44 protein-coding genes, 1 tRNA gene and 1 riboswitch (2 of these 46 running past the window's edge) are annotated in these 57,671 nt (G+C 71.9%); of the genes, 18 read left to right on the top strand and 27 right to left on the bottom strand.

Going from position 1 to position 57,671, the window contains the following annotated elements; all coding sequences use genetic code 11:
• From ACZ4SF_RS19940 to ACZ4SF_RS19880, 13 genes are all read right to left on the bottom strand, one after another.
• Window positions 1-598, bottom strand: partial view of a Ppx/GppA phosphatase family protein gene (locus ACZ4SF_RS19940; RefSeq protein WP_468385923.1) — the 5' portion only. Its footprint begins 344 nt before the window's first position; only the first 598 of its 942 coding nucleotides appear in the window; it begins with the start codon at window positions 596-598; its stop codon lies off the left edge, out of view.
• Window positions 595-1,131: a DUF501 domain-containing protein gene (locus tag ACZ4SF_RS19935; RefSeq protein WP_468385920.1), complete on the bottom strand. Its 537-nt coding sequence runs from the start codon at window positions 1,129-1,131 to the stop codon at window positions 595-597. Before ACZ4SF_RS19935 ends, ACZ4SF_RS19940 begins: the two co-directional genes overlap by 4 nt.
• Before the next feature lie 29 nt (window positions 1,132-1,160).
• Window positions 1,161-1,631, bottom strand: coding sequence for an FtsB family cell division protein (locus ACZ4SF_RS19930; RefSeq protein WP_468385917.1), 471 nt, complete (start codon window positions 1,629-1,631; stop codon window positions 1,161-1,163).
• A gap of 194 nt (window positions 1,632-1,825) precedes the next feature.
• On the bottom strand, window positions 1,826-3,112 hold the full coding sequence (gene eno / locus ACZ4SF_RS19925) for a phosphopyruvate hydratase (RefSeq protein ID WP_468385915.1): 1,287 nt from the start codon (window positions 3,110-3,112) through the stop codon (window positions 1,826-1,828).
• Between the two features lie 306 nt (window positions 3,113-3,418).
• Entirely contained in the window at window positions 3,419-4,108 is a 690-nt protein-coding gene (locus ACZ4SF_RS19920) for a transglycosylase family protein (protein ID WP_468385913.1), read from the bottom strand.
• 4 nt (window positions 4,109-4,112) lie between these two features.
• Window positions 4,113-4,287, bottom strand: a riboswitch (cyclic di-AMP (ydaO/yuaA leader).
• Between the two features lie 183 nt (window positions 4,288-4,470).
• Entirely contained in the window at window positions 4,471-5,541 is a 1,071-nt protein-coding gene (locus ACZ4SF_RS19915) for a transglycosylase family protein (RefSeq protein ID WP_468385910.1), read from the bottom strand.
• 167 nt (window positions 5,542-5,708) lie between these two features.
• Complete coding sequence (locus ACZ4SF_RS19910; RefSeq protein WP_468385907.1) at window positions 5,709-6,989, bottom strand: cytochrome P450 family protein; 1,281 nt, start codon at window positions 6,987-6,989, stop codon at window positions 5,709-5,711.
• Window positions 6,986-9,694, bottom strand: a complete 2,709-nt coding sequence (locus tag ACZ4SF_RS19905; protein WP_468385904.1) for a hypothetical protein — start codon at window positions 9,692-9,694, stop codon at window positions 6,986-6,988. Before ACZ4SF_RS19905 ends, ACZ4SF_RS19910 begins: the two co-directional genes overlap by 4 nt.
• A gap of 42 nt (window positions 9,695-9,736) precedes the next feature.
• Window positions 9,737-10,744 (bottom strand): nucleoside triphosphate pyrophosphohydrolase, encoded by a 1,008-nt coding sequence (locus tag ACZ4SF_RS19900; RefSeq protein ID WP_468385901.1) that lies wholly within the window; start codon window positions 10,742-10,744, stop codon window positions 9,737-9,739.
• Window positions 10,745-10,884: 140 nt separating this feature from the next.
• Window positions 10,885-11,535, bottom strand: a complete 651-nt coding sequence (locus ACZ4SF_RS19895; protein ID WP_468385898.1) for a SurA N-terminal domain-containing protein — start codon at window positions 11,533-11,535, stop codon at window positions 10,885-10,887.
• Between the two features lie 260 nt (window positions 11,536-11,795).
• Entirely contained in the window at window positions 11,796-13,289 is a 1,494-nt protein-coding gene (locus tag ACZ4SF_RS19890) for a protein kinase domain-containing protein (RefSeq protein WP_468386008.1), read from the bottom strand.
• A 38-nt stretch (window positions 13,290-13,327) separates the two neighbouring features.
• Window positions 13,328-13,918 (bottom strand): hypothetical protein, encoded by a 591-nt coding sequence (locus tag ACZ4SF_RS19885; RefSeq protein WP_468385895.1) that lies wholly within the window; start codon window positions 13,916-13,918, stop codon window positions 13,328-13,330.
• 370 nt (window positions 13,919-14,288) lie between these two features.
• Window positions 14,289-16,661 (bottom strand): N-6 DNA methylase, encoded by a 2,373-nt coding sequence (locus ACZ4SF_RS19880; RefSeq protein ID WP_468385892.1) that lies wholly within the window; start codon window positions 16,659-16,661, stop codon window positions 14,289-14,291.
• Window positions 16,662-16,851: 190 nt separating this feature from the next.
• On the opposite strand from ACZ4SF_RS19880, the gene ACZ4SF_RS19875 reads away from it, so the two are divergent.
• Both ACZ4SF_RS19875 and ACZ4SF_RS19870 read left to right on the top strand, forming a co-directional pair.
• The gene (locus ACZ4SF_RS19875) at window positions 16,852-17,541 is read left to right on the top strand and encodes a hypothetical protein (protein ID WP_468385889.1); all 690 of its coding nucleotides are present in this window, start codon (window positions 16,852-16,854) and stop codon (window positions 17,539-17,541) included.
• A gap of 217 nt (window positions 17,542-17,758) precedes the next feature.
• Window positions 17,759-18,517, top strand: coding sequence for a hypothetical protein (locus ACZ4SF_RS19870; RefSeq protein ID WP_468385886.1), 759 nt, complete (start codon window positions 17,759-17,761; stop codon window positions 18,515-18,517).
• Between the two features lie 25 nt (window positions 18,518-18,542).
• Here ACZ4SF_RS19870 and ACZ4SF_RS19865 read toward each other — a convergent pair whose 3' ends face one another.
• From ACZ4SF_RS19865 to ACZ4SF_RS19840, 6 genes are all read right to left on the bottom strand, one after another.
• Window positions 18,543-19,286, bottom strand: coding sequence for a GNAT family N-acetyltransferase (locus tag ACZ4SF_RS19865; RefSeq protein WP_468385883.1), 744 nt, complete (start codon window positions 19,284-19,286; stop codon window positions 18,543-18,545).
• Window positions 19,287-19,375: 89 nt separating this feature from the next.
• Window positions 19,376-20,503 carry a DUF6183 family protein gene (locus tag ACZ4SF_RS19860; protein ID WP_468385880.1) on the bottom strand — a complete coding sequence of 376 codons (1,128 nt, stop codon included), beginning with the start codon at window positions 20,501-20,503 and terminating at the stop codon, window positions 19,376-19,378.
• Window positions 20,504-20,568: 65 nt separating this feature from the next.
• Window positions 20,569-21,300 (bottom strand): HNH endonuclease family protein, encoded by a 732-nt coding sequence (locus ACZ4SF_RS19855; protein ID WP_468386005.1) that lies wholly within the window; start codon window positions 21,298-21,300, stop codon window positions 20,569-20,571.
• Window positions 21,301-21,662: 362 nt separating this feature from the next.
• On the bottom strand, window positions 21,663-25,217 hold the full coding sequence (gene mfd / locus ACZ4SF_RS19850) for a transcription-repair coupling factor (RefSeq protein ID WP_468385877.1): 3,555 nt from the start codon (window positions 25,215-25,217) through the stop codon (window positions 21,663-21,665).
• A 420-nt stretch (window positions 25,218-25,637) separates the two neighbouring features.
• Window positions 25,638-28,217: an ABC transporter permease gene (locus ACZ4SF_RS19845; RefSeq protein ID WP_468385873.1), complete on the bottom strand. Its 2,580-nt coding sequence runs from the start codon at window positions 28,215-28,217 to the stop codon at window positions 25,638-25,640.
• Complete coding sequence (locus ACZ4SF_RS19840) at window positions 28,214-29,053, bottom strand: ABC transporter ATP-binding protein (RefSeq protein ID WP_468385870.1); 840 nt, start codon at window positions 29,051-29,053, stop codon at window positions 28,214-28,216. Before ACZ4SF_RS19840 ends, ACZ4SF_RS19845 begins: the two co-directional genes overlap by 4 nt.
• A 445-nt stretch (window positions 29,054-29,498) precedes the next feature.
• On the opposite strand from ACZ4SF_RS19840, the gene ACZ4SF_RS19835 reads away from it, so the two are divergent.
• On the top strand, window positions 29,499-30,995 hold the full coding sequence (locus ACZ4SF_RS19835) for an MFS transporter (protein ID WP_468385867.1): 1,497 nt from the start codon (window positions 29,499-29,501) through the stop codon (window positions 30,993-30,995).
• Window positions 30,996-31,203: 208 nt separating this feature from the next.
• On the opposite strand, the gene ACZ4SF_RS19830 is transcribed toward ACZ4SF_RS19835, so the two are convergent.
• Complete coding sequence (locus ACZ4SF_RS19830; RefSeq protein WP_468385864.1) at window positions 31,204-32,604, bottom strand: alpha/beta hydrolase family protein; 1,401 nt, start codon at window positions 32,602-32,604, stop codon at window positions 31,204-31,206.
• Window positions 32,605-32,919: 315 nt separating this feature from the next.
• On the opposite strand from ACZ4SF_RS19830, the gene ACZ4SF_RS19825 reads away from it, so the two are divergent.
• Window positions 32,920-33,432 (top strand): DUF485 domain-containing protein, encoded by a 513-nt coding sequence (locus tag ACZ4SF_RS19825; RefSeq protein ID WP_468385861.1) that lies wholly within the window; start codon window positions 32,920-32,922, stop codon window positions 33,430-33,432.
• Window positions 33,429-35,075, top strand: a complete 1,647-nt coding sequence (locus ACZ4SF_RS19820) for a sodium/solute symporter (RefSeq protein WP_468385858.1) — start codon at window positions 33,429-33,431, stop codon at window positions 35,073-35,075. Before ACZ4SF_RS19825 ends, ACZ4SF_RS19820 begins: the two co-directional genes overlap by 4 nt.
• Before the next feature lie 60 nt (window positions 35,076-35,135).
• Here ACZ4SF_RS19820 and ACZ4SF_RS19815 read toward each other — a convergent pair whose 3' ends face one another.
• From ACZ4SF_RS19815 to ACZ4SF_RS19805, 3 genes are all read right to left on the bottom strand, one after another.
• On the bottom strand, window positions 35,136-36,023 hold the full coding sequence (locus ACZ4SF_RS19815) for a DivIVA domain-containing protein (protein ID WP_468385855.1): 888 nt from the start codon (window positions 36,021-36,023) through the stop codon (window positions 35,136-35,138).
• Between the two features lie 278 nt (window positions 36,024-36,301).
• Window positions 36,302-39,904, bottom strand: a complete 3,603-nt coding sequence (locus ACZ4SF_RS19810; RefSeq protein WP_468385852.1) for an SUKH-4 family immunity protein — start codon at window positions 39,902-39,904, stop codon at window positions 36,302-36,304.
• A gap of 10 nt (window positions 39,905-39,914) precedes the next feature.
• Window positions 39,915-40,955 carry an SMI1/KNR4 family protein gene (locus ACZ4SF_RS19805; RefSeq protein WP_468385848.1) on the bottom strand — a complete coding sequence of 347 codons (1,041 nt, stop codon included), beginning with the start codon at window positions 40,953-40,955 and terminating at the stop codon, window positions 39,915-39,917.
• A gap of 261 nt (window positions 40,956-41,216) precedes the next feature.
• Here ACZ4SF_RS19805 and ACZ4SF_RS19800 point away from each other — a divergent pair, with 261 nt between their 5' ends.
• Both ACZ4SF_RS19800 and ACZ4SF_RS19795 read left to right on the top strand, forming a co-directional pair.
• The gene (locus ACZ4SF_RS19800; protein WP_468385844.1) at window positions 41,217-41,732 is read left to right on the top strand and encodes a YwqJ-related putative deaminase; all 516 of its coding nucleotides are present in this window, start codon (window positions 41,217-41,219) and stop codon (window positions 41,730-41,732) included.
• 73 nt (window positions 41,733-41,805) lie between these two features.
• Window positions 41,806-42,300: an SUKH-3 domain-containing protein gene (locus ACZ4SF_RS19795; RefSeq protein ID WP_468385841.1), complete on the top strand. Its 495-nt coding sequence runs from the start codon at window positions 41,806-41,808 to the stop codon at window positions 42,298-42,300.
• A gap of 268 nt (window positions 42,301-42,568) precedes the next feature.
• Here the strand turns inward: ACZ4SF_RS19795 and ACZ4SF_RS19790 are convergent, their stop codons facing one another.
• Window positions 42,569-43,885, bottom strand: a complete 1,317-nt coding sequence (locus ACZ4SF_RS19790) for a sensor histidine kinase (RefSeq protein ID WP_468385838.1) — start codon at window positions 43,883-43,885, stop codon at window positions 42,569-42,571.
• Between the two features lie 166 nt (window positions 43,886-44,051).
• Between ACZ4SF_RS19790 and ACZ4SF_RS19785 the strand changes: the two genes are divergently transcribed.
• The 7 genes from ACZ4SF_RS19785 (at window position 44,052) to ACZ4SF_RS19755 (ending at window position 49,925) form a co-directional block, all read left to right on the top strand.
• The gene (locus tag ACZ4SF_RS19785) at window positions 44,052-44,924 is read left to right on the top strand and encodes a helix-turn-helix domain-containing protein (RefSeq protein WP_468385835.1); all 873 of its coding nucleotides are present in this window, start codon (window positions 44,052-44,054) and stop codon (window positions 44,922-44,924) included.
• Between the two features lie 11 nt (window positions 44,925-44,935).
• Window positions 44,936-45,006 (top strand) — tRNA-Gln (locus ACZ4SF_RS19780).
• Window positions 45,007-45,141: 135 nt separating this feature from the next.
• Window positions 45,142-46,590, top strand: coding sequence for a bifunctional UDP-N-acetylglucosamine diphosphorylase/glucosamine-1-phosphate N-acetyltransferase GlmU (gene glmU / locus ACZ4SF_RS19775; protein ID WP_468385832.1), 1,449 nt, complete (start codon window positions 45,142-45,144; stop codon window positions 46,588-46,590).
• A 155-nt stretch (window positions 46,591-46,745) separates the two neighbouring features.
• Window positions 46,746-47,726 (top strand): ribose-phosphate diphosphokinase, encoded by a 981-nt coding sequence (locus ACZ4SF_RS19770; protein WP_468385830.1) that lies wholly within the window; start codon window positions 46,746-46,748, stop codon window positions 47,724-47,726.
• Window positions 47,727-47,935: 209 nt separating this feature from the next.
• Window positions 47,936-48,529 (top strand): 50S ribosomal protein L25/general stress protein Ctc, encoded by a 594-nt coding sequence (locus ACZ4SF_RS19765; RefSeq protein ID WP_468385827.1) that lies wholly within the window; start codon window positions 47,936-47,938, stop codon window positions 48,527-48,529.
• 75 nt (window positions 48,530-48,604) lie between these two features.
• Window positions 48,605-49,207 carry an aminoacyl-tRNA hydrolase gene (gene pth / locus ACZ4SF_RS19760; protein WP_468385824.1) on the top strand — a complete coding sequence of 201 codons (603 nt, stop codon included), beginning with the start codon at window positions 48,605-48,607 and terminating at the stop codon, window positions 49,205-49,207.
• Window positions 49,208-49,418: 211 nt separating this feature from the next.
• Window positions 49,419-49,925 (top strand): hypothetical protein, encoded by a 507-nt coding sequence (locus tag ACZ4SF_RS19755; RefSeq protein WP_468385822.1) that lies wholly within the window; start codon window positions 49,419-49,421, stop codon window positions 49,923-49,925.
• 87 nt (window positions 49,926-50,012) lie between these two features.
• Here ACZ4SF_RS19755 and ppc read toward each other — a convergent pair whose 3' ends face one another.
• Window positions 50,013-52,757 carry a phosphoenolpyruvate carboxylase gene (gene ppc / locus ACZ4SF_RS19750; protein WP_468385820.1) on the bottom strand — a complete coding sequence of 915 codons (2,745 nt, stop codon included), beginning with the start codon at window positions 52,755-52,757 and terminating at the stop codon, window positions 50,013-50,015.
• 301 nt (window positions 52,758-53,058) lie between these two features.
• Here ppc and ACZ4SF_RS19745 point away from each other — a divergent pair, with 301 nt between their 5' ends.
• Together ACZ4SF_RS19745 and ACZ4SF_RS19740 are read left to right on the top strand one after the other, a co-directional pair.
• A complete protein-coding gene (locus ACZ4SF_RS19745) occupies window positions 53,059-54,066 on the top strand; it encodes an acyl-CoA desaturase (protein ID WP_468385817.1) in 1,008 nt (335 codons plus the stop codon).
• Window positions 54,063-54,737, top strand: coding sequence for a TetR/AcrR family transcriptional regulator (locus ACZ4SF_RS19740; protein ID WP_468385814.1), 675 nt, complete (start codon window positions 54,063-54,065; stop codon window positions 54,735-54,737). Before ACZ4SF_RS19745 ends, ACZ4SF_RS19740 begins: the two co-directional genes overlap by 4 nt.
• 109 nt (window positions 54,738-54,846) lie before the next feature.
• Here the strand turns inward: ACZ4SF_RS19740 and ACZ4SF_RS19735 are convergent, their stop codons facing one another.
• Window positions 54,847-55,659, bottom strand: a complete 813-nt coding sequence (locus ACZ4SF_RS19735) for a trans-aconitate 2-methyltransferase (RefSeq protein ID WP_468385811.1) — start codon at window positions 55,657-55,659, stop codon at window positions 54,847-54,849.
• Window positions 55,660-55,748: 89 nt separating this feature from the next.
• Between ACZ4SF_RS19735 and tamR the strand changes: the two genes are divergently transcribed.
• Window positions 55,749-56,246: a MarR family transcriptional regulator TamR gene (tamR, locus tag ACZ4SF_RS19730; protein ID WP_468385809.1), complete on the top strand. Its 498-nt coding sequence runs from the start codon at window positions 55,749-55,751 to the stop codon at window positions 56,244-56,246.
• Here the strand turns inward: tamR and ACZ4SF_RS19725 are convergent.
• Window positions 56,205-56,972: a LuxR C-terminal-related transcriptional regulator gene (locus ACZ4SF_RS19725; protein WP_468385807.1), complete on the bottom strand. Its 768-nt coding sequence runs from the start codon at window positions 56,970-56,972 to the stop codon at window positions 56,205-56,207. The two genes, tamR and ACZ4SF_RS19725, sit on opposite strands and share 42 nt — an antisense overlap.
• A 321-nt stretch (window positions 56,973-57,293) precedes the next feature.
• On the opposite strand from ACZ4SF_RS19725, the gene ACZ4SF_RS19720 reads away from it, so the two are divergent.
• On the top strand, window positions 57,294-57,671 hold the 5' portion of the coding sequence (locus ACZ4SF_RS19720) for a GNAT family N-acetyltransferase (protein WP_468385804.1). It continues 63 nt past the right edge of the window; 378 of the gene's 441 nt are visible here — the first part of the coding sequence; its start codon is at window positions 57,294-57,296; the stop codon falls past the right edge of the window.

Genomic DNA, 57,671 nt, shown 5'->3' with positions numbered 1-57,671 from the left:
CCAGGGCGGCCTCGATGTCGGCCCTTATGGCGGTGATCTGCTCCTCGGTGGGCGGGTCGCTCACCTTGCCCTCGTGCACCAGGTGCCGCTCGGTCATCCGCACGCAGCCGACGTCCACGGACCGCGCCGCGCGTACGTGGTCGTCGCCGACGACGAACTCGGTGGAGCCGCCGCCGATGTCCACCACCAGGTAGGGCCTGGTGAGGTCGTCCCGGCCGGTCAGCTCCTTGGTGGCGCCGGTGAAGGAGAACTCGGCCTCCTGGTCGCCGCTGATGACCTCCGGCTCGACGCCGAGGATGTCCAGGACGCCCCGGACGAAGTCGTCCCGGTTCTCCGCGTCGCGGGAGGCGGAGGTGGCCACGAAGCGGAGCCGCTCGGCGCCGTACCTCTTGATGATCTCCGCGTACTCACGGCAGGCGGCGAAGGTGCGCTCCAGCGCCTCGGGGGCGAGCCGGCCGGTCCGGTCGACGCCCTGGCCGAGCCGCACGATCGTCATCCGGCGGTCCAGGTCGGTCAGTTCGCCGGTGTCCGGGTCGGCGTCGGCGACCAGCAGACGGATGGAGTTGGTACCGCAGTCGATGGCGGCGACACGGGTCACTGCGCGTCCCCCTCGCTGTCGTCGAGCGTCACGCAGGCGCCCTTGCTCCACCACTCCGGCAGCATCGCCAGGGCCTCGTCGCCGAGCGGGTTCACGCCCGGTCCGGCGGCCAGGGAGTGGGCGACCAGGACGTGCAGGCACTTCACCCGGTCCGGCATGCCGCCCGCGCTCGGGAAGCCCTGCAGGATCTCGATCTCGTCCCGGCGCCGGATGTAGTCCTCGTGCGCGGCCCGGTAGGCGGCGGCCAGTTCGGGGTCGCTCTGCAGGCGTTCGGACATCTCCTTCATCACGCCGTTCGCCTCCAGCGTGCCGATGGCCGAGGACGCCTTCGGGCACGTCAGGTAGTACAGCGTCGGGAAGGGGGTGCCGTCGGGCAGGCGCGGTGCCGTCTCCACGACGTCCGGCTGACCGCACGGGCAGCGGTGTGCGATGGCCCTCAGGCCCCGCGGCGGGCGGCCCAGCTGCTGCTTGAAGGCCTCGACGTCCGCGTCGGTGGGCTCGGTGCGCGGAGTGGGCGGCGGAGGCGTTTCCATGACTGCTTTCAGGGTGGCTTTCTCTGGGGTCACTGGTCGGAGGCGTCGGACTTGTCGACGCCGTCCCAGACGTTCGCGTACCAGGGCCGGTGGGCGGCCCCGACGTCGGTACGGGACTGCTTGGCGGCGCCCGGGTCGACGACGACGTACCCGGTCTCGCCGGGCTTCACGTAGTGCAGCCGGCGGCGGATCTGCTGCTCGGCGTAGGCGTCGTCCTGCCAGCGCGCCTTGAGGTCACGCAGCTGTTCGACGCGCTCGCGGGCCTGCCGCTGCTGTCGCTGGAGGTCGGCGATCTCCGCGCGCTGGGAGACGTACTGGCGCATGGGATAGGCGAGGGCGACCACGAGCGAGCACAGCACCAGCGCGAGCAGGGCCGCCCGGCCGGTGAGCCGGGAGCGGCGGGCCTGCCGTCTGGTCTGGGAGCGGTAGACCCGGGCCGCCGTCTGCTCGCCGAGCAGCCGCAGCCTGGTCGCGGTGGAGAAACGGTCCCGGCCGCTCACGGCAGCTCACCCCGCCTCACCACGCCGCTCGGCCCGGTCCTCGGCCGGGGGTCCGGGGGGTGCGCCCCGGGGCAGCACAGCACGGCCATCTGGCTCTCCGCCTCCCCTTTCACACGCGCGTACGTCCCCGGACACGGTACGGGACCGAGTACGGGGACGTACGTACGACTGGCTGAGCCTTACGCCGGGTTGGTTCAGCCCTTGAAGCGCGGGAACGCGCTGCGGCCGGCGTACACCGCCGCGTCGTCGAGGATCTCCTCGATGCGCAGCAGCTGGTTGTACTTGGCGACGCGCTCGGAGCGGGCCGGGGCGCCGGTCTTGATCTGGCCGCAGTTGGTGGCGACGGCCAGGTCGGCGATGGTGACGTCCTCGGTCTCGCCGGAGCGGTGGGACATCATGCACTTGAAGCCGTTGCGCTGGGCCAGCTCGACGGCGTCCAGGGTCTCGGTCAGCGAGCCGATCTGGTTGACCTTGACCAGCAGGGCGTTGGCGGCGCCGTCCTCGATGCCGCGGGCCAGGCGCTCGGGGTTGGTGACGAACAGGTCGTCGCCGACCAGCTGGACCTTGTCGCCGAGCTTGTCGGTGATGACCTTCCAGCCGGCCCAGTCGTCCTCGAACAGCGGGTCCTCGATGGAGACGAGCGGGTAGGCCGCGACCAGCTCCTCGTAGTACTCCGTCATCTCGGCGGCGGAGCGCTCCTTGCCCTCGAAGAGGTACTTGCCGTCCTTGTAGAACTCGGAGGCGGCGACGTCGAGCGCGAGGGCGATCTGCTCGCCGGGGGCGTAGCCGGCTTCCTTGATCGCTTCGAGGATGAGGTCGAGGGCCTCACGGTTGGAGCCCAGGTTCGGGGCGAAGCCGCCCTCGTCGCCGAGGCCGGTGGACAGGCCCTTGCTCTTCAGGACCTTCTTCAGGGTGTGGTAGACCTCGGTGCCCCAGCGCAGGGCCTCGGAGAAGGACTCCGCGCCGATCGGAGCGATCATGAACTCCTGGATGTCCACGTTGGAGTCGGCGTGCGAGCCGCCGTTCAGGATGTTCATCATCGGCACCGGCAGCAGGTGCGCGTTCGGGCCGCCCAGGTAGCGGAAGAGGGGCAGGTCGCTGGCCTCGGAGGCGGCGTGGGCGACGGCGAGCGAGACGCCGAGGATGGCGTTGGCGCCGAGGGAGCCCTTGTTGTCGGTGGCGTCCAGGTCGAACATGGCCTGGTCGATCAGGCGCTGCTCGGTGGCGTCGTAACCGACCAGCTCCGGGCCGATCTGCTCGATGACGGCGAGGACGGCCTTCTCGACGCCCTTGCCCTGGTAGCGGTTCGGGTCGCCGTCGCGGAGCTCGATGGCCTCGAAGGCGCCGGTCGAGGCGCCGGACGGAACGGCGGCACGACCCGTGCTGCCGTCGTCGAGGCCGACCTCGACCTCGACCGTGGGGTTGCCTCGGGAGTCCAGGATTTCCCGGGCTACGACGACGTCGATGGACGGCACGAGCATCTCCTTCTTGGATGTGACGCTGGAAGTGCGGGGCGGTGTGCCTTACGGCTGCGCCTTGCGACTAGAGCCTAACCGTCCCGGGGGCGTCGGCCACCGACCGACCGTCCCGTGGACATGCCGACGGTACCTTTTGTTTTCGGCCGAAACAAAGACCTGTGGCGACGGCACAGAAAAACCCCGCCCCGGTGCGTACGGGGGAACACGCACCGGGGCGGGGAGCCCGTGGGGACGGGGGTGGCCCTCACGAGGCCTGCGATGAGACCCCTGGGGATGTGAGGGCGCTGTGGATCCGCTCGGAACCGGGGGTCACTTCAGGTGGAGCTGCTGACCCGGGTAGATGAGGTTCGCGTCCTCGACGATGTCCTTGTTCAGCTCGAACAGCTTCTGCCAGCCACCCTCGACCTTGTGCTTCGCGGCGATGGTGCTGAGGGTGTCGCCCGCGACGACCTTGTACTCGCCGTCGCCCTTCTTGACCTTCTTGCCGGTCGGGGTGGTGACGGTCTTGCTCTTGCTCGTGGACGCGGCCGGACGCTCGGCGGAGCGGGAGGCGGCCTGCTGGTCGGTGGAGCGGGTGGTGGTGCTGCCCGAGTCCGAGGGGGTGCTCGGGGCGGCACCGCCGTAGGGGGTGCCGGACAGGCCCGTGCCGCAGACCGGCCAGGCGCCCTTGCCCTGGGCCGCGAGGACCTTCTCGGCGATCTCGATCTGCTGCGCCTTGGTGGCCTTGTCGGCGGTGGCGGCGTACTGCGAGCCGCCGTACGCGGCCCAGGTGGAGGCGGAGAACTGCAGACCGCCGTAGTAGCCGTTGCCGGTGTTGATGGACCAGTTGCCGCCGGACTCGCACTGGGCGACCGTGTCCCACTCCGAGGCGGTGGCGGCGGAGGCGTTGCCGGCCGCCATCAGCGGGGCGGCGACGGCGGCGCCGGTGACACCGGCGAGCGTGATGGCGCGGACGGCCTTGGACGGACGACGGTGCTTGCCCTTGCCGGAAAACAGCATGGAACGATCCCCTCACCGACGCCTGCGAGGTGAGCTGTCGGGTTCGGGCCGGTTGAGTTGCCCGGCCGCATCTCCCGCTGTGCGCGAGATGCGGCTTCACCCCGAGCCGGTCCGGCATCAACTGCCGGGCCCGGCACTTACCTTGGGTCCCCCGCTCCTGCCTACGGCGCTTGACGCGACGACTGTTCCCGGGCAACCGCTGGCAGGATTCGGCGTTGCGACTGCCGGGGCTCGTGGTGACGAGCGGCCTTGACCGTAGGCACGCGGTCCGCGGAATTTCAAAGACGATCAGGGCTTCTGAGACTCATCCCACACTTTCGCCAAACCGGACAATAGGGCGTTAAGTGGGGCGTCAACTCCCGCTAATCGCCGTCCGTTTCGTCCCCGACTTCCAGGGTCTGACCGGCGGTGATGTGATTCGGGTCGGCCCCGATGGCCTTCTTGTTGCCGGCGTAGAGCGCGCGCCATCCGCCGTCGACCTCAAGGGAGTCGGCGATGGAGGCGAGGGAGTCGCCGTCGCGGACGGTGTAGGTGTCCGGTTCGCGAGAGGCGTGGCGGCCCGAGGAGGCGGCATTCTGACCGTTTGTCGCGCTTTCGTCCGCACTCGCCCCCCGATGACGTCCGCCACCGCCGAGGGAGCCGGTGTCGACCAGGCTCCAAGAACCGGCGGCCTGCTGGGGGTTGTCCTCGCGGCCGGGTTCCGGAGTGGCCGTGGCGGAGCCGTCGGCCCCCTGCGGGCTTCCCGCGTCCGGCGACGCGGATTTGTCGGACTTGGGCGTGTCGGTCCCGTCGGAGCCGTTCACCTTGCCGTCACCCTCGCCCGGCTTCCCGGCCGGCCGGCCGTCCTTGCCGGACGAAGAGCCGTTGCCGGAGCCGGAGTCGGCATCGGAACCGGCGTCCCCCGAAGGCGACGAACCCGGCAGACCGGACGAGTCGGAGTTGTCAGGGCTGTCGGGGTTTTCGGAACCATCCGAACTGTCAGTCGATCCGGACGGGTCACCCGAACCGTCGGTGTCACCGGACCGGCCGACGCCCGTGTCGACGTCCGCCGAGTCCGAATCCTCGGTCAGGCCCGACAGCAGGGCGCAGGTGGCCCAGGGGGTGGTGCCCTTGTCCGCGAGGATGTTCTCGGCGACGGCGATCTGCTGGGAACGGCTGGCCTGGTCGGCGCTGGCCGCGTACTGGGTCCCGCCGTACGCGGCCCAGTCCGCCTGCGAGATCTGCAGCCCGCCGTAGTACCCGTTGCCGGAGTCCGCGCTCCAGGAGCCGCCGCTCTCGCACTCGGCCACCTTGTCCCACGTGGTGCCGTCGGCCGCGCTGGCGCTGGCGGCGCCGAGGAGCGGGATGGCGATGGCTGAGCCGGTCACCCCGGCCGCGACGAGGAGAGCCGGAGCCTGACGGGGGCGACGGTGTCGACCGTTCCCGGAGAGCATGCAGAGGCCTTTCGAGCGACAGCAGTACCGGCGCGGCGGATGAAGCCCTTCGCCACGCTGATGGGTGAACGTATAGGCAGACGATCACTTGTCACAAGTTCATGCCGCGCAGATCACGTGAAGATCACAGAGTGAATGTCCGTCAGGTTTCCCTGGACGGGCTGTGTTCAGGCGGTGGGCGTGAACTCCACGGGCAGGGTGCGCAGGCCGCGCATGATGAGTCCGCCGCGCCAGCGCAGCTCGTCCGGGTCCACGGCGAGCCGCAGGTCGGGCAGGCGGGTGAGCAGCGTGGCGAGCGCGGTCTGGCCCTCCAGCCGGGCGAGCGGCGCGCCGAGGCAGTAGTGGATGCCGTGGCCGTAGCCGAGGTGCTGGTTGTCGCGGCGGGTGAGGTCGAGCACGTCCGGGCCGGCGAACCGCTCCGGGTCCCGGTCGGCCGCGGCGAGCACGACGAGCACCGGGTCGCCCGGCGCGATGTCCTGCCCGCCGATGGTGAGGGGCTCGGTGGCGAACCGCCAGGTGGCCAGCTCCACCGGGCCGTCGTAGCGCAGCAGTTCCTCCACGCCGGTCTCCAGGAGGTCCCGCTCCCCGCTCGTCACGGACTGCTGCAGGAGCCGGCGCTGCCCGGGATGGGTCAGCAGGGCGTACGTGCCGTTGCCGATGAGGTTGACCGTCGTCTCGAAGCCGGCGAAGAGGAGGATGAAGGCCATCGCGGCGGCCTCGTTCTCGGTGAGGTGCTCGCCGTGGTCGGAGGCCCGGATGAGGCCGGAGATCAGGTCCTCGCCGGGCGCCGGCTCGGCGGGCAGCGCCTCGCGCTTCCTGTGGATCAGCTCGGCGAGATAACCGCGCATCTTCTTCACCGACCGGGCGACCCCGCCGCGGGGGCCTCCGCCGTGCCGGATCATCATGCCCGCCCAGTCCCGGAAGTCGTCCTGGTCCTCGCGGGGGACGCCGAGCAGGTCGCAGATGGCGTAGATGGGCAGCGGGAACGCGAACTCGTGGATGAGGTCGGCGGAGCCGCGCTCGGCGAACCGGTCGATGAGCCCATCCGTCAGCTCCTGCACCCGGGGCGCGAACTCGGCGACCCGGCGCGGCGTGAACGCCTTGCTGACCAGGCGGCGCAGCCGGGTGTGGTCCGGCGGGTCGATGTTCAGCAGATGCGTCATCAGCTCGGCCTTGCGCTCGCCCGGGATGCCGGTCTTGCCCTTGGCGTGCGCGGGCTCGTCGTGATGCGCCGGGTTCTTGCTCAGCCGCTGGTCGGCCAAGGCCTGCCGGGCATCGGCGTACCGGGTGACCAGCCAGGCCTCGACCCCGCTCGGCAACCGCGTCCAGTGCACGGGCGCGTGCTCGCGCAGCCACGCGTAGGCCGGGTAGGGGTCGGCAGCGAACTCCCAGGTGAACAGCGCGGGAGCGGGGGTGGGGGCCGTCGGGGGATGAGGCTGGTCGGTCACTCCTTGACGGTATCCGGAGCGGTGGCGGGCGTGGGGGCCGGAGGGGGCGTCCCCGGGACGGGACGGGCCGGCGCGGCCGCAGGAGACGGCGTCCCCGGGACAGGACGGACCGGCGCGGCCGCAGAGGGCGGCGTCCCCGGGGCGGAACGGGCCGGCGCGGCCGCAGGAGATCCCGTCCCCGGGACGGGGCGGACCGGCGCGGCCGCAGGGGGCGGCGGGAGGGCTTCGGGGAGGCCGTCCGGGTCCGCGGCGGCTGCCTTGCGCTCCCACTCCTCGGCTTCCGCTTCCTTGCCCTGCTTGCGTAACAGCCTGGCCAGGTACCGCTCCGCGTACGGGGCCGAGCACGCATGCCCCGCCAGGTACCACGCACATGCCTCCTCCTCCCGGCCGAGGTGCTCCAGCGTCATGCCGAGGTTGATCATCGCCGAGGTGTCGCCGCCCTCCGCCGCCCGCCGGAACAGGGGCTCCGTCTCGGCCTCGGTGGCATTCCTCGTGTTCTCCAGGCAGATGCCGAGTTCGTTCGTGGCGCGCGCGTCACCCCACGCGGCCGCGTAACGCAGCCACTCCTCCGCCCCCGCCTCGTTCCAGTTGGCCAGGAGGGTGCCGAGGCTGCCAGCGACCTCGCGGTGGCCCGCAGCCGCGGCCTTGCGGTACCACCGCAAGGCCTCCCCGTCCCGTCCGGGCCCCACCATCATGTCGCCCAGCTCGTGCGCCGCCGCACCGTCCCCCGCCTCCGCGGCCTGCCGCAGCCAGCGTTCGGCGTGGGCGCGGTGCATCCGCCCGAGGTGCCGGGCCGCCCAGGCGTATCCCTCCTTCGCCGCCGTCTCCAGATACGGCAGCGCCTGCTCCTCGTCCCCCTTCTCCAGCAGCATCAGCGCCATCACGGATGTCGCCTCCGCGTGCCCCGCGCCGGCCGCGCGCCGCAGCAGGGCCTCGCTCTCCTCGCCCTCCGTACGGAGCGCGAGGTCGAACACCAGCTCGGTGTCACCCGCCTCGATGCGTGCGCTCAGCGCCGCGCGGGCCGCACCGAGGATCGCACCGTGGTCCAGCCCTGCCCCGGTCCCGGACTCCGCCGTGTCCAGCAGCGTCCACCACACCCCGTCCGGCACCGGCTCCAGGTCGCCCGATGCCAGCGCCTCGGCGACCAGCGCGCCGTACGCCCGCCAGGTGCCGTCCTCGTCGCCCGCCACGAGGAGCCCCGAGACGCCGAACATGGGCGCCGTCGCCCAGGCGAGCGCGTCCTCGTACGACTCTGTGCGCAGCGCCCGCTCGTGCTGCGGACCGTACTGCTCCACCACCTTCACCAGCAGTTCGGCCGGCACCGCCGCCGTGACCCCGCACCGGGCCACGTCGACCGCCGCCCGCACGAGCAGCCCCCCGAGCGGATGGTCCTGCTGCGTCCCCGGTCGGCGCCACTCGTCGAACAGCAGGTGCCCGACCGCGAAGTACGGGGCCACTCCCTCCTGGCCGCTCCACATGTATGCCGGGTACGCCCGCGGGTCGTCGTGCGCCGAGAGCCGCTGCAGTTCCGGCTCGCTCCACTCGCGCGGCAGCGCCACCGTACGGGCGGCGGCGACGACCCGGTCGCCGGGAGCGGTCCCGGTGCGCCGCCGGTAGTACTCGGCGGGGCTCATCGTGGCGAGCACGACGGCACCGAGGTCGTTGAGCCGTCCGAGCAGCGGCAGGTCGAGCCCGCCCGGACCGAGGTGGCCGGTCAGGTCGTCCAGCCATACGACGTACCTGCCGGGGCTGCCCCGCAGCGCGGCGACCAGGGGCCGCAGGTCCTCGCCCGGCACCGGCGTGTACACCCGGTGGTCCTGCAGGGAGTGCACGGCATGCCACGCGGTGTACGACGTCCCCGCGAGCCGTTCGGCCAGGATCAGGACCAGGCTGGTGCGGGCCAGCTTGGTCCGCAGGTCGGCGTCGCAGTCGCGCGGAGCATACGGCGGCACGTCCGGCATCCCCGGCACGGGCCGGGTCGGCTGCACGCCGAACTCCAGCGGCCGCACGGACCCGGCCGGCCGCCACTCCGCCGGCACCGGGACGTTGCCGTAGTGATGGTGCTGCACCGCCACCACCTGGTCGAGAAAGGTGCCGTCCCGCAGATCCACGTGGTCACCGGCGACACGGGGTCCGGCGGCAGGTGGATCGGCGGCACCGAGTTCGACGGCAGGCGGATCGGCGGGGCGCCGAACGGCGGCAGGAGGATCGGCAGCAGGGCGATCGGCAGCAGGCGGATCGGCGGCAGGGCGATCGGCAGCAGGCGGATCAGGGTGGCGGGGCTCGGTGCCGCCGGGTTCGGCGGTACGGGGCCCGGCGGCGCGTGGACCGGCGGCCGCGCCGGCGGCCCCGGCGCCGGCAGGGGCGGTGTCGCCGTGGGCCGTGCCGGCAGGGGCCATGCCGGCAGGGGCGGTGTCGCCGGGGCTGGCGGCCACGGGTCCCGGGCCGGTGGGCCGGGGTGTCCACGTGGTCGCGGCGACCCGCTCGAGGTCGGCGAACTCTGCGGGGTGTTCGACCCGTAACAGCACCAGTGAGGCCAGCTGGTGATGGCTCCTGAACCGGTCGCCGTCCGGCTGGGTCCAGGCCCCCGCCGCATACGGCTTGCCCGCCCGCGCCAGCACCTCCGCGACCCGCTGTGCCGCGGTCGGCGAACTGTGGATCGCCCGCAGCAGCGCTTCCCGCAGCTCCTCCAACTCCCTTGCCACGTCGGCCCCCACGCCTCGCACCCGCCCGTTGAGGCAACGGTACTAAGCGGACCGGCCCTCAGCAGCCCGTATCGCGTCCCGGTACGCCCGGGCCGCCGCCCGCAGCGCCGCCTCCGGGTCGACGCCGTCCGCCTCGGCGCGGACCGCCAGCGCCAGCAGTTCGTACCCGATGCCCTCGCCCTGCGGCAGGGGCACGTCCAGGCCTGCCGTGCGGGTGCGGGAGGCGAGCTTGGCGGCAAGGGCCAGGCCGGGCTGGCCGAGCGGGACCCCCTCCGTGACCGACGTGCGCCGCTTCTCCTCGGCCTTGGTGCGCAGCCAGTGCTCCTTGACGTCCTCCGGGGTCTCGGCCTGCTCGTCGCCGAAGACATGCGGGTGCCGGTGGACGAGCTTGGCGACGATGCCGCCGGCCACGTCGTCGACGGAGAACGGCTCGTCCGGGTCCTCCTCGGCGATCCGGGAGTGGAAGACGACCTGGAGAAGGACGTCGCCCAGCTCCTCGCGCAGTTCCGTACGGTCGCCGGCCTCGATCGCCTCGACCAGCTCGTAGGCCTCCTCGATGCCGTACTTCGCGAGGCCCTCGTGGGTCTGCCGGGAGGACCACGGGCACTCGGCGCGGATGCGGTCCATGACCTGCACGACGTCCAGGAGCCGGGCGCCCGGCAGGTCGTAGGAGGCGGGCAGCAGTTCCAGCTCGGGCATGGCCGTCCGGCCGGAGCCGGCCAGCCGGGCCAGGCCGTCGGTGAGGGCGGGCTCGCCCTCCCCCGTGGCGACGACCACCGCCGTCCGCCCGCCGGCGCAGGTGTCGACCAGCTCCTGCGCGGTGGGCGACGCCTGCGTCACCGCTATCCCGGCCTCGCGCAGATATGGCAGTTGCGGATGCGCGCCGTCCGCGCACAGCACGGCGTCGGCGGAGCGCAGGGCCTGCCAGGCGGGCCAGGACAGCAGGCCGGGGGCGACGCGATGGCTGGTGGTGAGCAGGACGATGCGGCCGGAGGCGGCACCGGCTTCGCGGCCGGTTCCGGGACGGGACTCGGGGCTGGTTTCGTTCACGATCCGAACGTAACCCACGGCGCGAGCGAGCGGATTCCGTTGTCCACAGGCCCGAGGTGGTCTTGTGATCGTATGACCGGCAGGCCGCTGCCGTACCGTTCCGCCACCGGCGCGCAGCCCGGCCCGCGCCCTCGGCCGTCCTACGCCGTCACCGGCTGTCCGCCCGCCGCCGTGACCTCCCGCACCCACGGTGTGCCGGCGTCCACCCGGCTGCTCTTCTGCACGTCCCAGGCGCCGTAGCGCGGGTTGAGGTCGACGTGAAGTTCCTCCGACGCCTTGGACAGGGCCTTCCAGAAGGCGGGCTGGCTGGTGTCGGTGCCCAGCTTCTCGGCGAGCTTCTGCGCCTCCAGCTGCAGGCGCAGGTTGTCGTCGAGGCGCGCCGGGGCGATGCCGTACTTCTGCAGCCAGGCCGTCTCCAGGCCCTCGCTGCCGCCGGCCTGCTGCTCCAGGCCCCCGCGCATCTGCTGGATCTCCTTGCGGGTGACCGTGATGCCCTGGTCCCGGGCGGCGCGGTGCAGCACCCGGTCGAGGACCATGTTGTGCAAGGTGTCGCGGGTGAGACTGCTGGTGGAGGAGACGACCTGCTGGTACTGGGTCTCGTCCGGCACCGCGGCGCGCTGCGCCCGGCGGACCTCGTCGACCCTGCTCTCCAGCTGGGAGACGGTGATCCGCTGCCCGCCGACGACGGCCGCGGCGCCGGGATGCGCATCGTTTCCGCAGGCGGTCAACAGGGGTGCCGCGGCGGCGATCGCGGCGGTGAGGACGAGCGCGGTGCGACGGCGGCGGTGCAAGGAAACCTCCCGAGGAGTTTGTGCGACGGTGCACAAAGTCTTGCGGTGATCGATGGTAGGCAGTGAGCAGGCTGTGGCCAACCCATTCGACCAACGATTCGCGCGCCCTTCGGGCACCGCCGCTCCTCCGGGCAGGACCCCGGCTCAGCTGCCGGTGGCCACCGCGGCGCCCCGGGCGGCCCCAGGAGTCCAGGAGTGCCGGCCGGCGTGACGCCGATGTGTGACTGCGACTCCTTCCTGCACCCCCGGAACAGCGGGGCCTAGCCGCGCACCTGTCCCAGCCACTGCAGGGTCCGCCGGACCTCCACGGCCAGCGGATGGCCCGGGCCGTGCAGCCGCTCCACGTCCACGACCAGCCGCACGAGCATGTCGTGGGCGGCCGGCCGGTCCCCGAGCGCGAGCAGCAGGTGGCCGATGCGCCGGCGCACCTCGTGGGCCAGCTGCGGGTCCCCGGAGACGTACTGGTTCTCGTAGTACGGCAGCAGCGTGCGGTACTCGGTGAGCGCCGCCGCCGGTTCGCCCAGCTGCTCCAGGCACTGCGCGGCCTCGTAGCGGTAGCGCAGGGACTGCGGGTCGGCCTGGCCGGCCTCGGTGGCGCGTTCGTCGGCGAGCCGGCGCAGTTCGGGCAGGGCACGCCGGTACTGGCCGTCGTCCATGAGCGTGGCCGCGTACTGCTTGCGCAGGGTGCGTACGACCGGGGAGTGCTCGCCGTGCTGTTCGGCGGCGGCCGGCAGGATCGCGCCCAGGATGTCGACGGCCTGCGTGATCCGGCCCTCGCCCAGCAGCCTCTTGACCTCGTCCACGGCGGCGGCCACGTCCGGTTTCTCGGTCACCGGCGGTGCCGGCGCGACGGGGGCGGGCTGGGGCGCGGGGGTCCGCGCACGGTCCGGCCAGGGAGCGTGCGGGCGCAGGAAGGGGCGAGTGGGATCCAGTGGCGCCCCGGTGGGCGTCCCGCGCGCGGGGAGCAGCAGCGCCAGGTCCTCGTACACCTCCTGCGCGGACGCCGGCCGGTGCTGCGGGTCCTTGGCGAGCAGCCGCAGCACCAGGGTTTCCAGCGCCTCCGGGACCTCGGGGCGGATCCGGCGCACCGGCAGCGGAGGCTCGTACAGGTGCCGGTGCAGCACGCCGAGCGCCGTGGAGCCGGCGAACGGCACCTCCCCGCTGAGCAGTTCGTGCATCAGCACGCCCAGCGCGTACAGGTCCGTGTACGGGCCGACCGCGCCGCCCATCGCCTGCTCGGGCGCCATGTAGGCGGGCGAGCCGATCGGGGATCCGGTGTGGGTGAGGCGGGTGGTGTCGGTGTCCATGACCGAGGCCACGCCCAGGTCCAGGACGGTGACCGTACCGTCCTGCTTCACCATCACGTTGCGCGGCTTGAGGTCGCGATGCACGATCGGCACGGCGTGCACGGCGCTCAGCACGGCGCACAGTTGCGCGGCCACCGCGACCGTCCACTGCCACGGGTACGGGTCGTGCTCGGCGAGGTGGTCGGAGAGGTCGGCGCCGTCGACGTACTGCATGACGAGGAACAGCTCCTCGCCCTCGCTGCCCGCGTCGTGCACCGTGACCAGGCCCGGGTGGTCCACCTGAGCGGTCACCCGGCACTCGCGCACGAACCGGCGGCGCAGCTCGTCGGCTTCCTGGCCCGCCACCTTGTCCGGGCGCAGCAGCTTCACCGCCACGCGCCGGTCGAGTCGCTGGTCGTACGCCGTCCAGACCTGGCCCATGCCGCCCTGCCCGATGAGCGTGGCCAGTTCGTAACGGCCGGCGACGACGCGTCCTGCCGCCACGGTCACCGTCCGCCCTCATGGCCGTCCTGCTTGCGCAGGTAGTCGCTCAGCTCGTCCAGCTCGGCCCGCACCTGGTCGATCCGGGCGGGCGCGGGCCGCTGGGGCGGCGTGGCCGGCGGGGGCTGGGGCGCGGGTATGTGCGGCATCGGCGGCGGGGTGTGCGGGCCGACCGGGCCCGTCGCCGTCGGCAGGGTCGGTACGGTCGTCGCCGCGTACGGGGTCGCGTACGCCGGGTAGCCGTACGCCGGGGCGTGCCGCTGCGCCTCGTACGCCTGCTGGCGCAGCAGGAAGTGGCGGATGTCCGCCGTGAGGTAGTACGCGATCGTGGCCACGAGCGTGACGAGCAGGAGCACCATGCCCACATAGCCGCCGGGGGTGTGTACCTCGTCGCCACCCTCCGTCGCCAGCAGTGTGATGCTGAGGATGTCGGCGGCCAGCACCGCCACGAACAGCCCCCAGTCCAGCGAGCGGCGCGTGACGGCCGCCAGCCGCAGCATCATCGCCGAGGTCAGGAGGCCGATGGTGAAGAGCGCGAGCACCACGAACAGCACACGCAGGAAAACCAGCCACGCGGTGTGCGGCGGCTGCTTCACCGGCTGACCGTAGCCGTGGCCTTGCATGGCTGCTCCTGTTTCCTGAAGTGGGCGTGCCTGCGCGACCGGCGTCCTCCGCGGGGGGCGGACAACGCCGGTCGTGCGATTGTCGCTTCGAGCATATGGCCCGGCAGGGACAACCGGTCCGGGTTGTACCGAACCGTTGTCCGGCGACCGGCACGGATCAGGGCACGGATCAGCGGCTCCGTTGGGCGGCGGCTCCGCGGGCCGGCGGATCAGCGGATCGGCTGGACCCCGGGGCTGCGGACCGGCCGGGATCGCGGGGCTCGGGCCGGCCGCGATCGCGGGGCTGCGGGCCGACTGGACCTCGGGGCTGCGGGCCGGCCGGACAGCGGGGCCGGGCGCGGGATCAGCCGGGGGACACCGTGCCGTCGGTGAGCCCGTCGTACATCCCGCGCACGAGCTGCTCCCCGAGCCGGCTCGCGTGGCGCAGCGCCCGCTCGAACTCGTCGAGGGCGCGAAAGCGTGCGCCGTAGCGCCGTTGGTCGTCCAGCGGGAGCCGGGGCAGCTGCAGCCGGCGCACGTCCAGCCGGGTCGCGGTGGAGGCGTAGCTGCTGGCCTGCCGGTTGTTGGCGGTACCGCGCAGGAAGCCGGCGAGGAACCAGGGGTCGAGCGCCGCACGGTCGGGGCGCAGCAGGACGAGGTTGCGGCCCAGGGCGGCACCCCCGGTCGCTTCGTCGATCACCCGCGCCACCGAGCCCCCGCCGAGCACCGGTACGACGACATCGCCCGGCTCGGTCAGCACGGCTTCCTCGTCGCTCTCCGGGAGCGTGCCCGAGGGTGCCGTTCCGGCCAGGACGTCGTGGTCGGTGAGCACGGGCACGCGCACGTGACCGCCGTTCCCGCCGGTACGCAGCACCAGCGCGCCCCCGCGCGCGAGTTCACCGACGGTGGTGAGCGGCCAGCGCGCGGGCGGTGCCGGGTCGGCTGGCGGCGGAGCCAGGTCGGCGGTCAGACGCAGAGTCGCACCGAGGTGCTCACGCACCGCCGTCAGCTGCTCCGCGCCGTCGGCCGCCGCCGGCGGCGGCAGATGGCGCGCGGGAGCGAGGTCCACGTCGTCGTCGAGGAGTTCGATGACCGGCACGGAACGGGCGAGCCCGGGCCGCTCGTCCAGCCGCCCGGCCCGCCCGAAGGCGCGCCAGGCGTCAAGGACGGCCTCCCGCACGGCCGCCCAGTCCGGCCCGCCGCGCCCCTCACCGGCGAACCTCCCCGTGTCCACGAGCAGCACCTCCGGCGCCGCCGGCGTACGGTCCGGCCGGCGCAGCACCCACAGGTGCAGCGGGATGTTGTACGGCGGTGCGGCACCGACCGGCAGCGCGATCACCGCCCTGAGCGCACCCCGGCGCAACAGGTCGGCGCGGATCCGGCGCCCGGAACGGCGGGAGGCGGTGGCCGGCGGCATGAGCAGGACGGCGGTGCCGCCGTCGGTCAGCCGGGCCAGCGCGTGCTGCACCCAGGCCAGCTCCGACTCGGTGCGCGCCGGGAAGCCGTACTCCCAGCGGGCGTCGTAGGCGAGTTCGTCATGGCCCCAGTTGCGCTCGTTGAACGGCGGATGGCACAGGACCGTGTCCGCGCGCAGTTCCGGGTGGGCGTCGGCGCGCAGGGTGTCGCCCGCGGCGCCCCGCACGGTGGCCCGGCTGTGCAGCGCGAGCCGCAGCGCGCTGAGCGCGGCCAGGTCGGGGGCGCTGTCCTGGGCGTACAGCTCCTGGTCGGGGCGGGTGTCGACGGCGCGCAGCAGGGCGCCGGTGCCACAGGCGGGGTCCAGGACGGTGCGGGCGGGGCCGGCGAGGTCGGCCATGAGGACGGCGAGTTCGGCCGGGGTGAGCGTGTACTGGCGCGGGTTGGCGTCCAGGTGCCGGCCGAGCAGGAACTCGAAGGTCTGCCGCGCCCCTGCCTCGGCGGCCAGCTCGGCGGCACCGCGCAGGAGGGGGGCGGAGAGGAGGAGTTGGGGGCCGGTGGGGGTGGGGACGGCCGGGGCGCGAACGGCGGGGGTGCGGGGGGTGGCCGGCGCGGTGGGTGTGCCGGGCGTGAGCCCCGGACTCGGTGTGAGCTGGGGGCTCGGTGTGAGCTGGGGGCTCGGTGTGAGCTGGGGGCTCGGTGTGTGCGCCGGGCTGGGCGTGGGCTGCGGGCTGTGGACAACAGGAGTGCCGGGCATGGACGGCGTCCTGTTGACAGCGGGTGCGCCGGACGCGGGCGGCGCCGCGTGAACAGCAGGCGCACCGTGAACGTCCGGCGAGGTGTTCACAGCAGCCGACGTCTGTGAGGCGTTCACAGCAGAGTGCGCCGAAGCGGCGCTCACCCCCTCCGCGCCGGGCGCGCTGCTCGCCGCGCCGAAGCGCGGCGCAAGCACCTGCTCCAGCGCCCCCGGCAGCATCGCGGCCAGCCGCGCGTCGGAGCCGGCGCTCGCGTCGAGCCAGACGGTGGGGCGTTCGTGGATCAGCAGCAGCACGCAGCCGGTGTGCACCAGGGCGGTCAGAGGGCCCTCGGGGTGACCGGCGAGCTGTTGCCAGACACGCTCCCGCAGCGGTACTTCGGCAAGCTTGCCCTGCTTGCGCAGCCAGGCCTCGACCTCGGCCAGCGCGAAGGACGGGCTGGTCTCGGTGCCGCCGACCGGCTTGGGGAAGTCGGCGTGCCGCCGGCGCCAGTTGCTGACGGCGGCGCGGCCCACTCCGGCGAGCCGCGCGATACCGGCCGCGGTCACCTCTGTTGCGTTGTCCTGCACCGGCCCCGCTCCCCTCGTCCCATGTGTGCACCGAGCATACCGGCGTACACAAGATCTGGGCCTTCACGGACGTGTACACAGAAGAATCTGTGAACCGTGTTGACTCGGTTCACAGCCTCTGGTCTTATTGACCCAGCGAACGAGCGGCCACCGGAGGGGGAGGCCGCCACTTTCGGGGAGGGGTTCTGTCATGGGCATGAAGACCAAGGTCGCGCTCGGTGCCGTCGTGGGGATCGCCGTCATCGGTGCCGTGTCCGCCAACGCCGGCAACGACGGCAAGGGCAGCGGCTCCGCGGGCTCCGGCAAAGGTTCCTCGGCGTCGGCCGAGCGCAAGTCCGGCGGCAAGAAGGACTCGTCGAACGGGCAGGCGGCCACGGAGAAGAAGGCCGCCATCGCGGGCGACGGCGAGTACCAGGTCGGCTCCGACGTGAAGCCGGGGACGTACCGCACGACCGGGAACACCGACGACATGTGCTACTGGGAGCGCGCCAAGGACGCCTCGGGCGAGATGGACTCCCTGCTGGCCAACGACAACGTCAGCGGCACGAGTTACGTGACCGTCAAGCCCACCGACAAGGTGTTCAAGTCCAGCGGCTGCAAGGACTGGGAGGCCGTGGACGCGAAGGCGAAGGGCACGCCCGCCTCCTCGATGGCCGGCGACGGCGGCATGTTCAAGGTGGGCGCGGACATCGCGCCGGGCACCTACAAGTCGGCCGGCAACGCCGACGACAACTGCTACTGGGAGCGGACGAAGGACGCCGAGCACGGGCTGAACTCGATCATCGCGAACAACAACGTGAGCGGTACCGCCGTCGTGACCATCAGCTCATCGGACGCATACTTCAAGACGACCGGCTGCGGTGACTGGAAAAAGGCCTGACCTGTCCGGTCGTCCCCGGCGCGAGGCCCCGCCCCGCGCCGGCCGCGCGCCGGCGCACCCCGCACCACCCGCATAACCCCGCAGTACCCGTTCCATCCGCTCCACGTTCCATCCGCTCCAGCTCCACCCCCCACTCCCGGTGCACTCCCGTGCACCACATCCCCCGTGGAGCCTCCCGGCTCCCCGCTCACCACACCTCTCTCAGCAAGGAACTGTCATGCGACGCACCTCACTTGTCGCCCTCTGCCTCGCCGCCGCGGCCACCGCGGGACTCACCACTGGCTGCCTGCCGGGGGACGACAAGGCGGACAGCAAGCCCAAGGGCCCGTTCGCCGGGCTGAGCGGCGGCGAGATCGCCGAGCGGGCGATGAAGGCCACCACGGGTGCCTCGTCCGTGCGTATGAAGGGCCGGATCTCCGACGAGGAGAGCAAGGGCATCATCGAGCTGGACATGGCGCTGAACAGCAAGGGCGAGTGCGCCGGCACGATGAGCATGGAGGGCCAGGGCAAGGCCGACCTGATCAAGACCGGCGACATCGTCTACATGAAGTACGACGAGAAGTTCCTGCGCGCCCAGAGCAAGGGTGAGTCCAAGGCCGACGCCGACGCGGTCGTGGCGATGCTGGCCGGCAAGTGGACCAAGATGTCCGCCAAGGGCCAGGACGCCAAGGACCTCGCGAACTTCTGCGACCTGGACTCGCTGCTCGGCGACATGGGCGGCGGCGGCACGGCGGGCACCACCCGTGGGAAGACCACCCAGGTCGACGGCGCGCCCGCGATCACGCTGAACGAGAAGGACGGCAAGGAGCGGTACACGGCGTACGTGGCCACCGAGGGCAAGCCGTACCTGCTGCGCATCGACAAGCCGTCCACCGGCAAGGACCCGGAGAACCTGACGTTCAGCGAGTACGGCAAGCCGGTCCCCGCGAAGAAGCCCGCGGGGCAGATCATCGACCTGGACTCGCTCGGCGGCTGATGCCGGGCCGGGGCCCGGCGCGGGGTCACAGCGGGTGCCGCATCCATACGTTGGGTTCGACGTAGACGGCGTATCCGCGTTCCGGTTCGCAGTGGACCGGGACCAGCGCGCCGGGCACCTCGACATCGCCCGCGGTGTCGAAGGGGAGTCCGGTCCAGTGGCGCCAGTCCTCCAGCGAGGCGCCGACGGTCATGGAGGCCGGGGCGATGGAGTCGATGGTGGCGCCGGCCCGGGCGTGGACGCGCAGCCACGGGTCCTCCGGCAGCCCGTCGGGCCGGACCCGGTGGGCGTACTCGGTGATCGGGGTGCGCGGTTCGCGGTGCTTGGCGTTCGGGCGGACGGGGGCGACGACCTCGCGGAAGCCGCGGGCACGGGCGTTGTCCCGCATCGCCGAGAGCAGGACGGCGGACAGGCCGTGGCCCTGGGCGTGCGGGGCGATGGTGACCGAGACGGCGCTCACGGTGTCCGGGCGGGTGCCGCGGCGCAGGTCGGCGAAGGCCCAGAGCAGGATCTGGTCCCAGCCCCGTGCGGGCAGGGTGCGCCGGCCGTCGACGTGCAAGGCGAACGGCACGCTGTAGGCGTGGGCGACGACCTGGCCGCGCTCGTCCTCGGCGAACAGCGCGTACTCGGGCAGTTCGGTGGGGACACGGCCGTAATGGGCGGCGCCCACGGGATCGTGTGTGACGAACTCGGGCCATGTGTCGGCCATCTCCTGCACCGCGGGAAGCCGGTCGGGCCGTTCCGCGATGCTGCTCACCTTGACGTCCATGGCGTTCACGGTAGGCGGCGGGCGTCCGGGGGTGCAGCCGATTAACGGCCCCGGCGTTCAACAGCCCCGGCGTCGACAGCCCCCGGCGTTCAGTCGGTGTCCGTCGCGGCCAGCACCGCCAGCCGCCGGCGCTCCGGACAGACCGCGGCCAGGCCGATGTCCCAGGCCACACGCTCGAACCACTTCGTCCCGGCACTGAACTCGTACCAGGTGCACTCCCGTACACGTGCCTCGACCGCCTCCGCGGTGTCGCCCTCGGAAGCCCCGCTGAGGCCGGCCAGGGACTGCCACGCGGCAAGGCGGCCGTAGGCGCCGCGGACGCCGGAGTTGTAGGCCCCTCCCGTGGACGCGGCGGCGAAGAGCACCTGCCATGCCCGCTCCGGCGGACAGGCCGCGACCGAGAACGCGTCCTTCTTCCCGGCACCCTTCAGGCACTCCAGTCCCAGCGCCAGAAACACGCTCGGTACCGACTCGTCCTCCAGAGGACCCGCCAGTTCGAAGACTCGTGCCTCGATCCGGCCGTTCGACTCCTCGGCCCAGTTCGCCACAGCGGTGCCGATGCCCTTGGCCGCGGTTTCGGTCGTCGTCTCGTCGGCCGACGGAACGTGTGCCCCGGCGACAACCGCCGAGCCGCGGTTCTCCGACGGGCCGTACGGCAACGAGTGGCTGCCGCCACGGGCGCTGTAGCCGGGCAGATCCGGCCGCCCCTCCGTGTCGGACAGCGCCGGCGGCAGCCATCCCAGGGGATGGTGCCTCCAGTGCGGCGATGTCGCCCACTGCGCGATGTCCGGCGTCCTTGTGACGTCGACGCCCCTGAGCACCAGCTCATGGATCAGGCAGGCGCGCAACTCCTCCGAGGTGTTTTCGCCGAACGCCACGGCCAGTTCCTCTGCCGGGTGACTGGAGGCCAGCAAGGAAGCCGCGTAACGGTCCAGCTTCCTGTCAGCGGCCTGCTCGGAGGAGACCAGCCGCAGTGCCTGGACGACGTTCACGGAACCGGGGGTGGTGGCCAGCAGCCGGAGCAGGTGGTCGAAGACACTCCGGTACTGCCAGATCCGCGTGGCGTCGGAGCCGTGCGCTCCGGCGAGCGCGATGCCGAGGTCCGCGAGGAAGGCGGCGTCGCCCCGCGCGAGACGGCGGTCGGCCTCCTTCCACACGCCGGTGACGCTCTTCAGACCCGGCAGCGTCGTCACGATCTTCTGTATGCGGTCAGCCACGGCATGGAGCGTACGCGCCCGAGAACGCAAAATCGAACGTGTTTTCCCAGGTCATCAGGGTGCTGTCAGTCTGCGCACTGCTCGAGCATCGTCGCCTCGTCCGCCTTCGTCACCGGAAGCTCGTACTTGAGGGCGACCTGTGCGAAGCGGACCGCGTAGGCGCACCGGATCCGCTTGTTCGGGGGCAGCCAGGACGCGGGGCCGGAATCGCCCTTGGCCGAGTTGGCTCGCCCCTCGACCGGGATCAGGTTCAGCGCGTCGTTGGCGAGCTGCCTGCGCTTGCTCTCCGGCCAGCGCGAGGAGCCCATCTGCCAGCTGTAGGACAACGGCACCACGTGATCTATCTGCACCTTGGCGGCCTGCTGCTTGCGCCATTCGATGGTCGTCCCGGTGTACGGGTCGTCCAGCGTCATGGCGATGACCACGCAGTCGGAGCCGGCCCGGAAACGGAGGTTCCGGGCATCGCGACGAATGAGGTCATTTCGGGTGTCACACCCGTTCCTCGCGAGCGGCACCCCGTCGGCCGTATCCATCCAGGCGTAGCCGAACTTCTCACGGTCGTAGCCCGTCTTCGGCCCCCGTCCCTTGGTGGACAGTTCCTCGATGAGCTTGCGGGCCTCGGCCCTGTCCGCGTCCGTGGTCAGGGGCGCGAGCCCTGGCTTCGTACCGTCGGGATTCCTGAGCGGACTGGCCGCCCGCCCGTTCGGCGCAGCAGGCCCGGATCCCGCGGAGGAGTCGTCTTCGCCGAGCCCCTCGCATCCCGTGACGAGGAGCGCGGCAGCCGCCAGCGCGGTCACCGCACGGAAGAAGCGCGCGTTCCCTGCTGCGCCCCCGCCCGCGGTGTTCCCGGGACCGAAGGTCTCTTCGGTCTGCTCGGTCGTACGGCCGGCCTCGGCGGCCAGCACGGTCACGGCGGTGACCGCCCCACCCCTCAGACGCGTCACGGTACGCCCCCTCGCTCGCCCTGATCCGCCCCTCAGCCGCGGGCGGAACGTTCCGCTCCCCACCGTAACTTCCCCCGGCCGCCCAGCAGACAGGGCATGAAGGAATGATTACGGGACAAGCAGGGCTCGGCTTGAGGCATGTGGCGGCGCAACGGGACACCGATCGCCGGGCCCCGCTGGACCCACCGCCGAGCGGCGCGCCGGCCTGCGCCCCCCTAGCTCAGGATCGAGGTGAGGAACTCACCGACCCAGGCCAGCAGTTCGCGGCCGACCAGCGGCTTGCCGCCCACCTTCGCGGTCTTCGGGCGTGGGACCAGCACCTGGTGCACGGCGGGCTTGATGACCGTGCCCGGGTACAGCCGCTTGACGCGCAGCTCCTGCGACTCGCGCAACTCCACCGGCGCGAAGCGGATGTTGGTGCCCTGCAGGACGATCTCGCCGACACCGCACGCCCGCGCGAGCATCCTGAGGCCGGCCACCAGCAGCAGGTTCTCCACCGGTTCGGGCAGCTTGCCGTAGCGGTCGGTGAGTTCCTCGCGGACGGCCTTGATGTCCTCTTCCGAGTTGGCGGAGGCGATGGCCCGGTACGCCTGGAGGCGCAGCCGCTCGCCGGGCGCGTAGTCGTGCGGGACGTGCGCGTCGACCGGCAGCTCGATCTTGACCTCGAGCGGCGGCTCCTCCTCCGCTTCGCCGGTCTCCAGCTGGCGCCGGTAGTCCGCGACGGCCTCGCCGACCATGCGGACGTACAGGTCGAAGCCGACACCCGCGATGTGCCCGGACTGCTCGCCGCCGAGCAGGTTGCCGGCGCCGCGGATCTCCAGGTCCTTCATCGCGACATACATGCCCGCGCCCATCTCGGTGTGCTGGGCGATGGTCGCCAGGCGCTCGTGCGCGGTCTCCGTCAGCGGCTTCTCCGGCGGATACAGGAAGTACGCGTACCCGCGCTCACGGCCGCGGCCGACGCGGCCGCGCAGCTGGTGCAGCTGGGAGAGACCGAAGTTGTCGCCGCGCTCCACGATCAGCGTGTTGGCGTTGGAGATGTCGATGCCGGACTCCACGATCGTGGTCGACACCAGCACGTCGAACTTCTTCTCCCAGAAGTCGACGACGACCTGTTCCAGCGCCGACTCCGACATCTGGCCGTGGGCCGTCGCGATGCGTGCCTCGGGGACGATCTCGCGCAGGCGGGCCGCCGCGCGGTCGATGGACTCGACCCGGTTGTGGATGTAGAAGACCTGGCCCTCGCGCAGCAGTTCGCGGCGGATGGCGGCGCCGATCTGCTTCTCCTCGTACGGGCCGACGAACGTGAGCACCGGGTGGCGCTCCTCCGGGGGCGTGGTGATCGTGGACATCTCGCGGATGCCGGTGACCGCCATTTCCAGGGTGCGCGGGATGGGCGTGGCCGACATGGTCAGGACGTCCACGTTGGCACGGAGCTTCTTCAGCTGCTCCTTGTGCTCGACGCCGAAGCGCTGCTCCTCGTCCACGATGACCAGGCCGAGGTCCTTGAACTTCGTCTCGGAGGAGAACAGGCGGTGGGTGCCGATGACGACGTCCACCGCGCCGTCCTTCAGGCCCTCCAGGACGGCCTTGGCCTCGGTGTCGGTCTGGAAGCGGGAGAGCGCCCGCACGTTCACCGGGAACTGCCCGTACCGCTCGGAGAACGTGCCGAAGTGCTGCTGCACCAGCAGGGTCGTGGGGACGAGTACGGCGACCTGCTTGCCGTCCTGTACGGCCTTGAAGGCGGCCCGTACGGCGATCTCGGTCTTGCCGTAGCCGACGTCGCCGCAGATCAGGCGGTCCATGGGGACCGACTTCTCCATGTCCTCCTTGACCTCGGCGATGGTGGTGAGCTGGTCCGGGGTCTCCGCATAGGGGAAGGCGTCCTCCAGCTCGCGCTGCCAGGGCGAGTCGGCGCCGAAGGCGTGGCCGGGGGCGGCCATGCGGGCGCTGTAGAGCTTGATCAGGTCGGCGGCGATCTCCTTGACGGCCTTCTTCGCGCGCGCCTTGGTCTTCGTCCAGTCGGCGCCGCCGAGGCGGTGCAGGGTGGGGGCCTCGCCGCCGACGTACTTGGTGATCTGCTCCAGCTGGTCGGTCGGGATGTAGAGCCGGTCGCCGGGCTGGCCGCGCTTGGCGGGCGCGTACTCCACGACCAGGTACTCGCGGGTGGCGCCCTGGACGGTGCGCTGCACCATCTCGATGTAGCGGCCGACGCCGTGCTGTTCGTGGACGATGTAGTCGCCCGGCTCCAGGGTGAGCGGGTCGATGGTCTTGCGGCGGCGTGCGGGCATGCGGGCGCCGTCGCGGCTCGCGGTGCGCTGACCGGACAGGTCGGTCTCGGTGAGGACGGCGAGTCTCAGCGCCGGGTCCACGAAGCCGTACTCGATCGAGCCGCAGGAGACGTGCACCACGGAGGGGCTCAGCTCGCCGAGGTCGGAGTCCAGGCGGGCCGCGATGCCCTCGCCGCCGAGCACCTCCACCGTGCGGGCGGCCGGACCATGGCCCTCGGTGACGTACACCGCGCGCCAGCCGTCGGCGAGCCAGCCCTTGGTGTCGGCGAGGGCCCGCGCGGTGTCGCCGCGGTAGGTCTCGGGGGCGTGCATGCCGAGCTTGAGCGTGTCCCCCGCCGCGTCCGCGGCATAGGTGTCCGTCAGGTCGAGATCCGCCGCGAACGGCGACACGGACCACCACATCATGTCCAGCTCGCGCGCACGCTCGCGCACGTCGGCGATGGACCACAGGGAGGCCGCGCCGACGTCGATCGGTGCCTCGCCGCCGCCCGCGGTAGCCGCCCAGGACGCCTGCAGGAACTCCTGCGAGGTCGCCACGAGGTCGGCGGCGCGCGTGCGGACCCGCTCCGGGTCGCAGACGACGGCCATCGCGCCCTTGGGCAGCACGTCGAGCAGCAGCTCCATGTCGTCCACCAGGACCGGCGCGAGGGACTCCATGCCCTCGACCGCGATGCCCTCGGCGATCTTGTTGAGCAGTTCGCCCAGCTCGGGGTGGGCCTCGGCGAGGGCACGCGCGCGGGCCCGTACGTCGTCCGTGAGCAGCAGCTCACGGCAGGGCGGGGCCCACAGGCCGTGCTCGGCGACTTCGAGGGAGCGCTGGTCGGCGACCTTGAAGTAGCGGATCTCCTCGACGTCGTCGCCCCAGAACTCGATGCGCAGGGGGTGTTCCTCGGTGGGCGGGAACACGTCCAGGATGCCGCCGCGCACGGCGAACTCGCCGCGCTTCTCGACCAGCTCCACGCGCGCGTAGGCGGCTGCCGCGAGGGCTTCCACCACCTCGTCCAGGTCGGCGGTCCGGCCGGTCCTCAAGGACACCGGCTCCAGGTCGCCGAGGCCCTTGACCTGCGGCTGGAGCACCGAGCGGATGGGCGCGACGACGACGGAGACCGGGCCGGTCCCGGGGTCGTCCTGGCTGGGGTGGGCGAGGCGGCGCAGGACGGCGAGGCGGCGGCCGACGGTGTCGCTGCGCGGGCTGAGCCGCTCGTGCGGGAGCGTCTCCCAGGAGGGGTACTCCACGACGCCCTCTTCGGGCAGCAGCGAGCGCAGGGCGGCGGCCAGGTCCTCGGCCTCGCGGCCCGTCGCGGTGACCGCGAGCACGGGGCGGCCGGCCTCGCGGGCCAGGGCGGCCACGACGAAGGGGCGGGCGGCCGGGGGGCCGACGAGGTCGACGTGCATGCGGTTGCCGTCCGCCGCCGCCGGAATCGCTTCCGCGAGGGCGGGGTCCTTGACTACGGCGTCGAGCAGACCGTGCAGGCTCATGGAGGAGGCTTTCCGTCCTGGTGTGGGCAACGCGAAGAGCCCGACGCGGGGAACCGGCCGGGGGTTCCCAGCGTACGACGCCGCGGCGGGCGGTGCCGGGGGCTGTGGACAACCTTGCTGTCCGGTGCCCTGCGCCGTCGTGGGCCACCAGGGGGCTCCGCCCCCTGGACCCCCGGGCCCTCGCCCACCCACCACCCGACTCGGCCCGCCGAGAAGCGGCCCCACAGCGCAAGCCTTCGCCCCCCGAGAAGCGGCCCCGCACCACAGCCCCGCCCCCGAGAAGCGGCCCCACAGCAAAGAACCCGGCACCGGGAAGTCCCCCAAGACTTCCCGGTGCCGGGGTTCGCCCCCGCAACCCCCGTGTGCGGTGGCCGTCTGGTCGAAGCGCCCGCGGGTGGGGGCCGCGGGGGCGGTGTCCTGCTAGTCCGTGGCGATGGCGTTCAGTACGTTCATGCGGCCCGCACGGAACGCCGGGATCAGCGCGGCGAACAGGCCCACGAAGGCCGAGCCGATGAAGACGGTGCTGATCGTCGGCCAGGGGATCTCCAGAACCTTCATGCCCTCCAGGGCGAGGAGCTTGTGGGCGGTGGCGCCCCAGGCCATGCCCAGGCCCAGGCCCAGGAGCGCGCCGAAGACGGCGATGACCACGGACTCCAGGCGGATCATGCGGCGCAGCTGGCGGCGGGAGAGGCCGATGGCCCGCATGAGGCCGATCTCCCGGGTCCGCTCGACCACCGACAGGGCCAGGGTGTTCACCACACCCAGGATCGCGACGATGATCGCGAGGGCGAGCAGGCCGTAGATCATGTTCAGCAACTGGCCGATCTGGTCCTTCAGCGCCTGCTTGTAGTCGGTCTGGTCGCGCACGGTGTACTGCGGGTAGTCGTCGTGCAGCGCGGCCTTGAGCGCCTTGTAGGCGGCGGCCTCCTGCCCGTCCTCGGCGGTGGCGAAGACCAGCAGGTCCAGCGGCATCCGGTCGGCCGGCACGTACCTGGCCGCGGTGGCGATGGAGACGTACATCGCGCCCTTGTCGATGACGACGTCGTCGCTGGTGATCGCACGGACCGTCAGCTTGGCCGTCCTGCCCTCCCGGAAGTCGACCGCGACCCTGGAGCCGAGCTGGACGCCGTGCTCGCGGGCGAAGCCCTCGGAGACCGACATCGAGTCGGGCTTGTAGGCGTCGGCGAGGCTGCCGGCGACCGTCCTGGTGCGCACGTCCTGCGGGTAGGTCGGGTCGGCCGCGCTGATCTCGGTCTTGGAGGCGCGGCCGTCCGGGGTGGTCAGGGTGGTGTCCAGGATCCTGTACTCGGTGACCCGCTCCAGGCCAGGTGTGTCCTTGAGCGCGGTGACCGCCTGCCGGACGATCCCCTTCTCGTGGTCCTCCTGGACGATGAAGTCCGCGCCCACCGTCTTGTCGAGCTGGTCGGTGGCGGAGGCCACCATGGAGGAGCCGACCACCGACAGGCAGGCCACCAGGGCCAGGCCGATCATCAGGGCTGCGCCGGTGGCACCGGTGCGGCGCGGGTTGCGCAGCGCGTTGCGCTCGGCCATCCGGCCCACCGGCCCGAACATCCGCAGCATGACGGCGCCGAGGACGCGGACCACGCCGGCGGCGAGCAGCGGGCCGATGACGACGAAGCCGATCAGGGTGAGCACCACGCCCACGCCCAGCCAGCCCGAGCCGCCCTTGGCCTCGTCGGCGGTGGCGGAGACGTACAGGCACCAGCCGCCGGCGCCGGTGAGGAGGAGGCCGAGGGCGGCCCGTACGGCTCCGGCCCTGGCGTCGGTCGGGGCGCCGGCGTCGCGCAGGGCGGCCATCGGGGAGATCTTGCCGGCGCGCCGGGCGGGCAGGTACGCGGCGAGCACGGTGACGACCACGCCGAGCAGCAGGCCGATCGCGGGGGTGGTCCAGGCGACCGTCAGATCGTCCGTGGACAGGTTCATGCCCATCTGGCCCATGAGCTTCATCAGGCCGATGGCGATGCCGATGCCCGCGCCGACGCCGAGCGCGGAGCCGAGCACGCCGAGCAGCAGGGCCTCGACGAGCACGGACCGGTTGACCTGCTTGCGGGAGGAGCCGATGGCCCGCATCAGACCGATCTCGCGGGTGCGCTGGGCGACCAGCATCGAGAAGGTGTTGATGATGAGGAAGATGCCGACGAGGAAGGCGATCCCGGCGAAGCCGAGCATCGCGTACTTCATGACGTTCAGGAAGCTCTGGACGTCCTTCTGGTTGGCGTCGGCGACCTCCTTGGCGGTCTGCACCTTGTAGCCGTGACCGAGGGCCTGCGTGACGTTCTTCTTCAGCTGCGCGTCGGTCACGCCCTCGGCGGCGGTGACGTTGACGTTGGTGTAGACGCCGGTCCGGCCGACCAGGGTCTGCTGGGCGGTCCTGGTGTCCAGGTAGAAGATCGCCGCGCCCGGGTTGGTGACCCGGAAGGAGGCGATGCCCGACACGCGCGCGTGGTACGTGCCGACGGCCGAGATCATGCCGATCTCGTCGCCGAGCTTCAGGCCGTGCTTGCCGGCCGTGTCCGCGTCGACCATCACCTGGCCCGCGCTCCCGGGCGCCTTGCCGGAGGTGATCTCCATGGTGCGGGCGTCGTTGCCGTTCCAGCTGCCCACGATGGTGGGCGCGCCGCTGTCGGGCGACAGCTTGTCCTTGTCGGCGTCGACGACGGTCACCGAGGTGGAGAACACCGTGCCCTCGGCCGACTTCACGCCGCGGGCGCCGCGGACCTCACCGACCACGGAGGCCGGCACGACCGGTGGCTTGCCGGTGCGGGAGGTGGTCTCACCGCTGTCGGACGAGCCCTTGGCGGCGACGGTCACGTCCGAGGCGGTCGCCTGGAACAGCTTGTCGAAGGTGCTGTTCATCGTGTCCGTGAACACCAGGGTCCCGCAGACGAAGGCGACCGACAGCAGGACCGCGACCGCCGAGAGCGCCATACGGCCCTTGTGCGCGAAGAAGTTGCGCATCGAGGTCTTCATGACGGTCATGACGTACGTCCCCGGGCGTCGAAGTCCTTCATGCGGTCCAGGACCTGATCGGCCGTCGGGTGGTACATCTCGTCGACGATCCGGCCGTCGGCGAGGTAGAGCACGCGGTCGGCGTAGGAGGCGGCCACCGGGTCGTGGGTGACCATGACGATGGTCTGGCCGAGTTCGTCCACCGAGCGGCGCAGGAAGCCCAGAACCTCCGCTCCCGCGCGCGAGTCGAGATTTCCGGTCGGCTCGTCCCCGAAGATGATCTCCGGGCGGGCCGCGAGCGCGCGGGCCACGGCGACGCGCTGCTGCTGGCCGCCGGAGAGCTGGGTCGGCCGGTGCTTGAGCCGGCCGGCGAGCCCGACGGTCTCCACGACCCGGTCCAGCCAGGCCCGGTCGGGCTTGCGGCCGGCGATGTCCATGGGCAGGGTGATGTTCTCGACCGCGTTGAGCGTCGGCAGCAGGTTGAACGCCTGGAAGATGAAGCCGATCCGGTCCCGGCGCAGCTGGGTGAGCTTCTTGTCCTTCAGGCCGGTGATCTCGGTCTCGTCCAGATGGATCTGACCGCTCGTCACCGTGTCGAGGCCGGCGAGGCAGTGCATCAGGGTGGACTTGCCGGACCCGGAGGGGCCCATGATCGCGGTGAACTGGCCGCGGGCGATGTCCACGTCGACGTGGTCCAGCGCGACGACCCGGGTCTCGCCGGACCCGTACGCCTTCACGACCTGCCGTGCCCGCGCGGCGACGGCCGTGCGCCCTCCCGCCATCCGGCCACCGTCCCCGGTCGAGGCGCTCCGCGCCACACCTTCTGAATCGCCCCCGTGCCTGGGACTGGTCACAGCCGATGTCACGGTATGTCTCCTATGTCGGTTGACAGGTCGATGGTGAATGCCCCGGTGTCCCGGGTCGTCGTCTGGATACGTCGATGAGTCTCGCGGTCGGCGGGGGTGCCTCGCCCTGGTGCGAAGCCCCGTCTTTCCGGGGGGAAAACCCCACCCCCGCCGCTGCGGTCCGCCGCCCCCCAGCGGCGTAAAGCCAGGTTAAGGACCGCCCCCGGCCGGACTCGTCCTCCGCCGGGACGAACTCTCCCCGGGCCGCAGTACGGAGGAACCCCTAGGGGTGCTCCACCGCCGGGTGGAGCCGTTCTCGGGGTCGTCTCCACCCTTCGGTGCGCACAGCCTCCACCCCTCCGTCGCGTCAGGGTCAAGTCGCCGGTCGCATGGGAAGCTGTCGTCGCGGAGATCGGTGCAGGGGGCACGGGCCAGCCCCCGGCAGGGAGCACGGGAGGGGTGTGCGGTGGGGAGTACGTCACCGGCGATACGCGACGGAGCCGCCCGGCGGCCGGACACCCGGCGGCGAGGCACGGTGGTCGCCGCGCTGATGCTGTCGATGGCGCTGGCCGCGCTCGACTCCACCGTCGTCGCCACGGCCGTCCCCCAGATCGTCGGCGACCTCGGCGGGTTCTCCGTCTTCTCGTGGCTGTTCTCCGGCTACCTGCTCGCCGTCACCGTCACGCTCCCCGTCTACGGCAAGCTGTCCGACACCTTCGGCCGCAAGCCGGTGCTGGTGGTGGGGGCCGCCGTGTTCCTGCTGGGTTCGCTGCTGTGCGCGGTGGCCTGGAACATGGGGGCGCTGATCGCGTTCCGGATCGTGCAGGGCCTGGGCGGCGGGGCGTTGCAGGGCACCGTGCAGACACTGGCCGCGGATCTGTATCCGCTTGAGGAACGCCCGAAGATACAGTCCAAGCTGTCCACGGTGTGGGCGGTGTCCGCGGTGGCCGGTCCCGGGCTCGGCGGGGTGCTCGCCGCCTACGCCGACTGGCGCTGGATCTTCCTGGTCAACCTGCCGATCGGCGCCGCCGCACTGTGGCTGATCGTCCGGCATCTGCACGAGCCCGAGCGGGAGAGCGCCCGCCACGCGCGCGTGGACTGGGCCGGCGCGCTCGCGGTGTTCGCGTGCGGCGGGGTGCTGCTGACCGCGCTGGTGCAGGGCGGCGTCGCCTGGCCCTGGCTGTCGGCACCGTCGCTGACCCTGTTCGGCACCGGCCTGGCACTGCTCGGCATGGTGGTGGCGGTGGAGCGGCGGGCCGCGGAGCCGATCATCCCGGGGTGGGTGTGGCGGCGCCGGACGATCGCCGCCGTCAATCTGGCGCTCGGCGCGCTGGGGCTGCTGATGGTGGCACCGGCGGTGTTCCTGCCGACGTACGCGCAGTCGGTGCTCGGGCTCGCGCCGGTGGCCGCCGGGTTCGTGCTGTCGGTGTGGACGCTCAGCTGGCCGGTGACGGCCGCGCTCAGCCAGCACGTCTACCGCAGGATCGGCTTCCGGGACACCGCGCTGCTGGGCATCGGCCTGGCGGCGCTGGTCCTGTTCGCGTTCCCGTTCCTGCCGTACCCGGGTTCCTGGTGGCAGCCGACGCTGCTGATGCTGCTGCTGGGCGGGGCACTGGGGTTGTTCCAGCTGCCGCTGATCGTCGGTGTGCAGTCGACGGTGGGCTGGTCGGAGCGGGGCACCACGACCGCATCGGTGCTGTTCTGCCGGCAGACCGGGCAGACCGTGGGCGCGTCCCTGTTCGGTGCCGTCGCCAACGGGGTGCTGGCCGCCCGGCTCGGCGGGGCGGGCGACCTGGACTCCGTCACCCGGGCGCTGGACGCCGGTACGGTCCCCGGGGCGACCCGGCGGGCGATCGCCGAGGCGGTGCACGCGGTGTACCTGGGGGCGGCGGGTGCGGCGGCGCTGGCGTTCGTGGTGCTGCTGATGGTGGCGCCCCGGCGGTTCCCGGTGCTGCAGGAGTGAACGCCCCCGCGGCCGCCGACGGTACGCGGGACGGCACGGACCCTCACCGGGGAGCCGCGCCCACGCCGCCATCCGGCGCCCACCGGGGAGCCGCGCCCACGCCGCCGCCCGACGCCCACCCGGCAGCCGCGCCCACACCGCCGCCCGACGCCCACCCGCCAGCCGCGACCACGCCGCCCGCCCGGTGGAAGCCCTCCGGGCGACCCGGTCAGGGCAGGCGGACGGAGACCTCGGGGTACCGCGCCGACGGCCCGTCGAGCAGGGGCCGCGCGCGCCCCTTCAGGTGCCGGTCGAAGAAAGCGGCCATGTACGCGCGCGTGATCGCCTCCGAGCGCTGCCCGGACAGCACGTCCGGGTCGGCCATGCCGAGCAGTTCGGCGAGCACCGGCGCGTCCGTGAAGGTGCCGTGGTCGGCCCCGGCGACCGCCAGCCGGCGTTTCCAGCCGTCCAGGTGCGCCCAGGCCTCGTTCCACGTGCGGTCCTCCGGGCTGGAGGCCTTGCCGAAGAGCAGGAAGGGACGCCCGCCGAGGCCGTCCTCGGGCACGGGAGCGAAGAACGTGCCGTCCATGTTGGCGCCCGCCCGCACCCGCGGGTCGGCTGCCATGGTGACGGCGGTGGCGGCACCGCCGAGGGAGTGCCCCGCCACGCCGATCCGCGCAGGATCGATCATGCGGGCGTACCGCCAGGCCGGCCGGGGTCCCGTCAGGCGGTCCAGCACGAAGGAGAGGTCGGCGGCCCGGCTCTCCGCGACGGCACCGTACCCGCCGGCCGGCCGCTCGTCGCAGATCGCGCACGGCACGGTCCGCCCGTCGGGCAGCGTCGTGCCCGTGTTCTCGTACAGGTGGTCGACGACGGCGACGACGTACCCACGGCTCGCGAGGTCCTCGGCGAGACCGGTGAGCGTGGCGCGCGGCAGGGTGAAGCCGGGCGAGAGCACCACGAGCGGGTAGCTGCCGCGCGCCGGGCGGGCGCCGGGATGCGACCAGGTGCGGACTCCGCTGAGCGCCTCGGCCGGGACCGTGGAGTCAGGCACCTTCGCCCGGAGCAGGAGCCGCGCCTCGTCCGGGGTCATGTACGCGGCGGTCGGGCCGCCGGTCCGGGGGCGGGCCGGGTAGTACACCGAGACCATCAACTGCCGTGCGCCCGCGGCCGGTACCCAGGGATCCCGGCGGGCGCTGTCGGTCAGGTGCAGGGTGGCACGGCCGACGGCGTGCGGGCCGGTGGGGCGGGGCAGCGCTGCGGGAGCCTCGGCCGCGGCGGCCGTCGCGGGCGTCTCGACCACGTTCGCGTTCGCAGGGGCCGGGGTGGCGGCAGGGGCCGGGGCGGCGGGAGCCGGGGTGGCGGGAGCCGGGGTGGCGAACGCGGCGGGAGCCGGGGCGGCGGAGGCCGGGGCGACAGAAGTCGGGGCGGCGAACGCGACGCCAGGCGGGGCGGCGGAGGCCGGGGCGGCGAACGCGACGCCAGGCGGGGCGGCGGAGGCCGGGGCGGCGAACGCGGAGGGAGCCGGGGCGGCGAACGCGGCGGGGGCGACGAGCGCCGATGACAGGGCCGCGGTGAGCGCGGAGGCCGCGACGGCGGACCGTCGGGGTAACGCACGGGAGAGGTTCATGTGCTGGACGGTAGGCCAGGGGCGCGGGCCCGGTCATCGCCTCGCGGAGGTATGCGCGCGTGGGTCCCGTGAGGGAGGAGACGGCGTACCGCGGAGGGACGTCCGTGCCCGGCATGCGACCTGAGTCGTACGAACGCGAGTTGACGCCGGTGACACCCCGGATGCGGCCGGTTCCCGCGGGGTAAGCGCATACCGACTGGCCAGTTCGGTGAAAACGCCGCGCGGCCGGAACTGCGCGAGTAGCGTGCGTGGCTCTGCTCCCACACCTCCCTGCGGTCCGCCGCCACGGACCCGAACCATGCAAGGAGCCCCGGGATGTCCTACGACCCGCCGCACCCGTCGTACCCTTCCCACCCCTCGCATTCCTCGCACCCCTCGCGCCCGTCACACCCGCCGTACGGCTCGGACCCGAACCTCCGGAGCCGCCCTGCACTGCGTTCCTCCCCCTCGCAGCCGACGTACCCCTGGCAGCCCACGCCCCCCGAATCGTCCCGCCCGGCCCACCGGCCGGCCCGCGAACCCCTCGGCCACCACAGCGACCTGCGCGTGCTGCGCAGCGCCTACCGCTGGCAGCGGCGCACCGCCACGCTCACCGCGCTGGGCTACTTCACGGGCTTCCTCGTCCTGTCCGCCTGCGCACCCGGCGTCATGACGAGCACGGTCGCCGACGGCATCCCCGCCGGCCTGCTGCTCGCCCTGCTCCAACTGCCCGTCACCTGGCTCGCGATCGCCCTGTACGAGCACACCGCCCGCCGGCACGTCGATCCGCTCGCCGACCGCATCCGCAGGCACGCCGAACTGGACGCCCGGCGCGGAGCGGTGCGATGAACGGCGCCGCGGGCGGCCCCGCCGTCCCGGGCTTCACCGGCTTCAGCGAATCGGCCCAGGCCATGTTCCTGGTCGCCTTCTCCACCGTCGCCACCGTGACCCTGCTGCTGTGCGTGATGACCGGCCCCGACCGGGACGACCTCGACGAGTTCTACACCGGCTACGGCTCCCTGTCCCCGCTGCGCAACGGCCTCGCCATCGCCGGCGACTACATCTCCGCCGCCACCGTCCTCGGCACCGGTGGAGTGATCGCCCTGTGCGGCTACGACGGCGTCGTCCTCGCCCTCAGTACCGCGCTGTCGCTGATGCTGCTGATGTTCCTGCTGGCCGAGCCGCTGCGCAACGCCGGCCGGTTCACCATGGGCGACGCGCTCGCCCGCCGGCTGCCGGGCCGCTGCGTACGCATCACGGCCTGCGCCGTGACGATCGCCGCGCTGCTGCCGCTGATGCTGGTCCAACTGGCCGCGACCGGACAGCTGATGGCGTTCGTCCTGGGCTTCGGCAGCGAGTCCCTGAAGACCGGATGCGTCGTGGGTCTCGGCGCCCTGATGATCGCCTACGCGGCGATCGGCGGCATGAAGGGCACCGCGCTGATCCAGATCCTGAAGATCGTGCTGCTGGTCGGCTCCGGCGCCGTGGTCGCCGTCCTCGTGCTGCGCCGCTTCGACTGGGACCCCGGTGCCCTGTTCACCACCGCGGCACAGCGCAGCGGGGCCGGGCCGGCCTTCCTGCACTCCGGGCTGCAGTTCGGCACCAGCGCCACGTCCCGCCTCGACATGATCGCCTCGGAGCTGACCGTCGTCCTCGGCGGTGCCTGCCTGCCGCACGTCACCATGCGCATGTACACCGCCTCCAGCGCCCGCCAGGTGCGCCGCTCGATGTCCTGGGCGGTGTCGATCGTCGCCCTGTTCGTGCTGGTCATCACGGTGGTGGGGTTCGGCGCGACGGCCCTGGCCGGACGGGCGGCGGTCTCCGCCGCGGACCCGCAGGGCAACACGGCGTATCTGCTGGGCACGCGCGCGGCGTTCGGCCCAGGCGTGTCGGCGGCGGAGACCTTCCTGTTCACGCTGGTCATCACCGCGGTCTTCCTGACCCTGCTCGCCTCGGTGGCCGGAATGATGCTCGCGTGCGCCAACTCCCTCGCGCACGACGTGTTCGCGGCCCGCGTGCAGGAGATGCCGGCCCGCCGCGAGATGACCCTGGCCCGCGTCTCGGCGCTGGCCATAGGAGTGCCGACGATCCTGCTGGCCACCCTGGTGCAGCACCACAGCCTGCAGCCCCTGGTGACGCTCTCCTTCTGCCTGGGCGCCTCGGCCCTGGCTCCCGCCCTGGTCTACGGCCTCTTCTGGCGCCGTTACACCCGCAGCGGGCTGATGGGCACGCTGATCGGGGGCTCGCTGACCGTGCTGCTGCTCATGCCGGGCACCAACCTCGTGTCCGGCTCACCGGTCTCGGCGTTCCCGCAGGCCGACTTCAACTGGTTTCCGTTCACCACCACCGGCCTCGTCTCCATCCCGGCCGGCTTCCTCTTCGGCTGGCTGGGCACGGTGCTGTCCGGACGTGCGCGGGCGGAGCAGCAACGGCGCCAGTACGAGGCGGTGGAGGGGTGGATCCTGGCGGGGGCGGTGCGCAGGGAGAGCTGACAGGGGTAGTGCGCAGGGGGAGCTGACGGGCCGTCCTGTCCGCGGGCGCCCGGCCGGCCGCTACTCCAGTGCCGCCTGGCCCGTCAGCGAGATGAGGCTGTCGCGTACGGAGTCCATGTGTGCGCTGACGTCGTCCCAGGTCTCGCCGTGCTCGCGCAGCACCTGCTCGGTCTCCCGGGCGATGTGCTCCTCGCGCAGACGCGCGTGGGCGAGGATCTCGGCGGCACGCACGCGTGCCTCCTCCTCGTAGTGGCCGTCGCATCCCTGGGCCTCCTCCAGGGCCTGTTCGGCCTCGGCCAGCTCGGCCTCGGCCCGGCTCAGCCGTTCGGCGAGCCGGGCGTCCAGCTCGGCCGCCTGCTCGGCCTCCTCGCGTTCTGCCCGGGCCCAGCGGGCGGCGTGCTCGCGGGACTGCTCGGCGAGCATGCCGGTGGTGCGCTGCCGCAGCTCGCGCAACGCGGCTAGCTCCTCTCCACGCCCTGCCTTCACTTCGAGCCGGGCACCGATGCGGAGGCCGTCGGCCTCGGTCTGCGCGCCGAGGAGCAGTTGGCGGGCGTATTCGTCGGCTTCGGCGCGGATCGCGTCCGCGGCCTCCTGCGCCTGCCGGCGTACGGCCTCGGCGTACGCCTCGGCCTGCGCGATCTGCTCACGCGTTTCGCGCCGCGCGCGCTCCCCGATGGCCACCCCCTCGTCCAGCACGAGCTGGAACACACGCCGTGCACGGTCCCCGAGCGCCTCGTACGTCTGCGGCTCCAGAGCGGCGACGGCCTCGCGCGCCCGCACGGCCTCCGCCTCCATCTCCTTGGCGAGCACGGTCAGCCGGGCGGCCCGCTCCCAGGCGGCGTCCCGGTCGTCGGAGAGTGCCTCCAGGTACGCGTCGACCTGGTGGGGGCGGTAGCCGCGCCCCCGGACGGTCGCGAAGCCGTGCGGCGACATCGATGCGCTGCTCACCCTGGGAACCCCTCTCCACCGGACATGACGACAGGAAGATTTCGCGCATATCTTGATGGATCGGACTTAAGTGTTCATAACGCGACACTCCGCAGGCGCGTCACGGTCGGAATCTCGCAATGCGCCCTCGTCGTGCGCGACCCGTGCCGACGACGGCCCCACACCCCCTGCAAACGCCTCGTGCCCTCCACGCACACGCGTGAAGGGCACGAGGGCTCACATCCGGCCGAGGTGAGCGACGGGCGAGGGGCGCGCGACCGCGCTATCGCGCTATCGCGCTACAGCAACCCGTCCCACATCTGCTCCAGCAGCACCGACCACCAGCTCTCCGGCGAACCCAGCGCCGCCGGGTCCAGGGCGGCCAGCTGCGCCTGGAAGTCGACGGTCCAGCGGCCCGCCTGCTCCTGGTTCAGCCCGTACCGCAGCCGCCACATCCGGCCCAGCAGAGCCAGGCAGCGGGCGAACTCCGGCAGCCCGGTGTTCACGAACTGCGGCGGCACCGGTGCACCGCCCGGCCCCGCCTCCACGGGCACGGCCACGATGTTCGCCGTCCCGTACTGCACACAGATCGCCCTGCCGAAGTCGGTGCCCATGACGAGATACGAACCCGCGTCCGCCGCGGGCTGCACCCCGCGCTCGGCCGCCAGCTCCGCCAGCGTCGGCACCGGACGGCCCGGCTGCGCCTGCGCCCAGAAGAACGGGCCCAGATCAACCGGCAGACCGGCCACGACCAGCGTGTGCGCCACGACCGGCGGCACACCCTGCCGGGACACCGCCTGCTGTTCGAACCGGAAGATCCCGGGCCCGAACGCCGCCGCCAGCTCCTGCGCGATGCCCTCCGGCGGGACCGGCGGCGCCGGCTGCACCGGCGGCAACGGCGCCCGCACCGGCGCGGGCCGTGCGGGACCGTCCGCCACCTGATGCAACTCACCCTGGTGCGCCAGCAGCTGCTGCATGCCCTGCTGCCGGCTCGCATGGTCCGTGCCGTACGGCGCGATGCTCGTGATCCGCGCCTGCGGCCACTGCTCCCGGATCATCCGCGCACAGTAGGCACCCGGCAGCGTGCACGACTCCAGCTCCGTGTGCAGCTCCAGCACCTGGTCCGGGGGTACGTTCATCGCCCGCAGCTCGTGGAAGATCTGCCACTCCGGGTGCGGCGTACCCGGTGCCGAACGCCGGATCAGCTGCTGCTCCGAGCCGTCCTGCGCGCGATAGCGCAGCACCGCCTGATAGCCAGGGCCGACCGTCGGCTGCCCCTGCTGCGGATACCCGTACGCCGGAGCCTGCCCCGGCACGGGGCCGCCCGGCGGCATCGCACCGGACGGCGGCATCGCACCCTGAGGCATCGCACCCTGAGGCATCGGCGGCGTCCCCGCAGTACCCGGAGGCATGCCGGGAGCGCCCGGCATCCCGGGTACGGGAGCGTGCGGCGGCGGAGCCGCACCCGGACCGCCCACCGGGGGAGCGGACAGCACCGTCTCCGCGTGGTGCACGGCACCGCGAGCCCCACCGGGCGCGCCGGGAACACCAGGAGCCCCGGGGGCACCAGGGACACCGGGGGCAGCCGGGGGCTGCGGTGCGCCAGGCGTGCCCTGGGACCTGGGAGTGCCGGCGGCGGGAGGCATGCCCGGGGTGCCCGGAGGCTGCGGCGCACCCGGCGCAGGAGGCATGCCCGGGGTGCCCTGGCCCGCGGGGGCGCCGGGCGGGTTCGGCATGCCGGGGGCGCCCGGAGGCTGCGGTGCGCCGGGAGCGCCAGGCACACCGAGGACGCCGGGGACAGCCGGAGGCTGCGGCACTCCCCCGCCCATCTGGCTGGGGTCGGCCAGCATCGTCGCCGCGTGATGCACGTTGCCCGGAGGCATACCGCCAGGAGGAGCCATCGGTGCCGCGGGCGGGTTGGGGGCGCCCGGAGCGTTCGGCACGCCCGGCGTCTGCGCTCCCTCCGCGCTGCCCGGCCCGGCCGGCGTGCCCGCGCCGCCCTGACCCTCGGGCCCGTCCGGTCCGAGCGCCGACACAAGCTGCGTCGGCACGTACCCGCCCGCAGGCGCACCCGGCGCGGACGGTGTCGCCGCACTCCCGGGACGCGCACCCGGAGCGCCGGGTACCCCCGGCGGAGGAGGCGGCGCGCCCACTCCACCGCGCGCCTTTTTCGGCGGCGGCGCAGCCTTGCTCGTCGCCGCGTCCGCGATGTCACCGGCGTTCGGCGCGAGCCGCCGCCCCGGCGCACCCGGCCCGGCGGGAGGCTGCGGCGCCTCCGGCACACCGGCCGGCGCCTGCGGATAGCCGTACCCGGGGGCATCCTGCGGAGCGCCGGGGGCGCCCTGCGGATGGCCGTACGACGACGGGACACCCGGCGGCGCAGGCGGCGGCGTGCTGCCCGGCGGAGCCCCCGGCACGCCAGGCGCCGCGGCAGGCGCGGCCGGAGTGCCGTGCGCCGGAGAGTAGGACGGTGCCCCCGGCGGAGGCGTCCCCGGTGCCGCCGGCCCCTGCGGGTAGCCGTACACCGGCGCGCCCGGCGGCGGTGGCGGTGGCGTACCGCCCTGCCCGGTACCCGGCACGCCGGGCGCACCCGGCGCATACACAGCCCCAGGCGCATGCGGAGTCCCAGCAGTACCCGGCGCATACGCGGTCCCGGCGGTACCCGGCGCGTACGCGGCTCCAGGGGTGCCCGGCGCGCCACCAGGCGCCGGCACGCCACCCTGCGTGTCCGACGGGAAACCCTGTCCCCCGGACGCGTCCGGGGCGTCGAGCGCCGGCGCGATCGCCGTCGGCGGCAACTGGCTCCCGCCCGACATCAACGCCGTAGGCGCGTCCGGCGCAGCCGCCGACGAGCGCGGCGCCTCGTCCTCCAGCTCACTCAGCGGAGGCGCGAACACGGTCGCGGGCAGCGGCACGGAACGGTCGTCCTCGCCGGCTTCCGCATTCGTGTCGGTACCGGCCCAGGGCGTGGCCCCCGGGGGCACGTCCACCGGAGCGGGGACCCCGGCCTGCGTCTGCGCCGGCCCGCCGCCGCCAAAAGGCACCGCGTCCGCCGTACCGCCCACAGCAGCCCTGCCACCGCCCGCAACGGCACCCTCGTCGGGAACCGCCGCAGAACCCGGACCCGAACCACCGCCCGGACCCACCGAAGCCGCAGCCCGACCCGAGCCCTCACCCGGAACAGAACCCGCATACGAACCCGGCCCCGAACCCGCATACGAGCCCGGAGCGGGCCCCGGAACCGGACCCGAACCGAGCCCCGGCACACTCGCGGCGGAACCCGGAACGGAATCCGCAGCGGAACCCGGCCCGGCACCCGAAGCCGCCGGCCCATACCCCGAAGAGCCCGGCCCAGACCCCGGGGCAAGACCCGCAGCAGAACCCCCAGAACCCGCAGACCCCGAGGCGGCCGCACCAGAAGCCGGAGCGGAAGAACCCAGGGAGCCCGCACCAGAAGCCGGGCCCGAAGAATCCGAGGAGCCCGCATCAGAAGCCGAACCTTCCGCCGCACCCGGCTCCCGCTCGCCCAACCCCAGCTTGTCCGCCGCCTCCTGCAGCCACTCCGGAGGAGTCAGCAGGAAGGACGTCTGGTTCAGGTCGACCCGCGCCGCCGGCGCCGGCACCGCGTCCTGCGGCTCCTCGGCGCGGCCGTACTCCTCCTCGTACCGGCGGATCACCTCACCCACCGGCAGAGCAGGCCACAACGTCGCCTCCCCGCTGTCCCGGGCGATGACCAGACGCTGACCGCCCGCATCGGAACGCGGTCCCTCCGCCCGGTCCTCGCCCCACACCACAAAACCCAGCTCGAACTCCCGCACCCGCACCTCACGGTGCTGGTACGCGGGCACGTCGCCGTTGATCCACTCCTCGGCGCGCTCCTGCGCCTGCGCGTAAGTCACCATCGCCTGCAGCTCACTCCCCCGCCGGACCGGACGACACCGAGCCGGAAGACACCGGCACGACACGCGCGAAACCGCCGTCGACCATCAGATTCGCCACCGTCTCCAACTCCGGCGGACTACCGGCGAGCCGGGACAGGAACACGTCGAAATCGTCACCGCACGACAGCAGCAGACGCTCCACCCGCTCCGCCGGCGACCACGAAGGGTCCACGTCACGCACATCGTCGTACGCGCAGAACCACACCGAACCGACCCGGTCGCCCTTCACCTTCACCGCGAGCAACCCGCCCTGCACGAAGGCGACCCCGAGGTATTCCTTCGTCAGATGGTCACGCAGACACTTGTTGACGTACACCAGGTCATTGACCGCCGCCTCGTCCCGCACCGTGAAGAACGGCTGGTCCAGCAGCAGCCCCAGCTCGGGATCCAGCGCCGTACCGACCGGCGCACAACCACCCGCCGCCTTCAGGAACGTCCGATAGGCACCCGGAAGCCGGTAACCCAGGTCCTCCTCGACCCCCAGCACCTGCGCCTCCGCCACCGCCACACCCGACTTCGGCAGCCCGAAGTGCGCCGGCCGGGTCTCCTGCAACGGCCGCGTACCCCGCTTGCCGTGGTCCACCAGCGCCGTCGACACCCCACCGTGATGCCGCAGCAACGCCTTCACCTCGACCGGAACCAGCTCCAGCCGCCGCGTCCCGGCCACGTGATGCCACGTCCAGCCGTGCGGCGTCGCCACACCCGGCACCGTGTCCCACAGAGCATGCCCCGCAGCCGCCAGCGCCGCGTTCGCCGACACATAGTCCGTCAGCCGCAGCTCATCGACCCCGAACCCCTCCGGCGGCTCGGCGATCTCCACCGCCACGCGCGCATACGGCGAGAAATCCGGAAAACCCCGCTCATCGACCCGTACCCCTCTCGGGTGACGTGCCGCCCGGACCGGATCGGGAAAATGCACGACCTGCCCGGCATAGGCCGCGTTCGGCGGCGTGGCTTGTCCCCCAGCCTGGCGGCTGGGCGGCGCCCCCAGCCCGAGCCGACCTGTCGTCATGGCGGTAGCCCCCTGCGGCGTTGTCTCTGGCCTGAACGGCGGTGTCGATCGCGGATGCCGACAGCCTAAGCGGTACGCGAACCCCGGTCACCGGCCCACCGCGTCCTCACCCGCCCCACCCCTCCGCCTCCGTGACCAGCCGTCACCCCACCGTCACCGCACACCCCCGCACGGGCGTGTCGCGCCGCCCCAGCTTCCCCACCAGCCACGGCATTTGGCACCCTGTGTCCTTCGGGGGGATGCCCAGGGAGGGAAACGATCATGAACACGTTGCAGACCGGAGGTACCGACGTGCGGGCCGGCGACCCTCGCATCGACTGGAGCGGAACCGACACACCCCCCGCCCCCACCCTCCGGCACCGCCGCGACGGCATCCTGCCCACCGTCGCCGCCGCCCTCTCCGTCCGCGGCGCCACCCTCACCGGCACCGCCGCCCGCAGCGACCAGCCCCCCGCCCTGCACCCCCTCGTCCAGGACTTCCTCGACACCCTCACCAGCACCCAACGCGACCGCTTCACCGGCCGCTGCGCCGAAACCATCCTCATCTCCCGGCACATCACCACCGCCGACGCCGCACGCAGCAAACGCGCCGCCCGCAAACCCATGACCAACGGCGAAGCACGCAGAGCACTCAAGAACGCCAAACTCACCGCCCGGCGCATACGCGAGGACGGCGACCCCCTCCACGGCAGCTTCGCCGCCCCCTGCCGCACCTGCACCGCCCTCAGCGCCCACTTCGGCGTCCGCATCGTCGACCCCACCGCAACCCACGGCTGACCACCCCCGTCAACCCCGGTAACACCCGCACCGCCACGCGAGCACCCGCACGCACCGGACGAACGAAGGGCAGATGCACCCCGACCGCACCTCGACCACGCGCTTCCCCGTACCCGTCGACGCCGCCCTGCGCGCCGCCGGCTGGCAACCCGGACGCTGGGACATAAAGCAGGCCGAGATCTGGGCAGACGCCCTCCGCGAACACACCTCACCCGCCGGACACCGGCACAGCGTCTTCCCCGCAGCCGTCGAGGCCTGGGCCGAATTCGGTGGCCTGACCATCACCCCCACCGGCCCCGGCCGCCAGATCGCCCCCGCCACCCTGCACCTCGACCCCCTGCACGGCCGTCACCTCGCCCGCACCCTCGGCGACCTCGGCCGCGCCCTCGGCACCGAACTGTGCCCCCTGGGCGAAGAAACCGACACCGCCGCCGCCCTCGCCATCGACGCCGAAGGCCGCGTCTACACCGTCGACCACACCGGCGACTGGTACCTCGGCCCCGACATCGACCACGCCCTCTCCATCCTCATCACCGGCATCCCCCCGACACGCCTCACCGCCGGCTGACCCACCCCGCCCCAGCCGACGGGCCCAGCAGGGCCCACCGAGCCATAGGGATGCCCACCAGGCGTGGCAAGGGAGACCGACCAGGAGGCGCGGCAAGGGAAACCGACCGGGCCGGGAAACCGACCGGGCCGGGGAGCCACAGGCCCGGGGAGCCACAGGGCCGGGGAGGCACAGGCCCAGGGAGCCACAGGGCCGAGACCGACCGGGCCAGGGAGGCATACGGCTGGGGAGGTACAGGGCCGGGTGCCCACCACACCCCCGCGGCCCCCTACACCGCCGGAATCACCGCCGACACCCGGAACCCACCCGCATCCGTCGGCCCGGACACGAACACACCACCCAGCGCCACGACCCGCTCCCGCATCCCCACCAGACCGTTCCCACCCGACGGCAACCCCGCCGCCGACGCCGACGCCGGCTCCGGCGGCGGCTCGTTCTCCACCTGCATCGCGATCTCCGACACCCGATGCGCCAACCGCACATGCGTCTTCGCACCCGCCGCATGCTTGTGGACGTTCGTCAACGCCTCCTGCACCACCCGGTACGCCGTCTGCTCCACGTGCGCCGCATACGCCCGCACCTCCCCGTCCACCGACAGATCCACCACCATCCCCGCGGCAGCCGACTGCCCGATCAACTCATCCAGCTCCGACAGACACGGCCCCTCCGCCCCGCCCACCTCGACCGCCGCGACCCGGGACGCCGCCTCCGCAGCCGCCTCCCCGACCGCCGCCAACGGCACCGCGGCGGCCCGCCGCTCTCCGTCCGCCCCCGCCCGCAGCACCCCGAGCATCTCCCGCAACTCCGTCAGCGCCTGCCGCCCCATGTCCCCCACCAGGGCAGCGTTCCGCACCGCCTTCTCCGGATCCTTCCGCGCCACCGCCTGCAACGCCGCCGCATGCACCACCATCAGACTCACCCGGTGCGCGACCACATCGTGCATCTCCCGGGCGATCCGCGTCCGCTCCTCGCCCCGCGCCCACTCGGCCCGCTCCTCCGCCCGCTCCGCGAGCAACTGAAGCTCCCGCTCCAGCGAATCCGCCCGCTCCCGCAGACTCTCCATCAACCGCCGCCGCGCCCCCACGTACAACCCCAGCAACACCGGCGGAGCCGTCAGCCCCAACGCCGTCGTCACCGCAGCGAACGGCACGAACCAGTCACCGAGCGTGAGATCCCCGCGCGCCATGTCCTGCCGCACCCGCACGAACGTCACCACCGCCGTCCCCAGCAGCGACATCCCCGCCAGCGCCCCGATGACCCGCCGCGGCAGCTCACACGCCGCCAGCGTGTACAGCCCGACGACACTCAGCAGAAAACCCATCTGCGCCGGCGTGATCGCGATCGCCACCAGCACCACCGCGACCGGCCACTTGCGCCGCACCAGCAGCACCGAACCGGCGATCACCCCGAAAACGATCCCCACCGCCACCGGGATCCCGGCATCCCGGGCGAACGGAATTCCCTCCGCGGCGCACTCCACTGCCGACGCCAGCGCGAGAGCCCCGTCGAGCACCGCACTGCGCCACCTTCCCCACCACCAAGGGCCGGTCAGGGCCCTGGCGTGGTCTTCCCCCGTCGTGGTCATGTCTCCAGCGTACGGGCGAGGGGTACGGCTTTTCCGGTGACTTTCACCGACCCCTCACCACCACAGCGGGGCATCGAGCGAATTCGAAACCCTCCGATATCCCTCGAACTGGTGAACCCTTCCCGTTCGACACCGGAATCCAGCATTCCGTCCGGACGGTATGCGTATGACACATCCGCCCGGCAAATACGCCGACTTCGACGGCCTGCGAGAGCGGGCGGTCGCCTTGCGCCGCGCCGGCCACAGCCTCCGCCAGATCCGCGACCAGCTGAAGATCTTCAACAACGACATCCTCAACCAGCTGGTGAAGGGAGAACCGCCACCGGAGTGGACCAAGCGCCCCAACGCCAAGGACGACCTGCGAGCGAAGGCACGAGAGCTGCGACTCCAGGGCTGGACCTACGACCAGATCGAGGCAGAACTGGGCTGCTCACGGAGTTCGGTGTCGCTGTGGGTACGGGATCTGCCGAGGCCGGAGCGCAGGCGCAGCCCTGAGGAAGCGGCGGCAATCGCCCGCAAGGGCTGGGAAGAGAAGTTGCGCATCCGGGACGACGAGCGCAGGCGCACGAAAGAAGAGGCCCGGCTCGCGATCGGCGTTCTGTCGAGTCGCGAACTGTTCCTGTTGGGCGTGGGGCTCTACTGGGCCGAGGGCGGCAAGGACAAGCCGTACGACCGCCGGGAGAACGTCGCCTTCGTGAACAGCGATCCCGGGATGATCGAGGTGTTTCTGGCCTGGCTGGACCTGCTGGGAGTGGAGCGAGACCGACTGCGCTTCGCAGTGATGATCCACGAGACGGCGGACATCAGCTCGGCCGAGCGCTACTGGGCAGACCTGGTCGGTGCCACTGCCGGCTCCTTCTACAGGACCACCGTCAAGAAGCACAATCCGAAGACGGTCCGCAAGAACACCGGCACCAACTACCGGGGTTGCCTCGTGGTCAAAGTCCTGAAAGGCGCCGACTTGTACCGTCGCATCGAGGGGTCTTGGTACGGCATAGTGGAGGCCGCACGCGAAGCCGATCAGCCAAATCGGACATAACGCGCAAACCATCCCGGATCGTCTAAAGGCAGGACAAACGGTTTTGGTCCGTTGAATGAGGGTTCGAATCCTTCTCCGGGAGCCCACACCACACAAAACCTAAGTTCGGGCCCTGACCGGTAACCCCCCGGTCAGGGCCCGCTCTCACATCCCCCCAACCTCCCCCCGGTATCCTGCGGCTGTCACCCCCACCCACCCACAGCCGAAGGGCAACCCCGTGAGTGCCATCCGCCCGGCAGCAGTCGTCGTTCTCGCAGCGGGTGAGGGCACCCGTATGAAGTCGGCCACACCCAAGGTTCTGCACCAGATCTGCGGCCGCTCCCTCGTCGGCCACGTCCTCGCCGCCGCCCGTGAGCTGGACCCCGCGAACCTGGTCGTCGTCGTGGGTCACGCCCGTGAGCAGGTGACCGCGCACCTGAACGAGATCGACCCGGAGACCAGGACCGCGGTGCAGGCCGAGCAGAACGGGACCGGGCACGCCGTGCGCATGGGCCTGGAGGAGCTGGGCGGGGCCGTGGACGGGACCGTCGTGGTCGTGTGCGGGGACACCCCGCTCCTCACCGGGGAGACGCTGGCGCGGCTCGCCGGGACGCATCACGCGGACGGCAATGCGGTGACCGTGCTGACGGCCGAGGTCCCGGATGCGACGGGGTACGGCCGGATCGTGCGGGACGAGGTGACGGGTGCCGTCACGGCGATCGTGGAGCACAAGGACGCGACCGGGGTCCAGCGGGAGATTCGGGAGATCAACAGCGGGGTGTTCGCGTTCGACGGGCAGCTGCTGGCGGACGCGCTGAAGAAGGTGCGGACGGACAACAGTCAGGGTGAGGAGTACCTGACGGACGTGCTGGGGATCCTCCGCGAGGCCGGTCACCGCGTCGGCGCCTGCGTGGCCGGTGATCACCGGGAGATCGCCGGGATCAACAACCGGGTGCAGCTGGCGGAGGCTCGCCGGATCCTGAACGACCGGTTGCTGACGCGGGCGATGCTGGACGGGGTGACGGTCGTGGATCCGGCGACGACGTGGGTGGATGTGACGGTCACGTTCGAGCAGGATGCGGTGGTGCATCCGGGTACGCAGCTCAGTGGTGTCACGCACATCGGTGAGGGTGCCGAGGTGGGGCCGAACAGCCGGCTGAAGGACACCCGGGTGGGTGCGGGGGCCCGGGTGGACAACACGGTGTCCGATGGGGCTGTGGTGGGTGCGCAGGCGAGTGTGGGGCCGTTCGCGTATCTGCGTCCGGGTACCCGGCTGGGTGCGAAGGGCAAGATCGGGACGTACGTGGAGACGAAGAACGCGTCGATCGGTGAGGGTACGAAGGTGCCGCATCTGTCGTATGTGGGGGATGCGACGATCGGTGAGTACTCGAACATCGGTGCGGCGAGTGTGTTCGTGAACTACGACGGTCAGGACAAGCACCACACCACGATCGGGTCGCATTGCCGGACGGGGTCGGACAACATGTTTGTGGCTCCTGTCACGGTGGGGGACGGTGCGTACACCGCTGCCGGGTCTGTGATCACGAAGGACGTGCCGCCCGGTTCGCTGGCCGTGGCCCGCGGTCAGCAGCGGAATATCGAGGGCTGGGTGGCGCGGAAGCGTCCGGGGAGCGCGGCGGCGAAGGCGGCCGAGGCGGCGTCCGGGCAGGGTGGGGACGAGGACTGACGGGAAACGGGTGCGTCAAACACGGCGTACCGTGATAAGTGCACATCCGCACGAGTGCACCCCCGCATCCTTACCAGCTGATTTGGCCTCTCGCGCCCAGCAGAGAGGTCGCCGAGCAGCCGGCTGGCTGAGACAACCTCTGAGGAGACAGTGCTGTGACCGGGATCAAGACGACCGGCGAGAAGAAGTTGATGTTCTTCTCCGGCCGCGCCCACCCCGAGCTTGCCGAGGAGGTCGCCCAGCAGCTGGGTGTCGGGGTCGTCCCGACGAAGGCCTTCGATTTCGCGAACGGCGAGATCTACGTCCGTTACCAGGAGTCGGCTCGTGGTGCGGACTGCTTCCTGATCCAGAGCCACACGGCTCCGATCAACAAGTGGATCATGGAGCAGCTGATCATGATCGACGCGCTGAAGCGTGCGTCGGCTCGTTCCATCACGGTGATCGTGCCGTTCTACGGTTACGCGCGGCAGGACAAGAAGCACCGGGGTCGTGAACCGATTTCGGCGCGTCTGATCGCGGATCTGATGAAGACGGCGGGTGCCCACCGGATTCTGACGGTGGATCTGCACACGGACCAGATCCAGGGCTTCTTCGACGGTCCGGTGGATCACCTGTTCGCGCTGCCGCTGTTGGCGGACTACGTGGGTGAGAAGGTGGACCGGGAGAAGCTGACGGTGGTGTCGCCGGACGCGGGCCGGGTGCGGGTGGCGGACCGTTGGTGTGACCGGCTGGGTGCGCCGCTGGCGATCGTGCACAAGCGGCGTGACAAGGACGTGGCGAACCAGGTGACGGTCCACGAGGTCGTGGGTGAGGTCAAGGGCCGTGTCTGTGTGCTGGTCGATGACATGATCGACACGGGTGGCACGATCTGTGCGGCTGCGGATGCGTTGTTCGCGCATGGTGCGGAGGACGTCATCGTGACGGCGACGCATGGTGTGCTGTCGGGGCCGGCTGCCGATCGGCTGAAGAACTCGCGGGTGAGTGAGTTCGTGTTCACGAACACGTTGCCGACGCCGGCGGAGCTGGGCCGGGATCTGGACAAGATCAAGGTGCTGTCGATCGCTCCGACGATTGCGAGTGCGGTGCGTGAGGTGTTCGAGGATGGTTCGGTGACGAGCCTGTTCGACGAGCAGTGAGGTTTCTGCAGGCTACGTTCCGGCGTTAGCTGAAGATCCTTTTGGGTGCGGCCTCCCTTGCCGAGTAGACTGCTGCAGTTGCTCGGCGAGGGAGGCCGTACTCCGTTTCTGCGGGTGTCCGGTGCTCCGTTATCGACGCGCTCTTCGTAGCAGGCCGTTCGTGGCCGGGTGACCACGTCCGTTCCGAGTTCCTACGAGGAGTGATCAACATGTCCGAGGTGAAGCTCACCGCCGAGACCCGTACCGAGTTCGGCAAGGGTGCCGCCCGTCGCATCCGCCGTGACAACAAGGTTCCGGGTGTTCTGTACGGCCACGGTTCCGACCCGCTGCACCTGACCCTGCCGGGCCACGAGCTGCTGCTGGCGCTGCGTACGCCGAACGTCCTGATCTCCCTGGACATCGACGGCAAGTCCAACGAGCTGGCGATCCCGAAGGCCGTGCAGCGTGACCCGCTGAAGGGCTTCCTGGAGCACGTGGACCTGCTGCTGGTCAAGCGTGGCGAGAAGGTCACGGTCGAGATTCCGGTGCACACCGAGGGCGAGCTGGCCCCGGGTGGCTACCTGCTGGAGCACGTCCTGGCCGCGCTGCCGGTCGAGGCCGAGGCCACGCACATCCCCGAGGCCGTCACGGTCTCCGTCGAGGGCCTGGAGGCCGGTGCCTCCATCCACGCCAAGGACATCACCCTGCCGAGCGGTGTGACCCTGGCCGTGGACGAGGACGCCGTGGTGCTGCAGGTGCTGCAGGCCCAGGTCGAGGAGACCGAGGGCGAGGCCGCCGAGGGTGAGGAGGCGGCGGAGGCCTGATCCTCGCCGTCGTCATCAGCTGGTCAGCCGCCGCTCCCCTCGCCGGGGGCGGCGGCTGGCGCGTATCAAGGAGACATGGACGTGACCACTCCCGCCAGTGATCCCTGGCTGATCGTCGGGCTCGGTAATCCCGGCCCGGAGTACGCCATGAACCGGCACAACGTCGGTTTCATGGTGGCGGACCTGCTCGCGGAGCGGATCGGGGGGAAGTTCAAGCGGGCGGGCAAGGCGCAGGCGCAGGTGCTGGAGGGGCGGATCGGTCCTGCCGGGCCGGCGAATCGCCGGGTGATCCTGGCGAAGCCGATGTCGTACATGAATCTGTCGGGCGGCCCGGTGAACGCGCTGAAGGACTTCTACAAGGTTCCGGTGGCGAACGTCGTGGCCGTGCATGACGAGCTGGACATCGATTACGGGACGCTGCGGCTGAAGCTGGGCGGCGGTGACAACGGGCACAACGGTCTGAAGTCGATGACGAAGGCGATGAGTCCGGCGTATCACCGGGTGCGGTTCGGGATCGGCCGGCCGCCGGGGCGGATGCAGGTGGCGGACTTCGTGTTGAAGGACTTCTCGTCGGCGGAGCGCAAGGAGCTGGACTACCTCGTGGACCGTGCGGCGGATGCGGTGGAGTGCCTGGTGACGGAGGGGCTGGAGCGGGCGCAGAGCGCGTACAACTCCTGAGCGGGGGCGTAGGTGATCGGGGGCGTCCCACAACTCGTGTGCGGGGGCGTAGGTGGCCGGGGGCGTCCTACAAGCTCCTGAGCGGGGGTGTAGGTGGCCGGGGGCGTCCTACAGCTCCTGAGCGGGGGTGTAGGTGGCCGGGCGTCGTACAACTCCTGACTTGTCCGCCCAGGACGCCCGGCGGAGTTGACCGGTCGTAGCGGTATGGCCAATGATCCCGGCCATGCCTGCCACAGCCAGTACCGCTCGCCAGGCGTCCGTGACCGCGTTGCGGTTCGGGCGGGTCGCGGCGATGGGAGCGCTCGCCGCACTGATCGTTTTCTGCGGAGTGTGGGGTTCCTGGGGGACCGCGCAGCACGTGATGCTGACCAAGGGGCGGGAGCGGGGCACGGTCCGGGTGACGGACTGTGCCGGGGACACCTGCAGCGGCCCGTTCACGTCTTCGTCGGCGGGCGCGCCGGCGCGGGCGCGCGTGGAGATCGGGCAGTCCCTGGCGGTGCGTGTGGGGACGACGTACGACGTGGTGCTGAAGCCGGGCACGAGGGACGCGGTGCGTTGCGGTCCGGCGGGGATCCTGTACGCGTGGGTGCCGCTGGGCGGGGCGCTGTTGCTGGCGTCGGTGGTGGTCGCGGGCGGGATGCGGCTGCTGCGGGCGGCGTGGGTGCTGGGGCTGTCCGGGGCGGGGCTGCTGACGGCGGCGTTCGTGGCGTTGCAGTGAGCGGACCGCTGAGCGGCTCGGCGTTGTGAACGAGGGTGCCCCCGGGGTCGTACGACCGCGGGGGCACCCTCGTCCGTGTCGTGGCTGTCAGCCGGTGTTGCGCAGGCCTGCTGCCACGCCGTTGACGGTGAGGAGCAGGGCGCGGGAGAGCAGCGGGTCGGGCTCGGTGCCGGCGGCTGCCGCGTCGCGCTGCCGCTTGAGCAGGGTGACCTGGAGGTAGGAGATCGGGTCCAGGTAGGCGTCGCGGATGGTGAAGGTCTGCTTCAGGACGGGCTGGGCGTCCAGCAGTTCCTGCTCGCCGGTGATGCGCAGCACCTCGCGGACGGTCAGTTCGTGTTCGGCCTTGATGGTGTCGAAGACGTGCCTGAGTTCGTCCGGGACGAGGGTGTCGACGTAGTGCTGGGCGATCCGCAGGTCCGTCTTGGCGAGGGTCATCTCGACGTTGGAGACGAAGTTGCGGAAGAAGTGCCACTGCTGGTGCATCTCGTCGAGCACGGTGTCCCCTTCCTGCCGCAGGCCCGCCTCGCGCAGGGCCTTGAGGCCGGAGCCGACGCCGAACCAGCCGGGGACGATCTGCCGGGACTGGGTCCAGCCGAACACCCAGGGGATGGCGCGCAGGCCGTCGAGGCCGGCGCCGGAGTCGGGGCGGCGGGAGGGCCGGGAGCCGAGGTGCAGGTCGGCGAGCTGGTCGACCGGGGTGGAGGCGAAGAAGTACGCGGGCAGGTCGGGGTCCTCGACCAGGCGGCGGTAGGCGGCGTGGGCGGCGTCGGAGACGACGTCCATGGCGGCGTCCCAGCGGGCGAGGGCCTCGTCGGACTGGCGGGGGGCGGTGTGCAGGGCGGAGGCCTGGAGGGTGGCTGCGACGGTCAGTTCCAGGTTCTCCCGGGCGAGGGAGGGGATGAGGTACTTGTCGGAGATGACCTCGCCCTGCTCGGTGACCTTGATCTCGCCCTCCAGGGTGCCCCAGGGCTGGGCGAGGATGGCGTCGTGGGAGGGGCCGCCGCCGCGGCCGACGGTGCCGCCGCGGCCGTGGAAGAGGCGCAGGCGTACGCCGTAGCGGTGGGCGACGTCGCGCAGCCGGCGCTGGGCGCGGTGGATCTCCCACTGGCTGGTGGTGATGCCGCCGAACTTGGAGGAGTCGGAGTAGCCGAGCATGACCTCCTGGACGTCGCCGCGCAGCGCGACCAGGCGCCGGTAGGACGGGTCGGAGAGCATGTCCTCCAGGATGGTGTCGGCGGCCTTCAGCTCGTCGGTGGTTTCCAGGAGGGGGACGATGCCGATCTTCGCCCAGCCGGCGTGCAGGTCGATCAGGCCGGCTTCGCGGGCGAGGACGGTGGCGGCGAAGACGTCGTCGGCGCCCTGGCACATGGAGATGATGTAGGACTCGATGACCTCGGGCCCGAAGACCTGCAGGGCCTTCTTGACGGTCTCGAAGACGCCGAGGGTCTTCTGCCCGGCGGCGTCGACGGGTGCGGGGGTGGGGGCGAGCGGCCTTCTGGAGCGGAGTTCCTTGGCGAGGAGCTTGGCCCGGTAGTCGCGGGGCATGTCGGCGTAGCGCCAGGACTCCTCGCCGAGCCGGTCGAACAGCTGGCCGAGGGCGTGGTGGTGGGCGTCGGCGTGTTCGCGGACGTCCATGGTGGCGAGCTGGAGGCCGAAGGCGGCGAGGGTGCGGATGGTGCGGGCGAGGCGGCCGTCGGCGAAGAGGCCGCCGCGGTGCTCGCGCAGGGAGGCCTGGATGATCCGCAGGTCCTTCAGCAGTTCGCCGGTGCCGAGGTAGTCACGGCCGTCCTCGTGCGGGGTGCCCTTGGCGAGGCGCTGCTTGGTGTTCTCCAGCTTCTGCCGGATGCAGGTGGCCTTGAGCCGGTAGGGCTCCTCGGCGTTGAGGCGCTTGTAGCGGGGGCTGATCTCGGGGAGCAGTTCCAGGTCGGCCTTGAGGGACTGCAGCAGCTCTTCGGTGGCTCCGGCGTAGCGGATGGAGTTGGAGAGCAGGCCGCGCAGTTCGTCGATCGCCTCCAGGGCGTCGTTGATGCCGTGTTCGTGCTGGAGGATGAGGACGTCCCAGGTGACCTGGGGGGTGACGTTGGGGTTGCCGTCGCGGTCGCCGCCGATCCAGGTGCCGAAGGTGAGCGGGCGGGTGTCGTCGGGGAGCTTGACGCCGACGCGTTCCAGTTCGGCGGTCAGGTCCTCCAGGACGTCGCCGACGGCGTCGGCGTGCAGTTCGTCGAGGTAGTAGATGGCGTTGCGGGCCTCGTCGGCGGGCTCGGGCCGGACGACCCGCAGCTCGTCGGTCTGCCAGACGAGGTCGATGTTCTCGGCGAGGCGGATGTCGTGGCGGCGCCGGTCGGTGTCGAGGACGGGGGTGTCCAGGAGCGCGGCGATGCGCCGGAGCTTGTTCAGGACCGACCGGCGCGCGGCCTCGGTGGGGTGCGCGGTGAAGACCGGGCGGACGTTGAGGTGCTGGACGGACTGCCTGAGGTGCTCGGTGTCGGCGTCCTTGAGCCGGTCGGCCGTGCGGGCGAGGAGGCCGCCCTCGGCGGCGCGCCGGGCGCGCAGTTCCCGGCCGCGGTGCACCTGCTCGGTGATGTTGGCGAGGTGGAAGTAGGTGGAGAAGGCGCGGACCAGCTTGGCCGCGGTCTCCAGTTCGGTGCCGCGCAGCAGCTCGGCGGCGGCCTCGCCGTCCTCGCGGGTCAGGCGGCGGACCTTCTCGACGAGGTCGAGTAGCTCGGGACCTTCCTGCCGTACCAGGGTCTCGCCCAGGAGATCACCCAGCCGGCGGATGTCGGCGCGCAGCTCGCTGCTGGTCGTGGTGGTCTGGTCGTCGGCACTGCTCACAGGTGCGGCTCCTTGCAGTGTTGAAGCTCGTCTGGGAGGGAACCCGTCCGGCTGCCGGCGGCAGGCGCCGCATAGGGGCCGGAGGGTCCGGGAAGGAAACTTCAGCGGACCGCGCTGTCCGACCGAGACCAAGGATAGGTGGCCATGCGGACGCGCAGGGTCTGGGGCTCTTGCCGCGGCACGACACGCTGACATACTTACGACGCCGTAGGTTACGGAACCGTAGGGAAAGTACCGTCGAGTACCGACCGGTCCCGCGGCCCGGCACCTGTCTCGACCCTCGACCCCACAGGGGACGCGCATGACCTCACGTTCCGATCTGATCGAAGAAGCCCGCAGGACCACCGACACACCTCTCCCCTCCGCGACGCTGGGCGGTGAGCAGAAGCGGTCGGTCGAGCAGATCACGCTGCTGCTCTTCATCACCGTGCCGTTCCTGGCTCTGGTGGCGGCCGTGCCGCTGGCCTGGGGCTGGGGGGTGAGCTGGCTCGATCTGGGCCTGATGGTGTTCTTCTACTTCCTCGCCTGCCATGGCATCACGATCGGTTTCCACCGGTACTTCACCCATGGTTCGTTCAAGGCCAGACGGCCCCTGCGGATCGCTCTGGCGGTCATGGGGTCGATGGCGGTCGAGGGCCCGCTGGTGCGCTGGGTGGCCGACCACCGCAAGCACCACAAGTTCTCCGACGCCGAGGGGGACCCGCACTCCCCGTGGCGGTTCGGGGAGACGGTTCCCGCTCTCATGAAGGGCCTGTGGTGGGCCCACATCGGCTGGCTGTTCGACGAGGAGCAGACCCCGCAGGAGAAGTACGCGCCGGATCTGATCAAGGACAAGGCGATCCGGGCGGTCTCCCGCCAGTTCGTCCTGTGGACGTTCGTGTCCCTGGCGCTGCCGCCGCTGATCGGTGGTCTGGTGACGATGTCCTGGTGGGGCGCGTTCACCGCGTTCTTCTGGGGTTCCCTCGTACGGGTGGCGCTGCTGCACCATGTGACGTGGTCGATCAACTCGATCTGTCACGCGGTCGGCAAGCGGCCGTTCAAGTCGCGGGACCGCTCGGGCAACGTGTGGTGGCTGGCGGTCCTGTCGTGCGGCGAGTCGTGGCACAACCTGCATCACGCCGACCCGACGTCGGCGCGGCACGGTGTGATGCGCGGCCAGATCGACTCGTCGGCGCGTTTCATCCGCATCTTCGAGCTGCTCGGCTGGGCGTACGACGTGCGCTGGCCGTCACGCTCGCGTATCGATTCGCGCCGTGACACCGGGGGAGGCGGCTCCCGGCGCCGGAAGGAGACTGCCGAGGCGGCATGATTGATGCCGTGGCGACCGATTCCAGCAGCAGCTCCAACGACAAGCAACGGCGGACCCGCCGGACCCGTATGACCGGTGCCGAGCGCCGCCAGCAGCTGCTGGAGATCGGCCGCACCCTTTTCGCGGCCAAGGGCTTCGAGGGCACGTCGGTGGAGGAGATCGCCGCGAAGGCCGGGGTGTCCAAGCCGGTGGTGTACGAGCACTTCGGCGGCAAGGAGGGCCTGTACGCGGTGGTGGTCGACCGCGAGATGCGCCGGCTGCTGGACATGGTGACCAGTTCGCTGACGGCCGGCCATCCGCGTGAGCTGTGCGAGCAGGCGGCTTTCGCGCTCCTCGACTACATCGAGGAGTACACGGACGGTTTCCGCATCCTGGTCCGTGACTCGCCGATCCCTCAGTCGACGGGTTCGTTCGCGTCGCTGATCTCGGACATCGCCACCCAGGTGGAGGACATCCTGGGCCGCGAGTTCAAGTCCCGCGGCTTCGATCCGAAGCTGGCCCCGCTGTACGCCCAGGCCCTGGTCGGCATGGTCGCCCTGACCGGCCAGTGGTGGCTGGACGTACGCCGTCCGAAGAAGGCGGAGGTGGCGGCGCATCTGGTGAACCTGGCGTGGCACGGGCTGGACGGACTGGAGCCGAAGCCGCGGCTGATCGGGCACCGCAAGAGCTGAGGGTCACGGGACGAGGTGGAGCAAGCAGACCGTCAGGTTGATCTTGTTCGACCCTGCTCCGGGCCGCATGGCCTGACGCCGAGGAACACCCCCTTCACCCTCAGCCCCCTCACCCTCCCTTCACAGCCACCGCGAACAGCCGCCGGAACGGCATGACCGTGCCGTACGGCGCGTTCGGGTAGGCCTCGCGCAGCAGGTCCCGGTACTCGGCCAGGAACGCGTCCCGCGCCTCGGGGTCGTCGGCGAGCGCGGTCAGGGCGGGCCGCAGTCCGGTGCCCTTGACCCAGTCGAGGACCGGGTCCTGGCCGGTGAGGACGTGAAGGTACGTCGTCTGCCACACGTCGGGGGTGCAGCCGAGGCGGGCGAGGACGTCCAGGTAGGCGCCGGGCCCGGACACGGAGTCGGTGCGGCGCAGGACGTCGGCGAGGCGGGATTTCCAGCGCGGGCCGGCGGCGAGGTCGCGCATCAGGGCGTGCAGTGGGGCGTCGATGTTGTCCGGGACCTGGAAGGCGAAGGTGCCGCCGGGCTTCAGCGCGGCGATCCAGTCGGCGAAGCGGCCGGTGTGGCCGGGCACCCACTGGAGGGTGGCGTTGGAGACGATCAGGTCGTACGGCTCCTCGGGCGTCCAGACGCGGGCGTCGGCGTGGGCGAAGTCCAGCCGGCCGCCTCCCGCGGTGGGTCCTTCGTGGTCGACGTGGGCCTTGTCGAGCATCTCGGGGGAGTTGTCGTAGCCGGTGATGTGCGCGGTGGGCCAGCGCTCGGCGAGGAGCGCGGTGACGTTGCCGGGGCCGCAGCCGAGGTCTGCGATGCGGGGCCGGTCCGAGGGGAGGGCGGGAATGTGGGCGAGGAGGTCGGCGAAGGGGCGGGCGCGGTGGCCGGCGTGACGGAGATACTGGGCGGGGTCCCAGGTGGGCGTCGTCATGGCGTCCACTGTCCCCGCCCATTTCTCTCGATGTCAAGAGACACGACATCAAGAGACTTCATGTCGACACAACCACTACACTGATCTCCATGGAGGACGAGGTCGATCGGCTGGTCGCAGCGTGGCGCCGGGAGCGTCCGGACCTCGACGTGGAGCCGCTGGAAGTGCTCAGCCGGGTGAGCCGACTCGCCCGGCACCTGGACCGCGCCCGCCGGCTCGCCTTCGCCGAGCACCAGCTGGAGCCCTGGGAGTTCGACGTGCTGACCGCACTGCGGCGCGCGGGAACGCCGTACCAGCTCTCCCCCGGCCAGCTGCTGACGCAGACCCTGGTCACCTCGGGCACGATGACCAACCGCATCGACCGGCTCGCGAAGAAGGGTCTGGTGGAGCGGCTGCCCGATCCGAGCGACCGGCGGGGCGTGCTGGTCCGGCTGACCGACGAGGGCCGGGACCGGGCCGACCAGGCGCTGTCGGGCCTGCTGGACCAGGAACGGGCGATCCTCGCCGAGCTGTCCCGCGCCCAGCGCGGAGAACTGGCCGGACTGCTACGCCAGTTGACCGCCCCGTTCGACAACATCCCCGGCTAGGTCCACCGGTCCCACCCCGGCCCGCCGGGCCAGCGCGACGGCGGCCAGCGTCGAGTGGACGCCCAGCTTGCCGAGAACGTTCTGCATGTGGGTGCGCACGGTGTGCGGGGAGAGGAACAGCCGCTCGGCGACGGCTTTGCGGCCGAGGCCCGCGACCATGCAGCGCAGCACCTCCCGCTCCCTCGGGGTGAGGGACTCCACCAGCCGCTCGCTCTCGGTGCGGTGCTTGCGCGCGGCCGTCAACTCCTTGAGCACTGCGGTGAGCAGAGCCGGCGGCAGATGGGTCTCGTCGCGCAGCACACCCCGGATCACCGTCAGCAGCCGGGACAGCGAACAGTCCTTGGCGACCCAGCCGGAGGCCCCGGCCTGCAGCGCGAGAGCCGCGCGGCGCGGGTCGTCCTTCTCGGCGAGCACGACGAGCCGTACGGCGGGCTGAGCGGCCCGGACCCCGGCGACGAGCGAGATCCCGTCGACCAGGCCCTCCGCGTCACCGTCCTGCACCGGTACGGCCGGACGGGCGCCGGGCAGCGTGCCGCCCAGGTCGGCGTCGGCCAGCACGACGTCGAAGCGGCGGCCCTCGGCGGCCGCCCGCTCCAGGCAGCGCAGCGCGGCCGGGCCGCTGCCGGCGGCGGCGACGTCCACGTCGGGCTCGGCGGCCAGTGCGGCGGCGAGCGACTCGGCGAAGATGCGGTGGTCGTCCACGACCAGGACTCGGATGCGAACCACGTAACCCCTTTCCCCAGGCTCCGCGTGGAGCAGGGGTACCCACGGTCCGGAAAGCTCCGGATTCGGCCGGTCCGGACATGCCCGGAAAAGGTGCGGAGAACGACGACCCGCGCCGGGTACGACACCCGCGGACGAGGACGCGCGCCGCACGGCCGCCGCCGTTGCGGAAACTGCTACCCCCACCGCGGGCGCCGTACCCGCCTGTCTCGCCCCCTGAGCGGCACCGGCCCCCACCGGTGCTGTTCCTCAGAGTACGGATGAGAGCACGCAGCGGAAGTAGATTTGCAGAACTGGCCGTCTGACGCGTTTATCGTGTGCCGCATGTTTCGTATTGAGGCGGAAGTCGACAAAGGCCGACGTGATCTGCTCCGGTCGCGGCTGCGGGACAGCAACACGACGGCGTCCCCGGTCCTCGCCGCCCTGCGTGGTACCCCCGACGAACGCGAGTCCCCGCTCCATGTGTGGGCCCTGGACGCCGCCGGCGACCTCGCCGGCGGTCTGGTCGGCCACACCTGGACGACCTGGCTCCACGTGACCTACCTCTGGGTCGACCCCGTGCACCGCGGCACCGGCCTGGGCTCACATCTCCTCGCCGAGGCCGAGCACATCGCCGCCACCCGCGCCTGCACCTCCGCCCGCCTGGAGACCTGGGACTTCCAGGCCCCCGAGTTCTACAAGAAGCAGGGCTACGAGGTGGTG

The organism is Streptomyces sp. NPDC027663, assembly GCF_055566415.1.
Note: the sequence above shows the minus strand (reverse complement) of the source record. Positions and strands in the feature narration are given on the sequence as shown.

Excerpts from the sequence above, each read along its gene's own strand:
- ACZ4SF_RS19935 (WP_468385920.1), bottom strand. The coding sequence starts at position 1,131 with ATGGAAACGCCTCCGCCGCCCACTCCGCGCACCGAGCCCACCGACGCG.
- eno (WP_468385915.1), bottom strand. The coding sequence starts at position 3,112 with ATGCTCGTGCCGTCCATCGACGTCGTCGTAGCCCGGGAAATCCTGGAC.
- ACZ4SF_RS19920 (WP_468385913.1), bottom strand. The coding sequence starts at position 4,108 with ATGCTGTTTTCCGGCAAGGGCAAGCACCGTCGTCCGTCCAAGGCCGTC.
- ACZ4SF_RS19915 (WP_468385910.1), bottom strand. The coding sequence starts at position 5,541 with ATGCTCTCCGGGAACGGTCGACACCGTCGCCCCCGTCAGGCTCCGGCT.
- ACZ4SF_RS19875 (WP_468385889.1), top strand. The coding sequence starts at position 16,852 with ATGGGCATGAAGACCAAGGTCGCGCTCGGTGCCGTCGTGGGGATCGCC.
- ACZ4SF_RS19870 (WP_468385886.1), top strand. The coding sequence starts at position 17,759 with ATGCGACGCACCTCACTTGTCGCCCTCTGCCTCGCCGCCGCGGCCACC.
- ACZ4SF_RS19865 (WP_468385883.1), bottom strand. The coding sequence starts at position 19,286 with ATGGACGTCAAGGTGAGCAGCATCGCGGAACGGCCCGACCGGCTTCCC.
- mfd (WP_468385877.1), bottom strand. The coding sequence starts at position 25,217 with ATGAGCCTGCACGGTCTGCTCGACGCCGTAGTCAAGGACCCCGCCCTC.
- ACZ4SF_RS19845 (WP_468385873.1), bottom strand. The coding sequence starts at position 28,217 with ATGACCGTCATGAAGACCTCGATGCGCAACTTCTTCGCGCACAAGGGC.
- ACZ4SF_RS19830 (WP_468385864.1), bottom strand. The coding sequence starts at position 32,604 with ATGAACCTCTCCCGTGCGTTACCCCGACGGTCCGCCGTCGCGGCCTCC.
- ACZ4SF_RS19825 (WP_468385861.1), top strand. The coding sequence starts at position 32,920 with ATGTCCTACGACCCGCCGCACCCGTCGTACCCTTCCCACCCCTCGCAT.
- ACZ4SF_RS19820 (WP_468385858.1), top strand. The coding sequence starts at position 33,429 with ATGAACGGCGCCGCGGGCGGCCCCGCCGTCCCGGGCTTCACCGGCTTC.
- ACZ4SF_RS19810 (WP_468385852.1), bottom strand. The coding sequence starts at position 39,904 with ATGGTGACTTACGCGCAGGCGCAGGAGCGCGCCGAGGAGTGGATCAAC.
- ACZ4SF_RS19805 (WP_468385848.1), bottom strand. The coding sequence starts at position 40,955 with ATGACGACAGGTCGGCTCGGGCTGGGGGCGCCGCCCAGCCGCCAGGCT.
- ACZ4SF_RS19800 (WP_468385844.1), top strand. The coding sequence starts at position 41,217 with ATGAACACGTTGCAGACCGGAGGTACCGACGTGCGGGCCGGCGACCCT.
- ACZ4SF_RS19795 (WP_468385841.1), top strand. The coding sequence starts at position 41,806 with ATGCACCCCGACCGCACCTCGACCACGCGCTTCCCCGTACCCGTCGAC.
- ACZ4SF_RS19790 (WP_468385838.1), bottom strand. The coding sequence starts at position 43,885 with ATGACCACGACGGGGGAAGACCACGCCAGGGCCCTGACCGGCCCTTGG.
- ACZ4SF_RS19785 (WP_468385835.1), top strand. The coding sequence starts at position 44,052 with ATGACACATCCGCCCGGCAAATACGCCGACTTCGACGGCCTGCGAGAG.
- ACZ4SF_RS19765 (WP_468385827.1), top strand. The coding sequence starts at position 47,936 with ATGTCCGAGGTGAAGCTCACCGCCGAGACCCGTACCGAGTTCGGCAAG.
- pth (WP_468385824.1), top strand. The coding sequence starts at position 48,605 with ATGGACGTGACCACTCCCGCCAGTGATCCCTGGCTGATCGTCGGGCTC.
- ACZ4SF_RS19755 (WP_468385822.1), top strand. The coding sequence starts at position 49,419 with ATGATCCCGGCCATGCCTGCCACAGCCAGTACCGCTCGCCAGGCGTCC.
- ACZ4SF_RS19745 (WP_468385817.1), top strand. The coding sequence starts at position 53,059 with ATGACCTCACGTTCCGATCTGATCGAAGAAGCCCGCAGGACCACCGAC.
- ACZ4SF_RS19740 (WP_468385814.1), top strand. The coding sequence starts at position 54,063 with ATGATTGATGCCGTGGCGACCGATTCCAGCAGCAGCTCCAACGACAAG.
- ACZ4SF_RS19735 (WP_468385811.1), bottom strand. The coding sequence starts at position 55,659 with ATGACGACGCCCACCTGGGACCCCGCCCAGTATCTCCGTCACGCCGGC.
- tamR (WP_468385809.1), top strand. The coding sequence starts at position 55,749 with ATGGAGGACGAGGTCGATCGGCTGGTCGCAGCGTGGCGCCGGGAGCGT.